We start from the raw sequence: 57,671 nt of genomic DNA, 5'->3' as shown, positions 1-57,671 counted from the left end.
AGACCTCGACCGGCTATGGCTTCGTGAAGGGGCCCGACGGGACGTATTCGTACGAAGGAGCCACGGAGCATGACCTGCGGCTGATGCTCGATCACGTCGGGCCGGGGATTCAGGTCAAAGCCGCGGGCGGTGTCCGGACCCTGGACGGCCTGCTGCGCGTCAAAGCGATGGGCGTTACGCGCCTGGGGGCCAGCGCAACGGCCACCATCATGGAAGACGCTTATCGTCGCTTCGGCGTCGTGGGCGCAGACACTCCCACCAAGCCGGTTCAGGAATCGAAAGGGTACTAGTTTGTAGTTTGTAGTTTATCGGTTTGTGGCTTCTGTATACGATACACCATCATTCATACCGTGGCGAGACTTCACGCCCTGAACCATAAACCACAAACCGAAAAACCACAAACCGTACGATGCACCTATCCGCCCGCCTACAATCGCTCCTCGACCGGTTACGGACCACCGGCCCGCAGTCGCCCTACAAGGCGTTTGTGGGGCTCGATGGGTACGTCGATAAGATTCAGAAGGTGGTCCGGGCCAAACGCCCCGACGGCAACGACTACTTCGGCCAGATCAGTGAACTGGCCGACCTGCTGCACACCCTCGCCGGCAAAAGCGGCCAGATCGAACTCGTGACGCTGGCAACCAAGATCGGCGGGAACGCACCCATTATGGCGCAGGCGCTGGCATCGCTGGGCGTATCGAATCGCTGCATCGGTACCCTGAGCGATCCGGTATTCGATCGAATGCACCGCGGTTGCGAACTGGTCTCGCTTGGTCCGCCGGCCGAAACCAACGCCCTGGAGTTCGGCGACGGGAAACTCATCTTTTCGGAAGTATCGGTTTTTGACCGGCTGCGCTGGTCGTTTCTGGTAGAGCAACTAGGTATCGATCTGCTTCGTCGGCAATACGCCGAAAGCCAGCTGGTCGCGTTTGTGGACTGGGCCAACCTGCCGCACAGCCTTGACGTATGGGCACAGTATCTGCGCGAGGTCGTTCAACCGGCGCCGACCGACCCCGGCCGACACTTGTTTTTCGATCTCTGCGACCCCACCAAACGGTCGGCCGACTCGATCCGGCAGGCCCTGGCGATCGTGGCTCAGTACGCGCCCTACGGCCACGTCACGCTGGGTATGAACGAGAACGAGGCCCGGCGCATTTACCTGGCCTTGCACGATCACAGCCCCGCCGACGCGCTGCGGCTGGCTCAGACGCCGGACCTGCCCGAGATTGCCCGGTGTATCCGGGAGAAAACGACGATTCCGGCGGTGATGATTCATCCCATCGATTGCTCGCTGGTAGCCACGGACGTCGGGGTAGTGGCCATGCCCGGCCGACTGGTCCCGGTGCCCAAAGTACTCACCGGCGGGGGCGACAACCTCAACGCGGGCTACTGCTGGGGCCTGCTGCACGGCTTCTCCCTGGCGGACTGTCTGCTGCTGGGCATGGCCACCTCGGGGGCTTACATCGAAACCGGCGTTAGTCCGGACCCTGGTCAATTGATGACCTACCTCGACAATTGGCTGACTGAGGTAGCCTCCAACTAATGGCATTCCCTTATTTTTGCCTTTTCCCAAACCAAAACCCTATGCTTCAGTTAGGCTTTGTCAGCGCCATCCTGGCCGATTATGATCTTGAATCGGTCTTCAAATTTGCCGCCGAACACCGCTTCCAGTGCGTGGAAGTGATGTGCTGGCCCACCGACAACAGCGATACCCGCCGGTACGCGGGGGTTACTCACATTGATGTCGACAACCTCAACGTAGCCCACGTCAAGGCACTCCAGCAGCAGTACGGCGTTTTTATTTCCGGACTGGGGTACTACCCCAATCCCCTCGACCCCGACGCGGAGAAGGCCGGGTTTTACCGCGAGCACATCAAGAAAGTAATCCGGGCCGCGGCTGCGCTGGACGTACCGGTCGTCAATACGTTCATCGGTCGCGATCCGGCGCTGACCATCACCGACAACCTGAAGCGGTTTGCCGACCACTGGCCCGCCCTTGTGCAGGAAGCCGAAGCGGCCAACGTAACGATCGGGATTGAAAACTGCCCGATGTGGTTCACCAACGACGAATGGCCGGGCGGCCGGAACCTCGCCACCACGCCGGCTATCTGGGACCGGATGTTCGAGATCATTCCGTCGCGGGCGCTGGGCCTGAACTACGACCCCTCGCACCTGATCTGGCAGATGATGGACGAAGTGCGGCCCCTCTACGACTATAGGGACCGGCTGCACCACATTCACCTCAAGGACGTAAAGCTGTACCGCGACAAGCTCAACCGCGTGGGCATCATGGCCAATCCGCTGGAGTATCATTCGCCCAAGCTGCCCGGACTGGGCGACGTTCGCTGGCGCGACTTTTTTGCGGCCCTGACGGATGTACGGTACCGCGGGCCGATTTGTATCGAAGTGGAAGACAAAGCCTACGAAAGCAGCCCGGCCGACGTACAGACGGCTATCCTAACCGCCCGGAATTACCTGAGCCAGTTTCTGGTGCTGTAAGGCCGGCTGCCGGCTGATCGACCTCAGCAGCCATTGGGTTAACCGCCCCGGGCTTGTGCAGGCGATTGCGAGGGGCTGTAGGGCTATTGCTTAATGCGCGGATCGAACACGAACGGCTCGGTGCGGACGAGCTGAATTGTCGAAAAATCGGGGTGGCCGGGATTCAGCAGGTAGTTCCACTCGTTCGGAATGATGGCCGATGGCACCTGCAGGACCGCCGTTTTGCCGGTCTGCAGCCATTCTTCACCCCGTTGCTGGCAGTACACGTAGTTCTGAAAGTCAAACCAGTTCGGCGGCAAACTCGCCGGTGCGATGGGTTCGATGGGCAACGTATCGGGGATGTCGATCACCATCACCCGGAACACGTCCTGAAGCCCCTCCCCGCTGCGATGCACGACGTTTTCGAGACAGGCCAGCGCCCGCGTAGCCGCGGTGTAGATCACAAACCGGCCCCGCGCGTTCCAGCGGGCCGCCCCACCGGATGCCACCAGTCGGTCAGCGTATATGGCTTTGGTAATTCGGTATACCCGCATGCGTTACGCCAGGTCACCGTATTCAATCCGGACGAGTTCGTCCATAATCAGGTCGATCCCACCCGAGGTGTGGAGCAGATCGAACGGCACCTGATTGCCGAGCCCGTAGGCGGGTTTGTCCATCCAGCGCCGGAACGCATCCATCGACCCGAACACCTCCGGCCCCTTCTGGAACAGCGCCATGATTTTCAGTGCCTTCTCACTGTCCTGCGGATTCAGTCTCTTTTGTTCGCGTTCGTACCGCTGAAAGGTCTTCAGCGACGTATCAAACACTTCGGCGAGCTGTTCGCGCCGGTAGCCGGTCAGATCGGCCACCTCGAAAAACGTGGTAGCCGGCACCCCTTTCAGGGCAGAAAAAACGATGGCGGTACGGTCCTGTAATAGCATGGCACAAATATCAGAATTTTGTCCATACAACCAAGAAAATTGTCTGATAGTTTCAGGATTCGTCCCGCAGGAACGTCTTCAGCAGGTCGTTTACCCGGGCTGGCTCTTCGTGCTGAACCCAGTGGGTAGCTTCCTCGAGATATACCAGCCGGCCGTGGTCGCAGCGTTCGATACTGGCCTGAGCCATATCCCGGTGCAGAAACTGGTCACGGGCGCCCCAGAGTAGCAGCGTCGGCACGGTAATGCGTCGGGCCGCGTTCGGCCGGGCCGCGCCTGGTTGGTTTGCGGTCGACTGCTGCCCCGCGGTCGGGCTACGTCTGGTCTGACCGAACGCGGCCCGATACCAGTTGATCATTGCTCTGAACGCGGTCATGCCGTAGCGGTCGGACTGGGTCCAGGCCTCGCGGTAGTACCGCATGTCCTCGTCAGAGAACGTACCGGGTCGGCTGCTGCGGTGCATAGCCCGCGACATGGCCCGCCAGTTGCCGAGCCGCAAGACCCACTCCGGCAGCCTGGGTACCTGAAAAAAGAAGATATACCAGCTTCGGAGCGCCTGCCGCGGGCTGGTGGCGATGAACCGGGCCATCACGCCCGGATGCGGTACGTTCAGAATCACCAGCCGTCGGATGCGTTCGGGATGGGTCATGGCCAGCCGCCAGGCGACCAGTCCCCCCCAGTCGTGTCCCACGATGAATGCCTGCGGCTCCCTGGCCGCGTCAATCAGACCGATCACGTCCTCAACCAAGGCATCGACGCGGTAATCGGCTACGCCGGCGGGCTTTTCGCTTTGGTTATACCCCCGCTGATCGGGCACCCAGACCCGGTAGCCGGCCGCAGCCAGGTCGTCGATCTGCTTCCGCCAGCCGTACCAGAACTCCGGAAATCCGTGCAGCAGAATCACCAGCGGTCCATCGGCCGGGCCGGCGGCCACTACGTGCAGCCGTACGCCCGCGCTCCGTTCAGTTTTCGTTTGGACAAAAAAATGGTTCATATACTACGTAACGCAGCAGACCACCGACCGGCCTGCGAACAGCCTGCCCATTTAATAAGGTTTCTCCCCGTTGACCAACCATAAGCGGAGAGCGTAGTTTTACCGACAAACTCACATAGACTCAATTAGCACAACGGTATGAAAAAGACAAGCTTAATCTGGCTCCTGGCGCTCAGCAGTCTGACGTTCCAGGCCTGCAACGAAAACAAGAAAGACAGCGACGACAGCGTCGAGAATGCCCACGACGCCAATGATATGAAAGAACAGGCCGGTTCGGGTCAGGACGACGACGTCAACGACTTTGCCGTGAAGGCCGCCAACGGTGGTCTGCTCGAAGTAGAGCTCGGGCGGCTCGCCCAGGAGAAAGCCCAGAACGCCGACGTAAAGGCGTTTGGTGCCATGATGGTAGAAGAACACCAGAAAGCGAATCAGGAACTGAAAGCCCTGGCCGCTCAGAAGAACATCACCCTGCCCACAACCCTGGGTGAGGACGCTCAGAAGCACGTCGACGAACTCAGCCGGCTATCGGGCGCGGAGTTCGATAAGAAATACATCGACCTGATGGTTGAAGACCACGAGGAAGACGTCAAGCTGTTCAAAGAAGCGGCCGACGACGCCGACGATGCTGACATGAAAGCGTTTGCGGCCAAGACCCTCCCCACCCTGCAGAAGCACCTGGAGCGGGTAACCACGCTGGACAAAAACATGGACTGATAGGTCCGGTTGACGCCATACCAAGCAGCCTGCCCCAACTTGCGGCAGGCTGCTCTTTTTCGGCCGCAGGCGATCAGTTCAGCCACCGGAGTATCCACTCACGGGCGGACCGTTATAACCCTGTCTGTTTCCTCACCGAAACCGTAACCGGGCCCATCAGTCCGGCGGGCAACAGAGGGGCATTGGCCTGGTAGAACGGCATCGTCGTGAAGGTAATTTTCCGGGTTACGTCCGGCTGCGCATCCCCGATCAGGCGATTGACCCACAGGTTGGTTACGTTGATCTGGATGGCATTCCGGCCCGGTTTGAGGGCGTCGGTGACGTCCAGCCGGAACGGTTTTTTCCAGACGGTGCCCACGGCTTTTCCGTTGACGATGACCTCGGCGATGTTTTTGACCTCACCCAAATTCAGGACGTAGCGGCCGGTTTTATCCAGCGTCGGCAGGTCAAACGCGTTCTTGTAAGTAGCCGTACCGGAGAAAAACTTAATTCCGGCGTCGGCATTGTCCGTCCAGGATGTCAGCTGCGGGAACGTAGCCTGCTCCGGTGCACCCCGACCGGCCTGAAACTGCACGGTCCAGGGCCCCTCAACCTGCGCAACTTCCGCCGTCGACAGGGTCGGTTTGGTAAAGGAGGCTGCTGTGGCCTTCTGCCGGAACACGATGAAATACGCATCCCAGGGGTCAAACGTCAGCGGAATAAGGGTCCGGCCGTCTTTGATTTCATAGGACACTGCTTCGATCCGGCCCGTCTGCGGATGCCATAGTTCCGGCACTTTTCCCAGTACCCGGAAACTCACCACGGCTTCGTTGGGCGCGTCGCTCCGGCTGTTGAGCCAGTACACATCCTGATTGTCGAGCCGGCGGTGGACATACAGCACCTCGGATTTCGCGTTCGATACGGCCACATCCTTCGGCAGACTCAACGCGGCCAGCACCGCATCGATGGGTTTATCGATGACGTTCGGATGCCGCCAGAGTTCGTTGACCACCGCCTGGAATTCGGTGGGGTTATCGCTCAGACTGGGTGAGCGTTCGGGCTTCGTGCCGGTGAGTTTAATCCCGGCTTTGACCAGATCCCGGAGCGTTTTCAGCACCGGCAGGGTCATCTGCCGGGCCGACGGGTCCAGCACCATAAGGCTGTAGGTCTGCCCGCTCGGTGCTACAATCTTGCCGTTGGCCACCTTGAGGGCCGTTTTGACGGCCGTAGCATTCACAAAGTCGTATTCATACCCGGCCGGGATGGGCGGCAACTGCCTGGCAAACAGCGCGGTAATGTTCTGGTTTTCGCCGTAGTAATACAGCACATCTACCACGGGTCGCCCCTGCTGGAGCAGGTAGCAGCTCCGACTCAGGTAATCGACCCAGGGTCTGGCCTGCTCAGCCCAGGTCTCGTGGCGGGTAAAGTATTGACCAAAGGGCCCCAGCGAAAACCCCGGCTGCTTATCATCCAGCGGCTGGTGTACCGACGTATGAATCACGAAGCGGTTCAGCCCCGAAGCCAGTTCCATATCCGCCGTGCGCTTCAGCTTTTCCGGATGAAAACTGAACGCATTCCCGACCGAGGTCATCGACTCGGCCGCGACCAGGTTCTGCCCGTACAGGTGCGCCACCGACGCTGACTCGCGGATATCCGCTTTGCTGCGGATTTCTTCGTCTGCCCCCCCAGCCAGACTCCCCGGCGTCCACATGGCCGACATCGGAATATCGGCCCGGCGTTTTACATCCATGCCGTCGGCCAGGTAAATCCGCTTGTTCTCGTGCGATTCGGTATACCGTTTCAGGCCCCGCTGGTGCAGGGCGTCGCCGATGACGTCGTAGTGACTGTCAACGATAAGTTCCCCGATGGTTTTTCGAAAATCCCACAGGAACTGTTCGCTGGCTTCCGTGCTGTTCACGACCCGGCCCGTCAGCACTGGGATCCAGGGTTTGAGGTCGTACCCGCGCCGACGGGCAAACTCGTCCGGCAGGGTTCTGGTCCAGGTCATGTGGCCGGCTTCGTAACTGTCAAGCACCATGTACTGAAGCCCTTTGGCCCCCATCTGTCCGCCGGTAGCCTCGCGGTACATATCGAGGTACGTATTGATGTAGTTTCGGACGGCTCCTTTGTCGAGTTTATCCACTTCGAGACCAGTGGCTTCGGGCGAGGCCGGGTGATTCTGCCGGCCCGTCAGCGAATAGCCCAGCCGCACAATGACCCAGTCGCCCGGCCGACCCGCCGGTGGGGTCCACGCCAGGGTACCGTCGGGCTGCATACGGTCGGTCAGATCGACCACATCCTCTGCCGGAATGGCGTCGGCCCCGGGCGAAGTCGGTAACGCAGGCTCCTCGTTCCAGGGGTTGAAACCAGCCTTGTCTTCGAACAGGTGAATCCGGTCGGTGGTGTGCAGAACCAGTTCCGCTACGTTCACGCCCTCGGGTTTGGGCGGCTCCGTCTTCAACCCCGCCATGGCCGCGAACATATTGACCTGCGGGGGCAGGGTTGTGAACGTAAACCGAAAATACCGGGCCGTGGTGGGCGGAATGCTCAGGGTATTCTGCGGAACGATACTGCCCGGAATGGCCACGACGGCCCGGAAATTCACCCCATCATCGCTGACTGTCAGCGAACGGTTCTGCGGCCCTCCGTTGAATTCTTCCAGCGCCACGTGGCTCGCGCCGGCAATGGTAAACGCCCTGAATGTCTGCGGAGTATCGAAGGCGTACTGAATCCACATCTCCTCGCCGACGGCCGTGGGCGGCAGGTAACGGGTCGTGGCCACGTCCCCATCGGTTAGCTGATTCAGGTCAAACGAGCCGCCACTCGACGTAACGGTCGGTTGCAGGGCCGTAAAGACCCGGTCCGTAGCAGGCAGCCGGTAAGCCATCACGGCTGCATCCTGGTAGAACGTCGGCAGCTGCGCTTCCCGCTGGGAGAGCAACGACGATTTGGGCATCTCCACCTGCTGAAACGGCCCCGTTATCGCCGGCGGCCGGGGCAATTTTCCCTGAAACGGCTGCCCGGCGCTGATCCGCGTTTCTGTCCAGACGTATTTCTTCATCCCATCCTGCGGCTGCACCCACGGACCACCCGTAACGCTCCAGCCCGGCGATCCGGCAATGGCCATCTCCAGTTGCAGCCGGCCCGCCTGATCCGTTGCGTGGCGGAAGGCTTCTTTCCAGCCGGGGGTCATAAACACCAGTTTTTGGGCCACCACCTGGGGCGTAAACAGGCTGGCATCAAAGTTCTGAAAACCACCAATACCAACCCGTTTCATCCATTCCAGGTCTTTAGTGATGCCTTCTTTTGAAATATTGCCGTTCATCCAGTGCCACCAGACCCGGGGGCGGGCTGATGCGGGCGGCTGCTGAAAACCGGCCTGTAAGGCGTTAACGGACTGCGAAACGGCCGGAATACGGAGCAGCGTCAGCAAGGCCACTACTTTCAGCCATGAGGTACGACGGGTAAGCATAGGGTCTACGGGTAAGCGAAAGGCGTGACCACCAACGAAAGGCGTTCATGCGCATGGCCACGGGGGTTGTATAGTCAATTAATCACGTTTGGAGCACGAACGCATCCTGCACTATCCCGACGTACGCCGGCTCGCCAGCCAGCGCGTACTCCGCAACCGCCGGTCCTGCAACCCTGAGCAAACGGACCACAGCGCCCCGTTGGCTAATCGACGCGAATTCTTAGCGTCTGGTCAAACCACCCCTCCAGTGCCGAAAAGCCCTCTGATAATCGGGCAAAACCCACCAGCCGACGGGCAGACAGCCCCTACATATCAATACTCTCGTATGCCTACCGTAGAACAAGTGTTTTGCATTTGGGTTACAGAATGCATTATACCCCGATCCGTACGCAGGCTGCGTGGCAGGCTATCCGGTACGGGGTTTGGTTCATTGTCGTACACCCAAAAACGATTCCCATGCTCGCCATGAATTACCGCGGCCCCCAGCGGGTTCGCATCGATCACAAACCCATGCCTGAAATCCTGCATCCGGAAGATGCCATCGTTCGGGTTACCCGCTCCTGCATCTGCGGGTCGGATCTGCACCTCTACAATGGCAACGTACCCGACACCCGGGTGGGGTCCACGTTTGGGCATGAATTTATTGGGGTGGTGGAAGAAGTCGGCGCCGACGTGCACATGATCAAGGTAGGCGACCAGGTCATTGTCCCTTTCAACATCGCCTGCGGCAAATGCGTCTTCTGCAAACAGGGGCTGTACGGCAACTGCCACGAGTCCAATCCGGAAGCGACGGCCGTGGGGGGCATTTTCGGCTATTCGCACACGGCCGGTGGCTACGACGGCGGGCAGGCCGAATACGTCCGGGTTCCCTACGCCAACGTCGGCCCGACGGTTATTCCCGACTGGATGCACCCCGACGATGCCGTGCTGCTGACCGATGTCGTGCCGACCGGCTACCAGGCCGCTGAAATGGGCGGGATTCAGCCCGGCGATACGGTCGTAGTGTTCGGCGCTGGTCCGGTGGGGATTATGGCGGCCCGCTGCGCCTGGCTATTCGGCGCGGCCCGCGTCATCGTCTTCGACCACGTTGACTACCGGCTTGAATTTGTCCGGAATTACGCCCATTGCGAAGCGTATAACTTCAAGGAGATTGACGACCCCGTCGTATTCGTCAAGCGGACTACCGACTGGCTGGGTGCCGATGTCTGCATCGACGCTGTAGGGGCCGAAGCGGCCGGCAGCGCCATGCAGACCATCACCGGTCGGAAACTGCTGCTCCAGGCTGGTTCGGCTACGGCGCTCCACTGGGCGATCAATTCCGTTAAAAAAGGAGGCATTGTGTCCATCGTTGGGGTATACGGGCCTACGGGCAACCTGATCCCCATCGGGAATGTCGTTAACAAAGGCATCACGATCCGGGCCAACCAGGCGTCGGTGAAGCGGCTGCTGCCCCGGCTGATCGAGCACATCAAAAACGGCATTCTTGACCCCAAGGCGATGATTACGCACCGGGTGCCGCTCGAAGAAGTGTCCGAAGCGTACCACATTTTCTCGGCCAAGCTCGACAACTGCATCAAACCTGTCTTAATTCCCCCATCAGCCAAACTGTAATCACAGCCGTCATGGAAGATTTAGCTAAAAACTTTGCGCACATCAAAGGCTGGGGTATCGACGCCGATCCGAAAAACGATCCGACGTACCCCATGCGCCACCGGGAAAAGGAGGAAGAAAAAGGCTATACCTGGGAGCGCCCGGCCCAGCAGCCTGTCAACATCGAGGTACTGCATTCCAACGAACGGCCCAACGTCAGCGCCGTCTTTGGTACGTCGGCGCCCCCGACGGGCCTGAGCGGCCAGCTTCGCCGGTACGCGTTTAAATACAGCGAATCGAGCTTTGGTCACTGGATTCCCCTGCTGCTGGCCGACCGGGTCAACGTCGTGGAGGGTATCATCGACGACATCAGACAGGGCCACGTACCCAACATTTTCGCCGAGAAAGGCTGGGGCGGTGACTGGAAATACGACCGCAAGGGGCTGGTACAGAAGGTACTCATCGGAGCTGCTATCACTACGGTGGTGTTCGCCCTGCTGAACCGCAAACCCGAGTTGAAGCGGGGGTAGCCGGCTGCTCTAAACAGACAAACGCCCCGGCCGTTACCAGCCGGGGCGTTTGCGTTGTGCAGTTACCTACACAGTCAGAAATATACATTAACGTTACTATGCTTTTCACCAACAACCCTTTTGATTGCTATTGCCAGCCAAACTGTGTCACAAGTTTGGCAAACGCTCCATAATTCACCAATTTCCACTAACGTAACTCTTCATAAATTGCCTGATCACTTGGCTGCTTGGAGATTGACTTTTCAAAATACTGATTATAAAATCTCTTATCATGTCGCCATTATTGATTAATCCACATTGTGCTGCAAACTCAGATCTCTCAAGCAATCTTTTAATATTAGCAACTCTTAATATTTCCAAATAACTACCTTGCGTAGATAGGTTTTCAAGTTCCAATTTTACATCAGCGTAGATACTACGATATGTATCTATTTTGAATGCATCACTAAGCACCGACTCCAGTGAGGTCCAATCGTCCACTCTATTATTTGTTGCTTGGTTTATAGTCTTCTTTACACGATGAATAGTACGCTCGATAACTTGTGCTTCTAAATCTTGACTAAATGCAGCTAACACTTTACTTTTCACATGTTGAAAAACGGCCTCAGCATCTTTGTGCATATGATTTGCAACTGCTTTCACCACTTCTTCTATCAAAAATAAATTCTCTATTTCTGCAAGTTGCAATACTTCTACTTTACGATCCTGTAGCCTTCTAATCTCATCATCGGTACGGCGGTCACGGTCAACTATACCTTTAGCAACAAGATGATGAAAATAATTCAGCCCATTGAACGTTTTGGTTGCATCTATTACTTCTTCACACCCCCCAACAGGAGTTACAGTATAATTGGGAAAAAGTACACTGTACAATAGATAATCAATACTTGTCCTTTGCCCTTCAACAAATAATACTGGCTTGCGGCTACCAAGAATCTCAAGATAAATTTCTTCAGGTATGTTACTGTCCTGCTGAATTTGCTGATATTCCCAAAAATTTACTCCATGAAACGATTTAAGCCACAGTTTATAAGCACCAACGCGTGATACAGCAAAATCAATATCGTGAGTTAGATATACGAATAAAACATCTGGGCGAGTTTTTTCAATCTTATCAAAAAGATTTTTCATTATTGATTTATGAATATGCAGCTCAGGCTCGTCTATAATGAGTATTGACTCTTGCTTTATACAAACTGCTTCGGCTATTAAGTAAAATATGACTCGTTCACCGTCACTCATTTGCGACCCGTTATATATTGTATTACTAAATGAATTTACCGAAGCAACTTCAATGGCCCCACTACGTTTTCTTAATTTCCGATGCGGTAAGAGTTCTTGCCAAATTGATATTACTTTATCTAATTTAGTATCGATATTTGGTGGAGTACCATTTTTAGAATTTTCCTTAAATTCAATAGATGTTTCAAACTCGTCAGAGAAAAGTAGCGTCATTAAAGGATAAAAGTCATTCGTCAAATATGTATTAGGGTTGTTTTGATATCGATGACTTCTCTTACCAGTTGTTTGTAACCAATCGCTCGTTTGATTTGGATCGTAATAACCATATAAAAAACTATACTCTGCTACAATTAAAGAGGTAGTATTTACTACATCAGGCATCATCAATGACTTTTGAGCAGTTATTCTATGAGTATCACGATTATTCTCTTCAATATAACTACCAAATCTAGTTTTACCAGAGCCATTCGCTCCAAGAATAACAATCGAATTAGTGATTTCTGGTAGCGTTAAGGCTGTAGACTGGCCATATGAATTATTGCTAAAAGGAATGTTTATAGTCCTTCTCATCGATGTTTATTTTGATCTTTTATGTGTGTATAAAAAACCCCGCCAAGAAATCTTGGCGGGGCTATATACTAATCTTTATTACTTCACTTCTTCGTACGGTACGTCCGATACGTTGCCGTCAGGACCGGTCGTCTGACCAGTCTGGCCGTTGGCTGCACCGTTACCGCCGTCAAAACCCGCGCCGTCTGTTGGGCCTGCCTGACCGTTGGTAGCGTTGTACAGCTCCTGTGAGGCCGCCCCCCAGGCTTCGTTCAGTTTGGTCATGGCGGCATCGATAGCCGCTACGTCGCGGGAACCGTGCGCCGTCCGCAGTTGACCCAGGGCATCTTCAATGGCCTGCTTGTTGCCGGCCGACAGCTTGTCGCCGTAGTCTTTCAGCTGCTTCTCGGTCTGGAAAATCAGCGAGTCGGCCTGGTTGACCTTCTCGATCTTCTCACGCTCGGCTTTGTCGGCCGCTTCGTTGGCTTTCGCTTCTTCACGCATCCGGTTGATTTCGGCGTCGGTCAGACCGCTCGACGCTTCGATGCGGATCTTCTGCTCTTTGCCGGTGCCTTTGTCGCGGGCCGTTACGTTCAGAATCCCGTTGGCGTCTACGTCGAAGGTTACCTCAATCTGCGGTACCCCACGCGGTGCGGGCGGAATGTCCGACAGGATAAACCGGCCCAACTGACGGTTTTGCTGCGCCATTGGGCGCTCGCCCTGCAGCACGTTGATTTCTACGCTCGGCTGGTTATCCGACGCCGTCGAGAACACCTCTACTTTCTTGCTGGGAATGGTCGTATTGGCTTCTACCATCTTGGTGAAAACCCCGCCCATCGTTTCGATACCCAGCGAGAGCGGAATCACGTCGAGCAGCAGTACGTCTTTCACTTCACCCGTCAGAACGCCCCCCTGGATGGCAGCCCCAATCGCTACGGCTTCGTCCGGGTTAACGGCTTTTGACGGCTTCTTGCCGAACAGCTTTTCGACTTCGTCCTGCACTTTGGGAATCCGGGTTGACCCACCCACCAGAATCACTTCGTCGATCTGGCTGGCCGACAGCCCGGCGTTCTTCAGCGCCCGGCGGCACGGCTCCAGGCTCCGCTGAATCAGCGAATCCGCCAGTTGTTCGAACTTCGCGCGGCTCAGCGAACGGACCAGGTGCTTCGGAATCCCGTTCACCGGCATGATGTACGGCAGGTTAATTTCCGTCGACGACGAGGACGACAGCTCAATTTTTGCCTTCTCGGCGGCTTCCTTCAGGCGTTGCAGCGCCATCGGGTCCTGACGCAGGTCGATGCCTTCGTCGGCTTTAAATTCGTTGGCGAGCCAGTCGATGATCACCTGGTCGAAGTCGTCACCCCCGAGGTGCGTATCCCCATCGGTTGCTTTTACCTCGAAAACACCGTCGCCCAGTTCGAGGATGGAAATATCGAACGTACCGCCACCTAAGTCGAATACGGCAATTTTAAGGTCTTTATCGGTCTTGTCCAGACCGTAGGCCAGGGCCGCAGCCGTTGGCTCGTTAATAATGCGCTTAACATCGAGACCCGCAATCTGGCCCGCTTCTTTCGTGGCCTGACGCTGGGCGTCGTTGAAGTACGCCGGCACGGTGATGACGGCTTCAGTTACGGTCTGGCCAAGGTAATCTTCGGCCGTCTGCTTCATCTTCTGCAGAATCAGCGCCGAAATCTCCTGGGGCGTGTATTGCCGGTCGCCGATCCGAACACGCGGTGTGTTGTTCGGTCCGTTCTCAACCGTGTAGGCTGTATTCTTCAATTCGTTGGTAACCTCATCGTAGCGACGGCCCATGAACCGCTTGATGGAAGCAATGGTGTTCTTGGGGTTCGTAATCGCCTGACGTTTGGCCGGGTCACCTACTTTCCGCTCGCCGTTGCCGTTGTCCATAAAGGCCACTACCGAGGGGGTCGTCCGACGTCCTTCGCTGTTCGGAATTACCACCGGCTCGTTACCTTCCATAACGGCCACGCACGAGTTGGTTGTACCTAAGTCAATGCCAATAATCTTTCCCATATTGTTGGTTTAGTTCTATCGTGATGTTAGTTGCTGACAGACGTATACTCTTTATCAAGCAATATGCCAGCCCCCGATTTTGTTCAGTTTTCTGCCAATCTGTCAGCGCATTCTGAGCCGAAGGGCCAACCTGGCCGGGTTCCTGTGAATCCGGTTGACCACTCTGTCAGTTTGAAAAAATGCCCGCTCCAACCGGTTGGAGCGGGCATCTCTGTTTCGGCTGCGCAACGGGTCAGCGGCCACCGAAAAGGCCGCCGAGCATACCGCCCAGGCCACCACTACCCGACTGCTGACCGCCCCCGTTCATGACCCGCATCAGATCGCTCATGTCCAGCCGGCCGTCGGCCATTGCCGATTGCGCCATGCTCATCCAGTCGGTGCCCTGCTGGCCCGTAGCGGCTCCCATGATGCTATTGGCGTCAACGCTGTTGTCGTTCGGGTCCTGTGCCTTGTTCATCAGTTTGTTCAGCACGATGGGCACGACCGCCGAGGCCACCGACATCGCTACCTGCGGGGAGATACCAAGCCGCTCCATCAGGTTTTGCTGTACGTTCTGCTGCACGCCCTGTGTAACGGCGCCCTGCTGTTCCTGCCCGCCCTGGCCCATGACCATGCTCAGCAGGTTACCCAGGCCACCGCCCTGCGCCTGTTGCTGCAAACCACCCAGAATACCGCTCGAAACGGCCTGCATGGCATCTTCGTTCTGCTGATTCGGAATGGCCGGATTGTTGATGATCGCGTCGCCTGACTGCTGACGCACGAGGTTCATTAGGGTTTCTAACATGATTACCTGGGTTTACGTAAGGTGGTTTGCCTTTATTTTACTTAAAAATTCAGAAGGTTTAACCCCCTGAATGAGGCATTGTTCTCAACTTTGACGCAATTTGACGCAAACGTAACGTTGCATGGAAACACACCCGTCCCTGACCGATCAGATTTCCCCGCTCCTGACGGATTTATATTACCCGAGCGAATCCGACGAGCCGGTCGAATTGATTAGCTGTTACCTCGACCAACCGGAACCGCTTACCGTCAGTCAAATAAAAGACTGGCAGATGGTCCCGCCCGAAGTATACGTAGACGAAATTCCGGAAGAGCAGTTCTGGCAACCGGTCATTACCGAACAGGACTGGTACGACGACACCGAAAAAGCCCGCACTAAGCGCTTTCAACAACTCAAACAGGTACTGGAACAGCACCTCACGGACCGGCAGGTCTTCCGCGTCGGCACCATTGAAGTGGATCTGCTGCTGATCGGCAAACAGGCCAACGGCGAACGCGTGGGAATCAAGACGAAGGTGATAGAGACGTAAGGGGGAGGAAAGGGAGAAGGGAATAAAGGAGGAAAAGGAGGAAAGCAGAAAGGGAGGAAGGAGGCCAGGGCAAAAAGAACCGGTGACCGATCCTTTCTCCTTTCCTCCCTACTCCCTTCCTGCTTAAAAATTCCTGTTTACTTTACCTGCTCAACAACGGCTTTAAAAGCCTCGGGGTGGTTCATGGCCAGATCAGCCAGTACCTTACGGTTCAGTTGAACCCCGGATTTATTGATGGCACCCATCAGCACCGAATACGATACGCCGTTTTCGCGGGCACCGGCGTTGATCCGCTGAATCCAGAGCGACCGGAAATCCCGCTTCTTCTGGCGACGATCCCGGTACGAGTATCCTAATCCTTTCTCGACGGCATTCTTGGCAACCGTCCAGACGTTTTTACGCCGACCGAAGTATCCTTTGGCCAGCTTCATTACTTTTTTCCGACGTGCCCGTGAGGCTACGTGATTGACGGAACGTGGCATTGTATAATAAGTTTGTTTTTTGACGACTGGCGACCCGGTATCGGATGCTTATGGGCCAGTAATCGGGTGAAACATGAAACCAGACGCAACTGCGTCTTTTGTTGACGAACTAAACGTTCAGCAGCGCCTTGATCCGGGTCTCGTTGGTCGAATCGACCAGGGTCGAATGGGTCAGATTGCGCTTCTGCTTGGTTGACTTTTTCGTCAGGATGTGACTGTGGAAGGCGTGCTTCCGCTTAATTTTCCCGGTGCCGGTCAGCTTAAAACGCTTCTTGGCCGCGGAATTGGTTTTTACTTTAGGCATTGTTTTGAACCGTTTCGCGATGTAAAAAGTAAACAGGCCGCAAAGATAAGAAAAAAGGAGGAAAGGAGAAAGGGAGGAGCGGGAGAAAAGACACCACCCGCGTCCTTTTCTTCCTTTCCACCCTTTCTCCTTTCCTCCTCCTAAATCATTATTTCTTGATCACTACTTTCGGGGCCAGGAACATGCTCATACGCTTCCCTTCCAGTTTCGGCTCAGCTTCGACTTTGCCGTATTCTTCCAGTCCTTTGGCAAAGCGGTCCAGCAGTTGAAAGCCACGGTCTTTGAACACAATGGCCCGGCCAACAAACTGCACATAGGCTTTCACCTTAGCGCCTTCTTTGAGGAAGTTAATGGCGTGTTTGAGCTTGAACTCGAAATCATGGTCGTCCGTGTTTGGACCGAACCGGATTTCTTTAATAACAACCTTCTGGGCGTTCGCCTTAATTTCTTTCTGCTTTTTCTTCTGCTCGTATTTGAACTTTGAGTAGTCCACAATCCGGCAGACGGGCGGGCTGGCATTGGGCGAAATCTCGACCAAATCCAGCGACTGGGCTTTTGCCATCGCCCGGGCCTTATCTATTTCGTAAATTCCCTGCTCTACGTTTTCTCCGACCACCCGTACCTGACGGGCCTGGATTCGTTCATTAATTCGATAAGGTTCTTCAACCTCCCGGCGGGGTGGTCTACGTTGGGGTAATGCCATACAGTGTGTTTAGTGTAACAAAAACAAAATTGCAGTGATAACGTCGGGAGTTTGTAAAAGTTTCCGGTAAACTAAAAAATTCCCTGATACAGCGCAATACAAGCGGGTTTAAATTAATGAAATGTCAATTGCCAGTGTTTGCCGGTTGCTACCGATTCCTTCATCGGCGAAAACCAGCGGAATTGGCGGCTATTGAGTTCAGAAGCGGTTTGAGTTCGCCCTAGCCGGGAAACGCAACGCGCTTTACGGCCAGGGCGATTCACTCAAACAGCTTCTTCTGTACTTACAGCTTCACTTCCTGCTGAAACAGGGCTACAAACGCATCGACGCTCATGCTGCCCAGGTCGCCCCCCTGCCCGGTTGCGGCCCCGCCTTTCCGGCGTACCGAAATCGTTCCGTCAGCCTGCTCCTTCTCGCCGACGATGAGCATATACGGCACTTTATTCACTTCGGCATCCCGGATCTTCCGGCCAATTTTCTCGTCGCGCAAATCGACAAACCCCCGGATGTCGTGCTCCTGCAAGGCGAAGAACAGGTCGTTCGCGTAGTCTTCGTATTTCTCCGAAATCGGCAGGATCGCAATCTGATCCGGCGACAGCCACAGCGGGAAGTTCCCGGCCGTGTTTTCGATCAGAATGGCGATGAACCGCTCCATCGATCCGAAAGGAGCGCGGTGGATCATCACCGGCCGGTGCTTCTGGTTATCAGCCCCGACGTATTCCAGTTCAAACCGGTTCGGCAGGTTATAGTCCACCTGGATCGTACCCAGCTGCCATTTCCGGCCGAGGGCGTCGCGTACCATGAAGTCGAGTTTCGGGCCATAGAAAGCCGCTTCGCCCAGTTCCATAACCGTAGTCAGGCCCTTTTCGGCAGCCGCTTCGATAATGGCCGACTCAGCCCGCTCCCACAACTCGTCTGATCCGATGTATTTTTCGCGGTTTTCGGGGTCGCGTAACGATACCTGAGCGCTGTAATCATTGAAGCCGAGCGACTTGAATACGTAGAGCACCAGGTCAATCACTTTCATGAACTCGTCCTTTACCTGGTCGGGGCGGCAGAAAATGTGCGCGTCGTCCTGCGTAAAGCCCCGTACCCGCGTTAGGCCGTGCAGCTCTCCCGACTGTTCGTAGCGGTACACCGTACCGAATTCGGCCAGCCGCAGCGGCAGGTCGCGGTACGACCGGGGCTTGGTCTTATAAATCTCGCAGTGGTGCGGGCAGTTCATCGGCTTCAGCAGGAACTCTTCATCCTCGTCGGGGGTATGAATCGGCTGGAACGAATCCTTACCGTATTTCTCCCAGTGCCCCGAGGTTACGTACAGCTGCTTGCTGCCGATATGGGGCGTCACCACGGGCTGGTAACCGGCACGAACCTGGGCCCGGCGCAGGAAGTTTTCCAGCCGCTCACGCACCAGCGCTCCTTTGGGTAACCACAGCGGTAAACCCTGACCTACCTTCTCCGAAAAAGCAAACAGGTCGAGTTCCTTGCCCAGCTTGCGGTGATCCCGCTTTTTGGCTTCCTCCAGCAGGTGCAGGTAGTCGTCGAGTTCTTTCTGCTTCGGGAACGTAACGGCGTAGATGCGGGTCAGCATCTTGTTCTTTTCGTCCCCGCGCCAGTAGGCCCCCGCTACGTTCATCAGCCTGGCGGCTTTGATGAAACCGGTATTGGGGATGTGCGGTCCCCGGCACAGGTCCGTAAAGCCGCCCTGGGTGTAAAACGTAATACTGCCGTCTTCGAGGCCCTGCAGCAGATCAATCTTGTACGGATCCCCTTTCTCCTCGAAATACGCAATGGCGTCGGCCTTGCCAACCGGCTTGCGCACGTAGGCGTTTTTCTGCCGGGCCAGTTCGAGCATTTTGTCTTCTACCTTCCTGAAATCGTCCTGCGAAAAATGCTGCCCATTCAGGTCAACATCGTAGTAGAAACCGGTTTCGATGGCGGGACCGATGCCAAACTTTACCCCGGGATACAGGCTTTCGAGGGCTTCGGCCAGCAGGTGGGCCGACGAGTGCCAGAACGTGGCTTTGCCTTCGGGATCGTTCCACGTCAGCAACTGTACCGTTGCATCGGTATCAATCGGACGGGTCGCATCCTGTACGACACCATTCACTTTGGCTGCCAGCACGTTGCGGGCCAGTCCTTCGCTGATTTGGGCGGCAATCTCAAGGCCGGTGCTCCCTTTCGGATACTCCCGAACGCTCCCGTCGGGCAGCGTCACGCGGATCATTACGTCCTGCGCAGTCATGTACTTGGTTGTTATAGTTGGTATCCGCAGCCTACCTACAACTGCAGGCCACTTTGTATGAATATACAGGGCACGAGGCAGAGCGGCTGGTTAGGGAATCATATAAACCGCCCCCCCCACTCGTACAGCCTATATCCTTCAGTTTCCGCCGATGGGTCGCACCGTACGCTGAAGCGAATCGCTTCGGGTCGATAGCCTGGCTTTCGGCTGTATGGTTGAAATCCGGAACCGGCTCGTGTCCAGAACGGGCCGCGATCGCGTAGGTGCCAGTTCCTTTTCCGGCTTGGTTTCCGGCAAAAATAATGAGTTATACGAGTTTTGCACGTACATCCGGCGCTCCGACCGCCCGAGGCCGGCGGCTGCCTGCTGATCAGCGGGGTTGCTCCGGGTCGCTTTTGTGTACGACGCAATCGCGAGTTCGAACTGGCCCATCCGTTCGTGGCAGAAGCCGATGTACGTATCGATTCGCGGGAATTGGGGCCGCAGTTGCTGCACCCGCTGGTAATGCGTCAGGGCGCCGTAGTAATTGCGGTATTTCTGAAAGATCAGCCCAAGCTGAAAAAAGGCCTGATAATAGGTCGGCTGCAGTTGCACCGCACGTTGATAACAGACCGTGGCACTGTCGAGTTCACCGACGACGTGGTAGATCAGCCCGCGGCCGTAGTACAGCCGGGGATTGTCGGGAAAATACGAGATAGCCCGGTTATTATACGCCAGCGCCGAGGGGTGGTCGCCCAGCGACCGGTACACCGCAGCCAGTTGGTTGTAGGTTTCGAGGTAGCGCGGCTTTAGCCTGAGCGATTGCTGGTAATGCGCCAGCGCCTGCGTGGTATCGCCCTGCCGGGCCGCGATCAGCCCATTGAAGAAGTACGCTTCACCTTCAAACGGTGCCATTTGCAGGGCTTTGGCGATGTACAGCCGGGCCTTTCCGAAGTCGTTCTGCTGCTGCAGCAGATCCCCCTGAAGCGTGTACAGTTCGGGGGTATCAACGCCCAGGATTTCGGCCCGCTGCGCACTTTCGAGGGCCTTGGCGGGTTGCTGCAACGCCCGCAGAATCTGCGCCCGCGTCAGGTAGTAAGACCCGACGTTGTCGTTGCGGCTGATGGCCCGGTTGATGTCCTCAAGGGCATCGTTGACCCGCCCCATGGCCAGCAGCAGCACGGCTCGCTTGGCAAAGGCCGAAGCCGGAGAGGTCTGGTTGATCGCCAGCGTCAAGGCCCGCAGCGCAGCGGCCGTCCGGGTACTGTCGCCCGGCGGAGGCAGAGGTGGAATCCGGGCCGTCCGGCGGTTATCGCTGCCACAGGCTGCGAGCACCAGAGCCAGCAGGAAGGTCAGCAGATAAACGCGCATAATTGATTTGATAACGTAATGACTGAGTTGACTGGCCAGTCCGGGGTTTGCTCTATCCCGGCTATGGATACCGTAAACTTACACATTTACACGGAAGCAAACCGAAAAAACACCCCCAGCGGCAGTCGCTTTTGAAAGGAATCGTCCAGATACAGCTCCCCCCATTCGGCATTGGGCACCTGGCCGAACACCTGCCGGATCAGGTTGTCGACGATCAGCGACGAAAACCCCAGCGAGTACAGGTTGATGATGAAAAAGAAATCCGTGCGGTCGAGCAGATCGGCGCAGGCTTTCAGCAGGTCGTTCAGGTGTTCTTCCAGCACCCATTTCTCGCCTTCGGGGCCGCGTCCGTAGGCGGGCGGGTCCAGAATCAGCCCGTTATACGTGTTTCCGCGCCGGACTTCGCGCCGGACGAACTTCAAGGCGTCTTCAACCACCCAGCGGATATTATCCAGACTGCTGTAATCCATATTTTCGCGGGCCCAGCTGATCACCTGCCGAACGGAATCGACGTGCGTAACGTCGGCCCCGGCCTGCCGGGCCGCCAGCGAAGCCGCGCCGGTATAGGCGAACAGGTTCAGCACCCGGGGCCTGTTCACCGGCATCGCCCGGAGTTTGTCGTGGATATACGTCCAGTTGGTGGCCTGCTCGGGAAACAGCCCAACGTGTTTGAACGACGTCAGCGACAATTTGAACCGCAGAGCAAGTTCGCCCTCGCGAAACGACACAAACCAGGGGTCACGCATATCGGGCCGGGTTTGCCAGTCGCCCCGTTCGGGCGACTGCCGGTCGCGCCGGAACGTAGCGTGTGCCTGCCGCGCCCATTCCTGATCCGACAGGGATTTGTCCCAGATCGCCTGGGGCTCGGGCCGGTCCAGAATGTAGGAACCAAACCGCTCCAGTTTCTGAAAATTACCCGAGTCGAGCAGTTCGTACTCTGCCCAGGGCCCGGGGGTAAGCAATTGTATCAATCGATTGTTGGTTTACGGTTCTCGGTTTGTGGTTTATGGTTTGTAGGTAGTGGGTAAGCGAAGGCTGAGTCTGAACCAGAAACGTCAACCCACAAACTACTTAACTACAAACCACTCAACCACAAACTGTAAGCCTATTTTCCCAGTGCCAGGATTAACTCAAACTCGTCGGGGCGGACGGGCATCACCGAGAGCCGGGATTGACGAATCAGGGCCATGTTTTGCAGCAGCGGATCCGCCTTGATCCGGGCCAGGGGAACGGGCCGATCAAAGGCCATCAGCGGCTCAAGTTCGACCACGACCCAGCGAGGATCATCGGGAACGGTCGGATCGGGATAAGCCTCCCGAACGACCTGCGCCAGACCAACCACCGCCATACCGGTCACGCTGTGGTAAAACAGAACCTGATCTCCTGTACGCATGGCCTGCAGGTTATTGCGGGCCTGGTAATTTCGGACCCCGTCCCACACGGCCCGCCCCTGTTCGGTGAAGTGATGCCAGCCGTATGCATCCGGCTCGGATTTTACTAACCAGTAGTTCATAAAAGGAATGAAGGAAGGCATTGGTGTCTAACTGACGGTTTGTGATCCGATTCAATCAGGCACCAATGCCTTCCTTCAATCATGAGTATCAATAATAATCGTCGTGTTCGAAACCGTCGCCGTATTGCGGGCCGAATTCGTCGCCTTCGCTATCCTGAAAATGGGAGCCGGCGCCTTTGAAAGTCAGCGCTTTTTTGAGGATCATGATCTGGCCGGTATGGTACAGGTCATGGTTGACGATGCCGTGCAGCATGTCATAATACGTATAGTCGCGGCCGGGAACAATATCTTCCAGAAACTCGTCGTCGTCGCGTTTATCCAGTTCATTAATCAGTTCTTCCTGGCTCAGACTCAGCTCCATCTGTAAAGCCTCCCACTCGAAATCATCGATCTTATCGGGAAACGAACCGAAGTTTTTTTCAGGAGTCGTGATGTCGAACGTAGCGTCGCCCTGCATTTTTTTCACGCAGAAGATCCGCCAGCTCGTCATGTGGAAAACCAGTTCAGCGATGGAATGCGTATTCGGTGTAATTCGTCGGCCGGCCATATCGGGCGTAACGCCCCGCAGCACCTCAACAACCGATGGGCCATGCCAGGCTTCTTCGCTCTCGTAGGTTGTATTTAATAAATCAATGATTCGTATCAGTTCGTCGTTAGGCACCATATCGTATTGAAACAGCCGAATTGTCAATAGTAGAAAAAAGCCGGTCCGGTTTCGCAGCGTAAAGCTTCGAGCGTTCTGGCAAGATTAATGAAATCATTCCCCATTTCCCAGGCACTCCCGTGATCGGGTAATGGCGAACAAAGGTACGTTATTAATCAACGTTCGCGAAACATAAACAGCCGCAAAAACAGGGTTCCGGCCACCCGGCCGAGCGATCCACTGTTTACTTATACTACCAGAAAAAAAATTCTCACCCGGGCTGACAACCATTAGCTTGCAGATTTGTAACCCATAGTATACTTTAGCTGTCACGTTTGATGAATTGACCGCCCTTAGTTCAAACCGGTCTGGTTTCCAGCTGTGTCGGACAAGATCCTGAACCTCCACCGTATCCGCTCAACGAACGTAACAACTTCGGTACTGCCTGACTGTCAAAACTTTGACAAACGTTAACTAACCTAATTACTGAGCTGAATGTCTAGTCCACAGGTCAAAGACGAAGAATTAATTCGTTTGTACCTTAACACCCAGAAGAGCGATTATTTCGAAACCCTCTACAACCGGTACGTCAACAAGGTCTACCGGCGGTGTTTGTCGCTGACAAAGGATGCTACGCAGGCGGAAGACTTCACCCACGACATTTTTCTGCGGGTATTCGGTAACCTGGGGCGTTTTCAGGAGAAATCGACTTTCTCAACCTGGCTGTACTCGATTTCCTACAACTACTGCATGGATCAGTTGCGCCAGGCCAACCGGACGACAACCATCGCGCTCGACCAGGAACATGATCATCTGGCCGACGCCGAAGTCGATCCGGTTCATGGGCAACTACAGCAACTGGCGTATGTGCTGACTGGTATTTCAGCCGAGGAAACACAGTTGCTGCGACTACGATACGAGGAGGAACTTGACATCCGGACCATTGCCCAACGGCTTGATCTCAATGAAAGCACGGTAAAAATGCGGCTGAAACGGACGCGCGACAAACTCCGGCGGATGTATGAACAACAGTCCGTATAGCCCTATCTTTCCGACTACCTACGCCAACGCCCCGACATCATCGGGGCGTTGGCATATATAAATAAGAAGGTCCGGTACGGTTTACCGTTTGGTGCCGAAATCAGTAACCCAGTAGTGCTTATACGTACTCGTCGTTGAGTAGCCGTACCCGATACCAATCTCTTTAAAATTTGCGCTCATGATATTGGCGCAGTGACCCGGCGATTTCAGCCAGCCGTCAACCACCGCCCGGGGAGTTGTGTATCCGGCCGCAATGTTTTCGCCGGCGGCCCGCCAGACGTACCCCTCACGCGTCATACGATCCCAGGGGCGCGACCCATCCCGGCCGGTGTGACTGAAGTAATTGTAGGTCGCCATATCAACAGCGTGCTTGTCCGACGCGGCATTGAGCTGCGCGTTCAGCGTCAGGGACGGCACAGCCGGATACGTAGTTGAACCACACTGGCAGGGCTTGGAGCGGGCCTGGTTGATGTACTGCAACACCTCCTGCTGCTGGGCAGTCGTTGCGTTGGCGGTGCGGGCACCCGCACCGGATGGCGCCGGTGCTGCGGTGGCAGGTTCCGCAGTCGCTTCGGTATAGACGGACGACGTTACGGGTGCCGGCTGCGGGGTCGACAGGTCCTGCGAGTTTTGGGTACAGGCCACAGCCAGGCTCATCAGGGATACTACGGACACCAGAATTGATTTGTTCATAGACTAACGTAATCGTATAGTTGGAAGGCTACAATATAAACTCTATATATTCAGAACACCAAATTACGTATCGTTATTTCACCTAAAGAACATTTGGGAAAACTTGCGCCAGACACAACACTTATTATATCAAAAGCCTCAGTACTCCGCTACAAATCAGTATTTGTGCACTTCAGATTACCTCCAATTTAAGACCGACTACTGTCAATGTGTACGCTGTTAGTTGGGTACAAAGCGAACATCTCGATGAAACGCTGTTGCTTCGCCCGGGCTTTGTCGGTATATATTGTATATCATCCAGCTTGATAGCCAATGTAGTAAAGCTAGAGCTCATCCCATCACTTACTGCTTGGTTTTGGAACTATGCTCTGGCGGCAAAGCATCTCCACCAGTCTCGATACTCAGTATTTACGGAAATCCAGCACCAGATATGAGAGCAGCAGAACTACACTCACCACTGACCAGTTACCGACGAAATGGCCTTTACACCAGTGCACCTAAACTCATCGTGGGCAAGTCCGACTCCCAACTAGTGCAGAGAAACACCTTGTCAGCTAAGCCCGCAAGTACCTCACCTACAAAATCAACATTGTCGCGTCCTCTACTTCGAGCACCCAAATTACTTTAGCCGTTTCTTAAAAAAATATAGTACTTTCGCTCGTAAAAGTTTCGGACGCAATTGAGTAGCAATTGTAAAACACAAGTATCATATAAGATAGTTAAAGAGTTGCATATTTGATCCCCTAGTACCACTCTTTTAACTCAACTTTCTTACAATTGCGACGCCCCAACCCATTAGCTACCGCAGTATATTTTAAGTTAACTGGCTTTTGATAGATTCGTCTTTGATTGATGAGTCATTGTAAAGGAATAAAGTTTTAGCTATAATAATTGTCAACGTGGGATCATCTTCAATAGGTAACTGAATCTTACTGCTGGGTTTAGCATTCTGAGACGGTAACAGATTTATGTGCTTGCCGCTGTCTTTTATTTGAGCAAACCCGCTACCCAAATTAATTCGGTATGCATTTAACTTCCCGTTGAAGCATAAATAATTTCCCTGAAAACTAACATTCTGTAAACCCAGTTCCGGCAGAAGCCAAGTCAGAATTTGCTGCCTAATTTTCCCTGATGCATTTTCTGAAAATAATCCAGATTGATAAGAAATCCGATAAGCTCCTAAATCTGACCGGCTACCAGAAAGTACTGAATCATCAGCAATGCTTGTTGATGCAATAAATAAGTCAATATCACGGCATAATTCGGATAATGCTGTTGGTGGTAAATCACGAATTTGCACTTGGTTCCATGCAGACCTTGATTCATCCAGTTTAACTGTATTACCTCTAGTAAATACAAGCTCTTTTGTTGGAATATAAAGGTCATTTCGATCATAGTCGCAAATTAGGTGAGCCGTTATATCTAGTGCTTTAACGTAACGACGCGGCCAGCTTGCACCTTCATGAACATAAGTAAAGGTCCAACCTAAATTATTAGCTATTGCCATTAATTTGTTCACCTGTAGAAAATGGCCGCTAAACCGCATTGTGCTCACCAAATTCGCTTCTGTCTCTGAAAAAGGATAAAATTCACGAAAGGCCTGTCGTTCAGGCTGTAGTATTTCACGCTGCCAAAAGAGTTGTTGCCATTGCTGGATAGTCTGTCGGTCACTCAATAAAGGGTGCCACAATAACACTATGTCATCATCCTGTAGTGCAACCGGCTCTCCGCTTAGGCTGAAAAGCCCAGCGTCTTCAATGACAAAATCCTGTTGTGTTGTCTGATTGCGCCAGATCATATGAGTTATTACCGGACGAACAAGTGGATGAGAATAAAGATACGTTTTCCAATCAGCCCCTTTCCATCGACGATCGTTAAGCCAATATGTCCGTAATCGCTTTTGAATGTCACTGAGTACTCCATGTACCTGTTTGACTTCTGCATCAATTTCGCGTAGGTCAAGCTTAAGTTTAGGAGTAGTTTTTAATTTTTTTCCCGACAGATCGTACCACTCCTTGTATAGTTTCATACCACGAACTGATAGCTCCAAGCGATAATCCTCCAAAAAAATAGTTTTTCTGCTTTGAGCAGAAAAACTATAAACAGGAATTGACTGATCGCTTAGCAACTCTTCGTCTACGTTTGAATTTGCAATAAAGAGAGCAATTGCTTTTTCTATCTGAACAGTAAATCGGTTATACCGTGACTTTGTCTTCATAAGACACAATACTCCAAACGCGGCTAGTTTACCAGAACGGGCAAGGCTATCAAGACCCAGATTTCCTAAGGAAGTACAACGGGGGCCGATACCGCTAATTTTAGTGTATGCCTCCTCGACGATCATTCGTACAATCTGCAACGAGTTTTCGGTGGTGTAATGAACACATAGCCAGATAAATGCCTTGATTGTGTTTCGATTTACGTCCAGATACCAAAATTCCTCCTTGCCCGAGTCTGTCATCAGAACACGTAACTCCTGGAAAAATCGTTCCTCGCCGAATTGCGTCACATGGCGTTTAGCTTCGGTCAACCATTTGATTGTTGGAGATTTGGAAGCAGGAGTGCTAATGAGGAAATCCATAATTCTATACCAACTCTCCCTGCTATTTAGACCATTTATGTAGCGCTCCTTGAACCAACCCCAGTTGACATCACTCAGGAACCGATTAGAGTTAGTTGGTTCTACCCGTTGCAAAACCTGCTCTTTAAGTTGATGAAACGGAATTTTATTTTGATTGTCAAAATTAAGTAGAGCATATAGGTCTAATGAAAGCAAATTTGGAAACCGTACTGCCAGATAGGTATTTACAAAATATTGATACTCCGACTCTGCCATGAAAGCCAGTGAGCCAATTGTGTAGGTTTTCCCGTCAGTGTATTGCGTACGTAGTGTTAACTGACGAATCGGAATAATAATCAGCCGGTAGCCGGTCTGTTGTTTTCTTAATACCTGATTAATATCCTGCACCGGGAAGTCAATCTGAACGTCTTCCCCATTTACGTTCATATGAAAGAGCGTTCCCCCATCTTCATTATAAATATTAGGGCGTTTTACATTTGTTAAAGCTGCCGGTATTATTAAACTAAGATCATTTAATAAATTACGGAAATAACTGTGTTTCTTATCATTATTATCTCTCTCGAGTTCATACCATATTAACGTATCAGACTGGCTGTGGATGCGGCATGGATTCAATCGATTTAGAAACAAAGCCTTCAGATCAATATTGTCAATACGGGTGGCTAGTTGGCGTAAAATTTGTATACCCTCAGGCCTACAAATGATCTCCCCATAATATTTTGGCTGAAATAGCATCTGTTCAAACTCATACACTAAATCGTCGGTATACTCCAGCTTATCGGCTATATTTGTAAATAAGGGAATCACTAAATGCTGCATGATAAAGCTATCAACCTTATGTGTAGCTCTAAGAAATGATAGCATCCATTCTCGACGTGGTTGAACTCCCCGTAACAGTTCACTTAAAGCACTTGCCCATATACCTTTAACTTCATCGTGCAGATATTCATAATTCAAAAAATAACTAATTGCAATTAACATCTCTTCCCAATTCTGCCTACTATAGGTAAGAAATGTTTCAAAGTTTTCTATATTATTAGCTTTTAACTTTTTACGTTGTTTCCAATCGGTTCGCAGGAAAATTGGTAATTGTTTAAAAGTTAGAAAATTACTCAGTTGAATGCAAGTTTCAGTGCTCAGTGTCGGTTGATGAGTTTGATTATAGAATTTGACACAAGATTTAAGATGAATATGTTCGTGTGTAAGTAATTCGGACCCAATTCTTAAAAATATATAAGGAGTTCCATGAGCTCTGACATTTTCTAAAAAAATAAGATAATCATTTATATCTAACGGTGTTAGTTCTCTCTTTTCATAAACAAACGATGAAGCGATATTGTACGGAGTACTAATATTTTGGTCTTTTCTAATACAAAGAGCATGATAAGCACGAAGCAACATCCGGCTTAGTTCAACAGAAGAACGCAAGGAAGAATTATTAGGCAGCCCTCTTACTAACGATGTACACGACCGTATTGATTCATAAATCAATGACCTTTCCTCAGAGTAGGATTTCTCCGTAAATAGCTGCTTAAATAGCTGGTCAAAAAAAACCTGATTTTTAGTTTGGTAAGTTAGATATAAAATAGCTGCTAATTGATGATAAGCTGCCTGCAGTGAACTTGAACTGGCAATTCTTTGTCCTAAATAAGATTCTTGTTTCCACGAATTGAATAGTGGCTCATAGAACTTCTGCTCAAAAGTTACAATAGATAACTTTGAATTCGTAAACCAATCTAAAATGAGATCAGAAAATTCTCCAGTGAATATATCTTTATCAGATGAGTTAAGGTTAGCAAATACTTGTTTCAAGGTTTCCATACTTAGTAAGAAAAAAAAGATATAGTTTTAAGGTGGTCTACATCAAAAAAGGCAATTACTGATTGATCTGTTAAATTAACAGGCTGCTGTATATCGTTTACTTTCATTCCATCGATGATCAGTATAACTTTTCCACAATTTATGGCACCAGCAAGTAGATAGCTCAAGCGTTCAACGTCCATGTTATATCTCCATTCGTTGTAAACATGAAGTGCAGTTTGGCGTAGTTCTACCATTTGTTTATCATCGAGATTTGAAAAATTGGTAAACTCTGTTTGCTCAAGTAGCAGTTGAAGAGCATCCCAATTGCTGTTCCCCTTTGTATAATGGGCAAAAAGTGCAATTATCAATTCAAAGCACGAATGAAATTGATACTGCCTGAGTGCAGTTACGTAACGCTTTTTTGCTAGAAGCGTTGAGGGCGTTTTCAGAATAACCATTCTTTGCTGGCAAATGATCTTTTTACGTATAAAGCAGAAGCAGTAAACATACATTGGTTCTTTTGATTGTCCTAACAAGGTTAATGTTAGCTCGTCAAATCGCATCTACCAAACCGATGTCTTGTCAGCTTTATAAAAAATTTACTCCAATTGGAAACAATTCAAACATTAAGCTTGCAAGCTCAATATAACCCGTTCACTTTCAAATATTTATTTAGCTGATTAGAAAAGTGGCCCTATTAATCTGCAGTAGTAAAAACGGGGGAGATATAGCTTTATCAACATACGCATACCTTAAACTGCGTCAGAGGAAGGTAGCGCTTCTTGTCAACCTTAACCATAGTAGTCCGATGAAACCGACGAGACGAAATTTCTTACAATCGCTGGGGGTTGGCGTGGCCGGCCTGGGCGTAGCCCCCGAAGCCTCCGCCCTGCAACCGCCTAAAGTGGCCAAGGCAGCCGCCGACGAGCAAATCCTGTTCGTGGGCGATACCATTGCCATTGCCAACACCGAATACGGTAAAGTCCGGGGGTTTATTCTTCGGGGTATTCATCAGTTTCTGGGCATTCCCTACGGAGCTGATACGTCGGGCAAGAACCGGTTCATGCCCCCGCAGAAACCAGCGCCCTGGACCGATGTCCGGCCTGCGCTCTGGTGGGGCAACTCCGCTCCGCAGATCATGGAAAAACGGTACGCCAATCCGTATGCTGCATTTGTCGATCACTGGAACTACGACGATGTGTCGGAGGACTGCCTGAAACTGAACGTCTGGACACCGGCGCTGGATACCCAGAAACGCCCCGTTGTCGTCTGGCTGCACGGAGGAGGTTTCACCAACGGCAACGGCATTGAGCAGGACGGCTACCACGGCGAAAACCTGACCCGGCTGGGTAACGTGGTGTTCTGCTCGCTCAATCACCGGCTCGGCCCGCTGGGGTACACGCACCTGAAAGCCGCCGGTGGGCATCCGGCATCGGGTAACGTCGGGAATCTGGACATGGTAGCGGCTCTCGAATGGGTGAAGAACAACATTGCCAATTTTGGTGGCGACCCCAACAACGTAACCATCATCGGTCAGTCGGGTGGCGGGGCCAAAGTAACGACTCTGATGAACATGCCCTCGGCAAAAGGCCTGTTCCACAAAGCGGTGGCCCTGAGCGGCAGTTCGCTGGCCGGATCCAACAGGGAGTACGCCGAAAAACTGGGAATGAAGGTCATGGAAGAAGCCGGCCTGAAGCCCGGCGAGATCGACAAACTTCAGCAGATTCCGTGGCGGCAGTACATCGACATTGCTAATCGGGCCGCTGAGAAAATGGCCGACGAAGCCAAACGGATGAACATCCAGCGCGGAGGGTTCTCGCCCGTGGGCGATGGCGCTACGCTGGCCGATGGCCCCTTTTTCAGCGATCCAAGCCATTTCTCGGCCAACATACCGCTGCTGATCTGCTCTACCTTCCACGAACAAAGCCCCAGCCGGACGGATGCGGCTCTGGAAACCATTTCGCTGGCCGAAGTCAAAGAGAAAGTGAAGCCTCGTTTTGGGGATAAAGCCGGCGACATCGTGGATGCCTACGCAAAAGCGTTCCCGAAGGCCCGCCCGATCGAGATCTGGTCGCTGGTCGTTTCGAACCGCAAGAACGCCGTGGCAGCCGCCGACGCCAAAGCCGCGCAGCAGAAAGCCCCCGTGTACGTAGCGTGGTTCGGCTGGCAGCCGCCCCTGTTCGATGGCCGGATGCGGGCTTTCCACTGCGACGACATTTGTTTCTGGTTTTACAACACCGATCTGATGCTGACCCACACGGGCGGTGGCAAACGCCCCCGGGCGCTGTCGGAAAAGATGGCCCGCTCGTTTATCAACTTCGCCCGAACGGGCAATCCGAACGGCGGTGGTTTGCCCACCTGGAAACCCTATTCCAGCCAGAACGGCGAAACGATGGTACTGGACGACACCCCGGTGCTGATGAACGACCCTGATCGTGAAGCCCGGAAGGCCCTGGCTTAATCGCCGAATCAGGCTTTGTTTGATTTGATTATCCCGGAAAACAACCGGGGCTTTTCGTTGAGAGTAGCATCCATAACTCATTCGATCCAACCCAATACGTACCGCAGACGACCATGTCTCAAATCAAGAAAGAGGACCTCAAGCAGGAAGTGTTTGACCTCTATGATGACTACGCCCACAACCGCATCGACCGGCGTGACTTCACCCAAAAGCTGTCGGCCTACGCCGTGGGCGGCATTACAGTGGCTTCCCTGATGAGTTTTCTCATGCCCGATTACAAGGGGCAGATTCAGGTCAAAGCCGATGATCCTCGTCTGAAATCAGACTACGTTACGTACCCATCGCCCAAAGGGGGCGGCTCGATCAAGGCCCTGCTGTCGAAGCCGGTCAATACCCAGAAACCGTTGGGCGGGATCATTGTCGTGCATGAGAACCGGGGCCTGAATCCGCACATTGAGGATGTAGGCCGACGGGCGGCTCTGGCCGGGTTTATCTCCATTGCGCCGGATGCCCTGACGCCCCTGGGTGGTTATCCCGGCACCGACGACGCCGGTCGTGAACTGCAAAGCAAACGCAACCGCGACGAGATGCTGGAGGACTTCATAGCGGCTTTCGACTACCTGAAAGGCAACAAAGACTGCAACGGCAAAATTGGGGTCGTCGGTTTTTGTTTTGGTGGGTGGATTGCCAACATGATGGCGGTCCGCATCCCGAATCTGGCGGCCTCGGTTCCATTTTATGGCGGCCAGCCGGCGGCCCAGGACGTAGCCAGCATCAAAGCCCCCCTGCTGTTGCACTACGCAGCCCTCGACACACGCGTGAACGAAGGCTGGCCGGCCTATGAAGCGGCACTAAAAGCCAACAACAAGGCGTACACGGCTCACATGTATCCGAACGCCAACCACGGTTTTCATAATGACACCACCCCGCGGTATGACAAAGCAGCCGCCGAACTGGCCTGGAACCGTACCGTCGATTTTTTCAAAGCGAATCTTTCGTAACAGATCAATACTATTTGCTGTATCACGCTCTAAAGCGTGCTGAAAATCACTTACTGACACAGAAAAGCCGCCCCTCCAGGACGGCTTTTCTGTATTGGTGGGTGTCCTGATGTACTCACATTGCAGAGCTGTACACTAGCTGCATGCTTATTCTAAAGCACGTAAAGCGGTAACGGGTTGGGGATTACGTTGTAACCTACGCTTGCTAATGTACCGTCACTGGGTTACAGGCATCAATGTAGTCGGGTACGTTCTGAAACCAGAATCGATACGTGTACCTATGGTGCTCTGAGCTAAGACAACAGGACTTACCACCCCACTCAGGACTCGTCGTAGCGAAGAGTCAGGGTACGAATCCGACTACTCCCCTGGTCTTTACCGCTCAGACCAATTCCGATCCGGGGAGCCCGGTCCCAGCGGGGCAGAAAAGAGCCATCCAGCGGAGCATCCGTCAGCGGGACATACGTACCTTCCCGGGTGCGCCACCCGAACTCGTAATCCCGGCCGCCCTGACACCGTATTTGTAGGGTAACCGAAGGACTATTGTTCGCTACCGGCTGCGTTTTCAGCACCTGACGCGTTCCCCCTTTGATCTGCCAGAGTTCAACCCCGCCCGGCCGAATCCCGATGCCCAGCTGATTTTGCGCATCACCGTATAAACACAAGCTTTGAAGCAGGTCCCCCTTGGGTTCGATGGCGGCCGACAGGGTATAGGTCCCTTTTTTGACGACCACTCCCAGGAACGTACCCGCCTGATCTGATCCCTCATTGACCAGTTGCAGTTGCCCCTGCTGAACCCTGTACGCTGGCTTGGGACGACTCACATCCCAGACCCAGGGCACCGGGTTGACCGCCTGGCTAAAATCAGCGGACAGGTTTATCTTCCGTTGCTGCGCTGCCTGAAGCGGTGACTCAGCCCGAATGGGCGTTGAGTGCCCATACCGGAAAGCGGGCCATTGGCTTTTATCATCCCAAATCAGCTCACTCAGCACACCCTGACGACCGGTAAACGTAAAATCGTCGCCGTTGTAGGCATGGTGTAAATAGAAGTAACGCTGATCGGGCGTAACCACTACGGTTCCGTGACCCGGGCATTTCCAGTTTTTATCACCGACCAGCATCGGGTTATTGGCATATTTCTCCCAGGGGCCCTGCAGTTTTTCGGCACGAGCCACACCTACCTGGTAGTTACACTGGGCTCCACAGCAGGCGTTGCCCGAATAGAGCATGTAATAGTAGCGACCTCGTTTGACAATTGCCTGCCCCTCAACTCCCCCCTTTTCCCAATTGGCCTGCTCAGCCTGTATGAGTGAAAACGCCTGTCCCGTAACCTTGAGCCCATCAGCCGATAGTTCAGCGCCCAGGATCTCAATAGCCCGGCCTTTATCCAGCCCGTACGCTTTCCAGGTAATAAAGAGTTGGCCGGCTTCCTCAACGATAAAGGGATCAATCGCTTCGCTTGTCCATTCCAGTAACAAGCCGTGGTCGGTAAACCCCTTCGTCAGGTCGCGGCTCGTAGCCACCCCGATAAACGAACGCTGGTCGGTTTTTCGCCGGGCCGTATAGTACACGTAGTACGTACCATTCCGATAGAAAAGCTCCGGTGCCCAGTAGCTGCCCATCGTCCACGGAGGCAATTCGTTAAACACCGGACCAACATACGTCCAGTTCACCAGGTCTTTTGAGGTATATATGGGATAAGCTGGTCCCCACTCCGAGGACGTACCAACGGCAACATAGCTGTCGCCAACCCGAACGACGGATGGATCAGCAAAATCGCCCGCGATAACCGGATTTGTGTAGGTAACCCCAGGGCCAGGAGATGATTGCGCGAAGGCCTGCGCGGCTATTGAAAAAAAAGTAATAACGACTAGAACAACGTTTCTCATCCGATGATGGCTTGATGATTGAGTAGCTGATACTTGATTTGACAGATGCTTGCCCAAAAGCCGAAGATAGGTACCTACCATGACCGTTCCACCAAAATGTGCAAGTATTCGTATTGATTCCGGTGCGCCCCAGTCCACTAGTTTGGTTTACCATAGAGGATTTGGCCGGACCAGCTGATGCCGCGATTTCTACCGTCGTAAAACCAATCAGGCCATTGCTTTTGAAAAAGCAGCAACCACCCGGCTGGGGTAAAAGCGCTACGGCCTTTTCTTCTCCTGATCGTATAGACGTCGACTGGCTTCAGCTTATCCAGTCGGTCGGTCAACCTTAGGTGGATAGCCTGTTGGATCATTGAGTCGATACTAGCGTTTTTAAGCTATGATCTTCCCCTTTTCAGACATTGACCCGGAAACTACCAGAAGAACGTACAGCTCAGGCGGGCGAAAAACGGCGTTCCGGGTGTAAAGTGAATCTCCTCGACTGGGGCCGCTTCGCCCTGCAAACGGCTTTCGGTGGCAAACTGGGTTTCCTTCCAGCGCGTATCGAACAGGTTTTGCACCGACAGGCTCAGCATGTACTTGCGCCTGCTGTAGTTGACCAGCAGGTCATTCACAAAATACCCCTTCGCTACGATGCTGTTGTCTTCGTTGGCGGGTCGGTCGGCGATGTAGCGGTACCGTAGCGACCCACTCCACGGACCCGCGTTTTGCAGTGACAACCCGCCCACGGATGTAAACACCGGCGCCAGGGGCAGATACGCCTGGCCGGCTTCCGCTCCGATAGCCCGGGGCCGGGCGGTGTTGAGGTCGAGGTCGGCGTACAGGTGGCGGGTAAGCTGGTACCGTGCCGATACGTCAATACCCATCCGGCGCGAGCGACCACTGGGTTCCACCAAGCCCTCATCCCCGACGTAGACAAACTCCTGCGCCAGCCACAAATACCAGGCAGCCGCGTTGATGAGCAGTTTCGGAAACGGCTTGACAATTACGCCCAAATCAGACCCATAAGCTGGCGGCAGCATCTCGCCGGTACGCTGGAGCGGGCCATTCTGCGCCACAACCACCCGCGTATCGTTCGAGTGAAAGCCCCGGCCGGTGTTCAGATACACCTGCAGCCGCGGATTGGCTGTGTAGTACAGGTTCAGCTTGGGCGACAGTATCCCCTGCGTGGTTGAGCGGCCTGTAGCCGGACTTTGGCGTAAATCGGTGTACCGGCTGCGGAAAAAGTCGTACCGGAGGCCCGCGTTGAGCGTAAAGCGGTCGGATAGCTGCACCACCTCATCAGCGTAGAGGGCCGCGTTGAGTTCGTTGATGGTACCGTACTGCACCCGTTCCAGGGTTTCAGTGCGGTTGCGGGTATACGACAACTCGGTGGGCGTTGCGCCGGCACCGGTTAGGTCCTGCCGATACTGCGCCCCGAACGTAGTTGTCCACTGGCTGCGGCCCACCTGCGACTGGATGGCATAGCTCCCGTTGTAGCCAAACAGGTTCCGCCGTTCGCGCTGCCGAATCTGGTCGCCGTTGATGGAATCGCGGAGGAAAAATGTAAAGTTGGAATACAGCTCGAAGTTATAGTTGCTATAGAACAACTGGTTCCTGAGGGTATGCCCGCGGGGCGTCACCGTCACGAGCTGCGCGTTCAGGTTGGTCCGGCTGGCCTCTCCGCCTTCGGTCGGGTCGATGGCCCCGAAAAAGCCAATCAGCCCGTCGGCAACGGCCCGGTCGGGAATCTGGCCCGAGTGGTTCCACTTGCTCCAGAAGGTCGATGCCGTCAGGGTCAGGTGGGTACCGGGCGACAGGTGGCCGTGGTATTTTCCTAACACGTTGACCCGCTTAAAGTGCTGCGGAGCATCGAAGTACGAATCGCTGAACGAATACTCCGACGCTACGTAAGCCGACTGGTCGCCGGTCCGGGCTACGTCATTTTTGTTCCTGCTAAATATGCCATTCGCTCCCAGCAGGTTCAGGCCTGTCACGGCCCGGATGGTGTTGTACTGGCCCACTTCGAGTTTAGCAAAGGAGCGGTCGAGGGCGGTGCGGGTGCGGAAGTTGGCCCAGCCCGCCGTGGTGAAGTTTCCTTTGTCGGTTCGGTACGGTCCTTTCGCGAAATCAACCCCTTCCACTAGTTCGGGAATAACAAAGTGCAGGTCGGCATACCCCTGCCCGTGCGCGTGCGACACCATATTGACCGGCATATCATCGACCGTAAGCCGGATGTCGGTGCCGTGGTCGAGGTCGAAGCCCCGCAGAAAAAGCTGCTCAGCTTTGCCGCCCCCCGCGTGCTGCCCGATGAACAACCCCGGCACGAGCCGCAAGATTTCCTGCGAGTTGGTGATGGGCCGCAGCCGAATGTCGAGACTGCTGATGAGTTGCTGGTCGTGGGCCTTCAGCGCCGATACGGTCACTTCGTTGAGGGCGATGGATGCGGTGGTGAGCCGGGTCTGTACCGTAGTCACCTCGTCGTCCTTCACCTCCACAACAATGGTTTGCGTCTGGTAGCCCACGAACGAAAGCTCGACGCGGTACGGTGCAGGTGGCAGGTTCACAAACCGATACTGACCCAGTTCGTTGGTTACGGTTGCCCGGCCCAGTCCGGTCAGGTGTACGGTTACACCCGGCAGGGGTTGCCCGGTGGCGTCGTTACGTACGGTTCCGGTAATGCCGCCGAGGTGAGCAAACGTGAATGATGCGTTGAGGAAAATGAGTAAGAGCGTTGACAGAAACCGCATAAACGTGAATCCACTGGAGGACCCGGTAATTTCAGGGGGGCAAAACTACTACGAACAGGCGGTAGCCCGCCAGTTTATTTTTGGGTTCACTACCAGTTTACCCCAGCCCGACTAACCAGCAGGATGACTGTGCTGCTACGTATCCGACTGCCGGGTAACGATTGAGCCGTTCCAGATGCGGGGATACCCTCGGCGGCCCCGGGAAAGGCCATCAGGAAAAATGGCTAACGGCTTACATCTGGTAACGTTGATACGTATCTGGTATGGCCCGTCAGATCATGCCTAACCGGTAGTCCTACCGGTATGTTTGGCTTGTCAGCCGGCCGAATCTCGACGACAGGTCAGAAGGTTACCCTACCTAAGAGGTGGGTCGTCAGCCCGGTACCCGCGTATCAGGGAATTAATTCATTCTCCAGCAGTTGCTGCATCACAAACGCCTGCGCTCCGCAGGGCTTGGCCATTTCGCCCAGTTGCGACAGTGCAACGGTCAGGTTATCCCGGTAGTTGGGCAGACAGTACGTGTCGATGGCTTCTTCAATGGGTCGGATGATGGCCCGTTCGGCCTGGGCCAGCACCCCATTGACAATGATCAGCTCGGGATTGAACAAGTGCACGGCAATGGCCAGTCCCCGCCCCAGTTGCCGGCCGGCTTCGTCAAGCAGCTCAATCGCAAAGGCGTCGCCGGCGTTGGCCTCCCCGATAATGGTTTCAATGGTTAAGGCCTCGGACCCGGCAAGCCGCGATACCCGCCCATTTTGTAAACCGGCCTGCGCCCGCCGGATCAGCGCCGGGGCCGATACCTGGGTGTCGAGACACCCTATTTTTCCGCAGTAACAGCGTTCACCGTCCGGGTCTACCTGGATGTGGCCCAGTTCGCCCGCAAAGCCGGCGGTTCCCTGCAGGATGTAGCCGTTAATGATTACGCCCATTCCCACGCCCCAGTCAATCAGCATCGATATGACGTGTTTTCGTCCCTGCGCCAGGCCGAACCGGTGTTCGCCCAGCATAATCGCCTTGGTGTCGTTGATAAAAAAAACCGGCGCGTTAAAGAGGGTTTCCAGCAGTTGGTTCAACGATCCCTCCGGCTGACTGATTTCCGGATACGTATGATTAACGCCCTGAACCGGATTGACAAGACCGGGCAGGGCCGCCCCTACCCCAACCACCACCAGCCGATCGGCCCTGATCTGGTCGGCAAGCGTCTGCAGCGGTGCTTCCAGTTGTTCAACAAAACGAGCGGAATTCGTCAGCTGCAGGGGCAGATCGACGCGGTACCGAACCTTATTCAGAAGATTAAATACGAATAATTTCGTGTCGTGAACGGTACTGTCGACAACCACGATGACGTATTGCTCCGGATTGAGGGCAAACAAAGACGGTTTCCGGCCAAACTGCGCAGCGCCGGTACCGATGCCCCGCACCCAGCCCCCCAGAATCAGTTCGTCAATCAATGCGGTCATGGACGGCACGCTACTGTGAACCAACTTCGCCAGCTGAGCAATCGACTGAGGGCCAGCTTGATACAACTCGTTTAAAACCTGGCGTTTCAGGCGGTATTTCTTGGCGTCAATTACTGAAAAGAGGGCATTATCCTGCATGCATGTAGGGCTTATGTTCGTCGGCAACCGATCCTGGTGATCAGGGTATGTAGGACGCCCAAAAGTTAACAGATCGTTCTTAAAAAAATTTAAAAATATATCTTTTCATCACAATTTTCTTGTGTTGAGCGCTTATTTACTTCTTTTTATTACTATGAGCTAAGAAAATCAACCATATCCACCGCAGACCGAATTGCCCGGCAGAAAAATCAGGGCTGCGCCGGCGACGGTTTCTTCCGCTCCCAGTTCCCTTTTTCCGGTTGCGGGCGAACGATGTGTACGTCGAGGATAGCGTATGGCCGGGCCAGGTACTCGCGGATCAACGTCCTGAGCGAATAACCATCGGGGACATCCTGGGCGGCAAACGCTACGGCTTCAATTCCTTCGTGGTTGCCGATATAGAGCGCCCGGGCGTTATGAAAATTCTGGGAGATGATGGTGATCTTTTGCTGGTTGAATACCTCCCGACAGCGAACCACCGAATCGAACGTACGGTAGCCGGCGTAGTCGAGCAGCATAACGGTTTCGGGAACGCCCAGCTTCAGCAGCGCCCGTTTCATATCCACGGGCTCGTTGTAATACTCAGAATCATTATTGCCGCTCAGGATCAGGTATTTCACTTTGCCTTCCTTAAACAGGCGGGCGGTAGCCTCCATCCGGTAGCGAAAAAACAGATTTTCCTTACCACTCCTGACAAACTTGCTGGTACCCAGAACCAGCCCTACGTCGTTGGACGGCAACCGATCAATATTGAAGTAGATTTGATCCCGGGTGCTGTAGACCACCCACCAATTGCAGATCAGTACGGTTGTGACACCAACAAAGCCAAGGACGATGCCGCCCTTGACCAGTCGTTTCACCGCACGCACCCACGTCATCTCGTGGTGTTTATCTCCGCTGTAGTCGGTGGTATACAACGTCGGGTTCATTAATGGTACGAAAGTTACGAAAATAAGCCTAACTGAATTGACTCCTTTTCCATCGGTTCGTCAGTATCGGTTACTTCCTCCGGTAAGACCGTTTCGAGCGGTGTACCGTTGGCATGGCCGGATTTTATATCCGTCGGTACTGCAGGTACCGGTTTGGGAGCCAGCAGCTTAACATCTTTAAGTTTAGCAAACGGCAGCTTGTTACCCAGCGCTTTCCACCCCCGGACCTCAATGAAGCCTTCGGGCTCCAGCACCATCTTCTCAACCGGTCCGCGCTCCTTCACCTGGTGCACAATCTCGATGCGTGGATACCGGTCGGCCGTTACCGCCAGCAGCCGCGACCCTTTGGTGTCGCCGATGAAGCTGAACTTCTTGTCCAGCGAGGTCGTCTCGATCTTGAACCGCTTAACGTACCACGACTTCTGGTTGGCTTCGTAGTAGATCGCCGACAGCACCGTTTCCGGATCGAACTTCGTCAGGATGGTAATATCGCCCGGTTCGTAGCGGTTGGTCAGGTCGAAATTCGTCAGTTCGTACTCCCCGTTGGTATATACCACCAGAATACTGTCCCGGGCATCAAAATTACCCAGCAAACGGCCCCGCTCGTCGCGGTTCAGGCGACCCAGGTGATCGTCGTACCAGATATCCACTCCGCCGAGGGTCGACGTACCGGCCGATTTCTGCGTAATCTTCCGCACGGGGTACTTCGTCAGGATATTGCCCTGCGCCGACCGGTTTTTGATGCCGACCGTCGCAAAATCAAAGTCAAACTGCTTTACTTTCGCCGAACTCTGTGCCGTCAGATTGACGGTAATCACTTCCGCTTCGCCGTTATCGTTCGCGCTGAAGTACAATACCTTCGACTTTGGGTTTCCCATCGTGAGATCGTATTCCCGGTCGCGGGTCACCCCCGTCACCGGAAACCGTTTGATCATCGAGATCCCCGACTTGCCATCCAGGTACACCAGGTTATAAATCTTCCGCTCGTCATTCTTCTTAAAGACCGATACGTACAGAATATCCTTACCAACGAAAACTTTCTCCTGAATTTTCGTCACCATGCACTTGCCATCACGCCGGAAGACAATGATATCATCGATATCGGAACAATCGCTGACGTATTCGTCTTTTTTCAGCCCATAGCCGATGAAACCACCTTCCCGGTCGACGTACAGTTTCTGGTTGGCAGCGGCCACCACGCTCGCAGCGATGGTGTTGAACGCCCGAATCTCGGTTTTTCGCTCGCGGCCCTTGCCGTATTTCTTCTGCAGGTCGCGAAAATAGCCGATCGCATAACGGGTAATGTTCGCCAGGTTGTCTTCAGTTTCGGCCAGTTCCTGCTCCAGTTTCCGCATCAGCTCCTCCGCCTTGAAGCCGTCGTACTTCGAAATCCGCTTGATCTTGATCTCGGTCAGCCGGATCAGGTCATCTTCGGTGATGTCGCGGTAAAACAGCTTCTTGAACGGCTTCAGCGCCTTATCGATTGTCTGCAGTACGGCGTCGAACGTTTCGCACTCCTCAATCTTGCGGTAAATCCGGTTCTCGATGAAAATCTTTTCGAGCGAGCTGTACAGCAGCCGCTCCATGAGTTCACTACGCCGGATTTCCAGTTCGCGTTGCAACAACTGTACCGTTTGGTGCGTGTTGACGCGAAGAATATCCGTAACGCTGACGAAATGGGGCTTATCGCCGATGATTACGCAGGCGTTGGGCGAAATCGACACTTCGCAGTCGGTGAAGGCGTAGAGCGCGTCAATGGACACGTCCGGCGAAACGCCCGGCTGCAGGTGTACCAGAATCTCAACGTCCCTGGCCGTATTGTCGACCACGGCGGCTACGTTCTTGGCCGGCGACTTGATCCGGATCTTGCCCAGTTCAGCCGCCTTGACAATCGAATCGATCAGCTGCGAGGTGGTCACCCCAAACGGTACGTCGCGAATGGCCAGGGTTTTCTTATCGACCTCTTCGATGCGCGCCCGGACCCGGATTTTACCGCCCCGGTGGCCGTCGTTGTAGTTCGTTACGTCCACCAGGCCACCCGTCTGGAAGTCGGGAAACAACTGCACAGGCTTATCCTTCAGGATCTGAACGGAAGCCTCGATGAGCTCGTTGAAATTATGCGGGAGAATTTTAGTCGATAAGCCAACGGCGATGCCTTCTACGCCCTGCGCCAGCAGGAGCGGAAACTTGACCGGCAGGGTTACCGGCTCGCGCTTCCGGCCATCGTACGACAACTGCCACTCGGTGGTTTTGTCGTTGAACAGCGTGTCGTGTGCAAACTTCGACAGCCGTACTTCAATATAACGCGGTGCCGCGGCTCCGTCGCCGGTACGGACATCGCCCCAACTCCCCTGGGTATCAAAAAGAAGTTCTTTCTGGCCGATGTTTACCAGAGCCTCGCCGATGGACGCGTCGCCGTGGGGGTGGTACTGCATCGTCTGCCCGATCACGTTGGCCACCTTATTAAAGCGGCCATCGTCCATCTCTTTCATGGCGTGCAGAATCCGGCGCTGCACCGGCTTCAGCCCATCTTCGACGGCCGGAACGGCCCGTTCGAGAATAACGTACGATGCGTAATCGAGAAAGTAATTTTCGTACAGACCCGACACGACGGTCTGGTCATGGAGGACTTCGTTTGTGGTATCAGTTATAACGGGTTGATCAGTGCCGGCATCGTCGGATGACGACAGGCCGTCTTCAATCGGTTCCTGCTGTTCTTCGTTCATCATGTACTATTACGGAACTATTACAGTTGACAAAAAGGCGGGATTAGCCACGGGCCGTCAAACCCTATGACTCCTTAAAGATACAAAAAAATAGCGATAATCGTGCACTACGGGCTGTTTTTCCCCAAACATACCCTAATACAAGTATAGCACACCCATCTCCTATACGTACCGCTATTGCTTCTGCCCTTCGTGCTTAATACCCTTTCGACAGATCAATCGGATTCTCCAGCGGTTCTCCATTCCGGAATCGGTGCAGGTTGCGCAGGAACTGAGCGGCCTTACCTTCGTCTTCCGTTTGCTGTCCGCCCCCGGTATGCTGCGTCAGGATCACGTTCGGCATCGCCCAGAGCGGACTATCGGCCGGCAGGGGCTCCGTGGCCGTTACGTCCAGCACGGCCCCGCCCAGCCGACCCTGTTGCAGGGCCTCGATCAACGCGGGCTCGTCGGTGGTGCTGCCCCGGCCAATGTTGGCGTAGACGCCGTCGGCGGGCATGGCCCGAATCAGGTCGGCCGAGAAAAACCCTTTGGCCGTACCGGGCAAGGTATTGATGACCAGGTCGGTCTGGGGTAAGATCGCTTTCAGTTCGTCAACCGAATGCAGTTCCGCCCGGGGGTCTGTGCGGGCGAGCATGTTCACCTCGCACTCAAAGCCGGTCAGCATGGTTCGCACGGCCTGCCCAATGGCGCCCGTTCCGAGAATGACGACCCGTTTCCGGCGCAGCAGCCCCAGCTTGTACCGGATAGGTACCCCTACCCAGTTCCGCTGGTGCTGCAGCACGGCCAGTTCGTGGATATGCCGGTAGAGACCGATGATGCCGGCGACGATGGTTTCGGCGCAGGGCCAGGCGAAAAAATCGCCCATGTTGGCTACCGGCACGGACAGCCGGAGGTTCTGGTACCCATCGAATCCGGCCGAGTCGAGCTGCCAGAACTGCAGGGTTTGGGGCGCACGGGCAACCCAGGCCGGGGGGACATTCCCCATCACTACGTCGGCCCGTTCAAAGGTGGACTCCAGCTCATGCTCGGGCAGTTCGGAGCGGAACTGTACGTCGGCGAAGGCCGACACCTGCTGCCGGATAGCAGCGCGGGTCGTATCGTTCAGGCGGGTATAAACAAAGATCAGCATACAATAGTGGTAACTTCGGAACGGGCGGCTTGTTCTACCGACCGCCTTTCAACTGGGCCGTCAGCCAGGTCATCAGCTTTTCGGTTTGCTCGGGATACGTCCAGTGGCCGGTGTCCCGGAAGAGCTCAAGGGTTTTCTTACCCGGTATGACGTTATAGGCCGCGTACATGGACGTCGGGGGGCAGGTTTCGTCGTTGAAGCCCCACGAGTAGTAGCCCGGTACGTTCACCAGCCGGGCGAAGTTAACAACATCGTAGTAGCCCGTTGTTTTAATTTTATCCGGTTTGTTGTTCAGCTCCAGGTTAGTCCCGGCGAACAGATGCGGCCAGCCCCCGGCGCGGTTGTTCAGGTAGCCCGTTACGTCGCAGAGGGCCGGGTAATAGGCCCCCAGCCATTTGATCCGCGGATCGAGCGCGGCCGTGATGATAGACAGGGCGCCCCCCTGGCTTCCGCCCGTTACGGCGAGGTTCTGCCCATCGAACTGCGGCATGCTGGCCAGGTAATCTACCGCCCGGACGCAGCCAAGGTACACCCGCTTGTAGTAGTACCGGTCGCGGTCGTCGAGGTTAGCCTGCTGGTAGTTCCGCAGCGGCCCCCGGCTCAGGTCGAGATAGACGCCCGGGTCAATGTTGACCGGTACGCCGTGAATACCCACTTCGAGCGTAATAAACCCTTTGTCGGCCTCGGCGATCATGCCCCCGTAAGGCCGAACGCCCGCGCCCGGCACCCGCAGAATGGCCGGGTATTTGCCTTCTTTTTTGGGCACGCATAAAATTCCGTAGAACCGCGAGTTATCAATATTCTGAAGGTTCAGGTGGTAGACGTTGGTATTTTCCGTGCACCGCTCGGGCAACAGCGTCATCCGGGCGTCGATGGGCAGTTTGGCCAGATCCTCTTTGGCCTTGTCCCAGAACGCCTTGAAATCGGCCGGGTTGGCAACGGTGGGCTGTATTTTCTCCGGCTCAAAAGCCGCCGTGGTCAGATTCCGGTATTCTTTTCCGTCTACGTCCACCGTAGCCACGCAGCGCAGAAATCCGGCCGTCCGCATGGTACCGGCATCGACCGATACGGGCGTGTCTTTGAGGGTAATGGTTTCGGTTTTGGTGGGGGGCATTTTCTCCGGTCCGATTTCATACCGCAGCCGGGCTCCTTTGAGTGGTACGCTGTTCTGATACGCCTGGATGGTAAAGCGGGCCGGTTCGCCAATCCGGTACGTCCAGTCGGCGTGGTCGGGGGTGATGATCAGTTTAACAAGCCGCTCGACCGGTTGAGCCAGCAGGGTACTCAGGGGCAGCCAGGTAATAAGAAAACAGACGGACAGCGTTTTTTTCATGGGCGTGCAGGTGGTTTTAGCCTACTGCCCATAAATGACAAGCTGATCGTGTTTCTACTTATGAACGGCCAAAATCAACGGACCGGAACAAACGTACCGCCTTGCCTGATCCGTGCCGGGTCGTTCTGCCGAAAACCAGCCGACCGCACAGCGTCTACTGGCTCCTGAGGACGTCTGCCGGATTCTGTCTCGTTGCCTTGATCGTCTGCGACCCGATCATGACGAAAGCGATGAGCAAAACCGCCAGCAAGCCGACAACCAGTTCGGCGATCTGCACGGGCGTATGATAGGGGAAATTTTTGAGCACAACGGTTTCGAAAAACAGGTACGTTACGGGCAGCGCGATCAGTGCCGATAGTGACAGCAGCACGAGAAAACTACGGCTCAGCAGGAAAACAAGGCTGGCGGAGCCAGCACCCATCACTTTGCGGATGCTGATCTCTTTGAGCCTGGTTTCGGTAGTGTATACCACCATACCAAACAGTCCCATTGATGCGATCGAAATGGCCAGAAATGACAAAAAGCCAATGATCTTGATCATGGTTGAAAAATCACTGTAGGCCTCTTCGATCTCCTGGTTATAGAACTTGGCCCGGAGCGGATGCACCCGATCAATCGTCTTCCATACGGACGCAATCTTGGCCATGGTCGCCGGCATATCGGTGCTTTGCAGCCTGGCATTGACGACGGCTCTGTCGTCCGGTGTCCAGGGCATGAAGGCTACCGGCCCGACGAGGTTGTCGACTTTGCCGTAGTGAAAATCCCTCATGACGCCGACGATGGTCATCCGGCGATTACGTACCCGGAAACTACTGAATGTAACCTGTTCCCCAATGGCCTGGCTGGGGTCGTTGTTACCAATGTTAAACCGTTTCAGGAATTGCTGGTTAACGATCACCTCGGTGGCGGCTTCAGCCGTTGTGGGTCGTGCCTTAAAGTTCCCCCCCGCAATGAGCTTGTAGTCGTGGAGAGGCAGGTAGTTTTCGTCGACGTGGTTGGTCATGACCAGAACCGAGTCCTGCGAATTGTTGTACTTCATAAAACCACCCCAGGCATTCCCGACGCTGGTGATGATCAACGACCGGGACAGCGCCGTGACTTCCGGCAGCTCGGCCAGTTCCTTCAGCAGCGCATCCGGTTTATTCCCCTGCGTATCAATGTTCAGGATATTTTCGGTAGTAAATCCGAGGTCGAAGGCCAGGATGTTTTTATACTGCACATAACCAACGGCGGTGGTTGTGATAAAGATCAGGGTAAGCGTGTATTGAATCACCACCAGCGCTCGCCGGACGGTGGCGTATCTGAACACATTCACCGACCAGTTCGCCTGTGATGCAGTTGGACCGCGCATGGCCGTCAGGGTGGACACATTGCGGAGGGCATTGATCGCGCTCACTTTCGAAAAGAACAGGGCCGGCATGAAACCGGCAATTACCCCCACGGTGACCGAAAAAGCGATGAAGGCGATAACCATCGACGGCGTCAGTTCGAGCTTCACCGTGCGCTGCATCTCCGGAGCCAGATTTATCAACTGCGGCCGCAACACCAGAAAGATGACGAAGGAAAGCAGAAGGGCGGCCAGCGAGATCATGACCGCTTCCACCAGAAACTGCTGCCATACCTGACGTTTTCCGGCACCGATCGCTTTGCGAAGGCCTATCTCCTTGAAACGGCGCATGGCCCGGGCCATCGACAGGTTGGCGTAGTTGAAACACGCCGATAAGATCACGACGAGTGCCAGCCCGCTGAGTATCCAAAGCACAACCGGGGGCATGTGGGGCCCTGTGGAACCAGGCCCGCCCTCCGATTGCCGGAGAGTCTCACCAACTACGATCGAATGCAACGGCAGAAGTTCGAGCTGAAGCTTCGTATTGGTTTCAGCGCGGTTTTCCTCCCGGGCAATGGCGTCGAGCTGCGCCTGAATTGACGCCCGGTCGACATTTTCCCGCAACCGGAGGTACACAAAATTAGCCCCTATGCTTGTCCATTTTCCCACGGTCGGGTCGTTCCGGCTGAGCTGCTCCGCCGTCGACAGCGATACCAGCGCTTCGAAACTGATGTGCGAAAAGAAAGGCACGTCCTTCAGGATGCCGGTTACCCGGTAGGCGAGTGTATCGAACAGGATCGCCCTGCCGAGCGCGGATTCGGTGCCGAACAGCTTTTTAGCGGCCGTTTCGGTGAGCACAACCGAGTATGGCTCCCGCAGCGCCGTTTCGGGATTACCTTCCAGCATGGGAAAGGTAAGTATCCTGAGCAGCGACGGTTCTGCCCAGTAGCCCTTGATGGGCACAATGGCATCGCCAACCCTGGCATCCTGCGCGAAGTCGCTGCGTACGGTCGCCACCTCGTCAACGCCGGACACATTCGCCCGGATCAGCTTTCCGGCCTTTGGGGATGTGGTTGCATACTTGCCCCGGTCACCCGTTGAGGTCAGTACGCTGGTGACGCGGTAGATCCGCTCCCCGTTTTTATGGAACCGGTCGTACGAACGCAGATCAAACACGAACGCGATCAGCAGCAACCCGACGGACATACTGACCGCAAGGCCAATGATGTTAATTGACGAGAACAGCTTATTGTGCAGCAAGCTGCGTCTGGCGGTTTTGATGTAGCTTCCGATCATGATCCAGTTGATAAAAAAGGGGACAGCCGATGGGGTACGTACGGTATACCGTCTGAAAAACTTGATGGCGTCGATGCTGTAAATCAGCTTTGCCCGACGCGGTCCGATGGCTTGTACGTTCCGTTCAAAGTATTCATTGAGGTCGCCAATCAGGTCTTCTGCCAGCTCGGGCCTGCAATACCACGCTATAAATCGCTGTGCCCACCGGGGCGGCTGGGGTTGTCGTTGCTCGTTCATGCTACCCGTTTTTCCAGACAAGCGATGGGATCCGGCCCCACAGGTCATCGCGCATTGACTTGGCACGGACCAGAGCGGCTTTTCCCGGTGCGGTGAGTTGATAGAATCGTTTGCGCTTTCCGCCACGGGCCCTGGTTGCTTCACCCAGCTGGCTTTTTACGAATCCTTTCTCTTCGAGCCGGTTGAGTACCGAATGCACCACCCCCAGCTTCACCGACCGGCCCGTTTGATTCGAAAGCTCGTCGCAGATCGCCACGCTGTAGGCGTCGTCCGGCAACGCAGCGACGGTCAGCATCACCAGTTCTTCGAACTCACCGAGGTTTGTTCCTTTCATCTCCGATGTTAATTGCGTAAATGTATGTATAATAAAGCCATTATACATACAAAATGTAATTAAATTTTTAATTTGGGTGGGACTCCCCCGCCATGGCGGAGTGGCCGGAACCGGTGCCGTACGATTCGGCAAAAATCAGTGATCGTCCGGGAACCGGTTGGGATGCAGACACGCCTTCCAGTAGTTCACGATAGCCTGCAGCTGCTGGCGCATCTGTTCTACGTTCTGCTGTTTTTCGAAAAAGCCCTGGATGGTCAGTTGGTAGGCTTCCTCAACCATCTGCTGGTGAACGGGATGGGTGAAAAATATAAACGGTATGGCTTTCCGGCGAAGCACCGGATCCTGTTCAATCTGCCGGCGCAGTTCCAGCCCGTTCATCAGCTGCAGATTAACCTCAGCGACAATCAGGAAGGGGCGCTGGTCAGTGCTGCGGAGGTAGTCGAGGGCTTCTTCGCCGTTGGTAAAGACCAGCAGCGGGTTTTCAGGGGCTACACTCTGCCAGATTGGTTTTAACAGTACGTGGTCATCTTCATCATCATCGATGAAGATGATGGGACTCATTTCTTCCATGTATTCGTCTATCGGTTGTATTTTCCTTACAACCTTAAACCCTACAGGTTGTTACCCCATACCCTTTAATTCTATGTACGGACAGCCATCACGCTACCCGCGCTACAGCCCGTTCGGGGCGGCCAGCCATCTGCGCGTTCAGCAGGCAGCGGATCAGCAGCATGAGCCCGAACAGCGTATCGGCCCCGCCCGGTACGTTCGATACAATCAGTCCGGTCACGATCAGCCCGGCCGTCACCAGAAAATACGTCCGTCGGCGGGCGGTAGTCGAGGTTGGTCCGGTTGCCCAGTAGATCAGGGGCAGATGGAGGGGCATGAGCCAGAGCAGTGTTGGGTTCCAGGCCGTAACGCCGTGATCCGTACCGACCCAGAGCAGGAACAGAAACCAGCCCAGAAACCCCGATACCCCGAACAGCAGCCGGTCGAGCCAGCGATCAAGCTTTCCGTCGCGGTAGCGCCGAATGCTGAACACGCTCACGGCAATGGTCAGCAGGGCAAACACTACATTCGGATCGAAGATGAACGGCACTTCTTTTCTGAATGTTCTGGCGGCCTGGAACACCATCCGATCCTGCGCAACAGCCGGCGCCACGCGGCCGTCGGCCTGCCGGATGGTTGCGTGTGCAAACTGATCGTGCACGTTAGTAGGCAGGTACATGGCCTGCCATCCGGTCGTTATCACATCGGCGGGGCGACCAATGGCCAGATTCATGCCCAGTTGAGCCCAGGGCTGTTCGCCCAGGTAATCATTCATCCAGTCCCGGTACGATTTACCGGTGCTTACTGACCGGGATGGAATGGTCAGGCTGTCGCCACAGGCCTGTGAAATCACATCGCGCGGACGAGTAGCACAGTTGTCGTAGAAGAATTTATACTGGTACGTCCGGTTTTCGGGCCGCATGTTCGTTTCCAGTACCTGGAGCAGTTGCTGCGTCTGGGTAGGCGACAAATTGAGTATCTGCTCGCGGATGGTGCGGTTTTCGGTTTGGTACGCATACACCATCAGATTCATCTCGTAAGCGTCGATGTAGTACGGAAGGGTACCGCGCAGAAACTTCACGTAAAAGTTATTTTCGGAAAAGCGGAATCCGCCCCAGCCGTAGGTCATGTCCTGCCCGCGCACGGGGTCGTAAACCCGAATAGCCGTGTGCCCGAATGACGCGTATAGCTCTTCGCCCGGCCCAAACGTGAGCAGACTGATCTGAGGGTACGACTGAGCCTGAGCTGGAAACAGGTGAGCAATGAACAATCCAACGAGCAATACCAGGCTGAAAAATCGGCTGACGGCCACTGGTTTACTCGTCTTCGTCAGCTTCGTCGGCTCTACCTCCCCGCTCCTTTCGGCCTTTCCCCTTTTCGGGCGCTTTGCCCTGAACACAGATAACCAGTTCACCTTTTGGCGTTTTTTCTGCAAAATAAGCAATAAGTTCGGACAATGGCCCGCGTACAGTCTCCTCAAAAAGCTTCGTCAGCTCGCGGGAAACGCTGGCCGGCCGGTCGGGGCTGAGAACATCGGCCAGTTGCTGCAGGGTCTTGAGCAGCCGGTGGGGCGATTCGTAGAGAACCATGGTCCGCTCTTCGTCGGCCAGTTCGGCCAGGCGGGTTTGCCGCCCTTTTTTATGGGGCAGGAATCCTTCAAACGTAAAGCGATCGGCAGGGAGGCCGGAGTTGACCAGGGCCGGTACGAACGCGGTCGGACCGGGCAGGCATTCGACGGGAATGGCGTGGCGGATGCACTCGCGCACCAGCAGAAAGCCGGGATCGGAAATGCCGGGCGTTCCGGCATCGGACACCAGCGCCAGGGTTTTACCGCCCTTAAGCTGATCGACCAGCCGCTGAACCGTCTGGTGCTCATTGAAAATATGGTAACTGTGCAGCGGTTTGCTGATGTTCAGGTGCCGCAGGAGCACGCCCGACGTACGCGTGTCTTCGGCGAGGATCGCATCGACCTGCTGGAGTACCTTAATGGCCCGGAGTGTAATATCGTCAAGATTCCCGATGGGCGTCGGGACGAGGTATAATTTCATTCAGCAAGTTAACAGGTTTTCGGTATACGGTTTTCGGTTTTCAGACTTTGATGTCCGGTCGTGGGCCGTGGCCATAGCCCCGGAACCATACCCAGCAAACCAAACCCTGAAAACCGTATACCAAAAACCAGTTCCACTACGCCCCGATAAACGGTGTAGCGATGGCCAGTACCTGCGCCCGCGTCAGGGGTTCGTCGAAGGCGTCGCCGGCGGCCGATGCCCCCAGCGTAATGCCCGACACCTGCAGGCTGCCCACGTTCACCCCACCCTGGGTAACGTTACCTTCACCCTCGTACACGGCCGCGATGGTCGCCGGGTTATTCGTCGACGTGGCCCAGGGTTTCTGCCCACGGATCCGGCGTACTTCGGCCGCGTGACGGGCCTCTACCGAGTGAATCTGCAGAGCCGCCTGCAGTACGTCGTCGTTGCTGATGAGGTTAGCCGCCTGCCCTTTGTAGGCCCGCACGCCGGTATCTTCCAGTGCCTGCGCAACGGTCAGAAACGTCTGGTAGTTGGACAGTACGTTCGGATAAGCGCCTTTGGCCGTTGGGTCCAGTCGGGGCCGCGTCACGGTCGTACCGCCCGCCGTCCGGATGGCAGTCTCGATAAAGCTGACGTGCCGCTCCTCGTGGGTACTGATCAGCTGAAAAACGGCCCGGTCGCCCGCGGGAATCAGGCCGGGAGCCGCCAGCGCGGCTTTATAGAACGAATCCTCCAGGTATTCGAGCGTAAGGGCGAAGTTCAGAATCTCCAGAATGGCAGCCGCGTTGCTGGTTTGCCCATAGGCCGTTTTGAGGCTGGCGCCAAATGCCAGGGGTACGGCCGCAACAGCCGCTTTGGTACCCAGCCGGAACAGGTTCCGGCGTGAAGTGCGGCCGGCGGCATGGTTCAGCCGCTCACAGGCTTCCGGATCAATGGTTTCTATATCAGAGAGAATTGCTTTCAGATTCATAATTTGCAGATTTTTAAGAATGTACAGTACACGGATCACTGTACTCGATTTGTTGAGTTCGGTGTACAATAGGTCAAGCCCCGGCGTTTCGTTCCCTGCTAGTCTCCGGCAGCCGAAAACAGAGGCCGGTAAATCGTATACTCGCTACCTACGTAGTGGGCAACAGATCCCCGTTGACCACCGTACCCGTGTACGGCCGAACCGCCGACAGCACCTGCGCGGGTGTCTGAACGATTTCCAGCCCATTAAAAGCCACTACCTCATCGGAAGCGAAGTAAGTCGTCCGGGGTTGCAGCAAATCGGCGATCAGAGCCGCGTGCCGCGCTTCCACGGACACAATCTTACCCGCCAGCGTCAGGAAATCCGGATTTTTCAACAGCTTACCGGCTCCGTTATAAGCCGCGACACCCGTGTTCTCAAACTGCCGGGCCGCGGCCAGAATAGCCGCGCGGTCGCCGAAGTTCAGCGAGCCGAAGTTTAATTCCAGACTTTCGATTGCATCGCCGGCGAGGGCCGTCCGCAGAAATTCCCGGTGAATAATCTCGTGGTCGCGAATGTCGGTGAGCAACTGCGTTTCTTCCGGAGTAATGCCGGCATAAGGCGTCGTGAGCATCTGGGTGTAAAAAGCCGCTTCCAGTTGTTCGAGAGCGTAGGCGTAGTTCAGTACCCCTACATCATCGCGGCCGAGCTGCACCCCACCAACGTAGGGATTTTCGTCATCGAGCAAAGTGTCACAAGCGGTCAGGCCCGTAGCCGCCGATGTAACGCCCACTACCTGCATGAACCAACGCCGGCCTACTTTACCGTTGCAGGCGACGGAGTCAATCATTACTTTGAGCATAGTTGAATAAACGTTAAGTAGTTGGTGAAACTGTGTCTGTTATAGTAAATCATCAATAGCCGCGGCCAGCACCCGGTCTTTTTCGGTCACCCGATTGCCGGCGTCGTGGGTTGAGAGCCGGATGGTTACCTGATTATACACGTTGGACCACCACGGATGGTGATCCATTTTTTCCGCAATGAGGGCCACACGGCACATGAACCCGAAGGCCTCATTAAAGTCGGTAAACGTAAAACTGCGGGTGAGCTGGTTGTCCTGTTCCTGCCACATAGGGCGCTGTTCATTGGGTTATCACGGGTACAACCCCCTGATGGCCGGAAGTGTTTAACCCAGCCCGTCAATTGCCCGAAAACGAAGGTGCCGGAAGCCCGTACCGAACCGGGCCGTTCACCGGCGGGCCGATTGATTGGCCGACGCGCTGAGCTTGAGCAACCGACCGGGATCATCCTCGGGGCGGAGCTGCCAAACCGTCCGGTCGGGGTAGTAACGCAGCAGCGCCTGGTTCTGCACGGCCCCTTTATCGACGGCCCAGATAACTGGCTGAGCATCAATAAGTGCCTGGTTGAACACCCATTCGCTGGCGACCGGATGATTCGGGCCGTATTTGACCAGCACAATATGGCGACCACCCGCACCGGTCAGGTGCGCTTCGTGGGCGAGCCGCTGACGAAGCGCCTGCCGCGGCTGACCGAACGCCTGCCGAACCGTTTCGATCAGCAGCACCGGTACCGACGCCAGCAGAATGGCCAGTACGAGTCGGCGGCTCCAGAGGTACCAGCCCTGAAAACCAGGACGCTGCCAGAAGGGATAGTCCCAGAGCGGATGGCCCGCGGTTTGCCAGAGCGCCAGCAGCCCCTGCCCAACGGCCACGGCCAGGGGACCCGTAGCGGCCGCCAGGTGCTGCGGCTGTTCGGACGACCGCAGCAGGTTAGCGCCAAACAGCAGCAGTATGCTCCAGTAGCACAACCGGTCCGGAAGCGAGCGCGGACCCATCAGGAACACCAGAAACGGAATCAGAAAAAGGACTCCGAGGTAAAACGTTTCGAACAGGTTAATCTTCAGGAATGTACCGATAAAGAAGCCTTCGATCGAGTGCCGGTAAAAAAACTGAGCACTTTCCCGTTTGTGGACCTGTTTCATTTCCGGACGGTTATAGACCGGTTCCCGGCGGGGTTTTTGCAGCAGCGTGGGACGCGCCTGTTCGTAGCGGGCATTGTAGTAGGCATACGGCATCTTGGTGGGGTTGCCCGTGGTCTGGTAGTCATAGGCCGGCAGGGCGGCAATGGCCAGCAGCAAGGCCAGCAGACCGATCAGCCACCGTTGCAGCGGCCGGAAGCCCTGCCAGTACAACGTCTGCTGAGCCACGTAGAGAAGGATGACCAGCGGAAGCACCGAAAAAACCACGCCTTCGTACGGCTGGCTGGTCCAGAGCGCCAGTACCCCCAGGGCCATCAGGAACACGTAGCGGCCGCGGGGCTGCTGCAACAGCGCAATGCTTCCTCCCAGCAGCAGCGCGCCCCCCAGCATCGGCACTCCCCCGTCCCAGAACGCCAGCCCCCAGCTCAGCACAAAGGTGGAATGGGACGCCACCAGCCAGCCCCCCAGCAGGGCCTGTACGGGCGGCAGGCAAAGCGTCAGCAGCCAGTACACGGCCAGCACCGCCAGTACGTAGGTCAGCCAGACCCCCACCACAGAGGAACCAAACACGACCTGACCGAAGGCCATAACCATGCCCTGCGCCGGGGGGAAGCTCGACGCGTAGAACGGCTGCGAAATGATCTGGTGCGTTTCAAAAAATGTCCAGAGCGGGTGCGACGGGTTCGTTAGTCGGCCATGGGCAAACGTATCCGCAGCCAGTTGGTGGCTAAACTCGGCGCTGGCAATGGGATGCGGCCAGGCCACCACCGACAGCAGCAGCAGGATGGTCAGTGTATACCCGGTCAGGTAACCGTAGGCCCGGAGCGGCCGGTGGGCTATCCGCAGCAAAACGTCGTTGACGCGGTAGTACAGGGTCGTTTCGGTCAGGGGAAAAGGCCGGTTACGGCGTTCGACCCAGAGGATGACGAAAAACGCCAGCACCAGGACAAGGCATTCGATAAAACGGTGTTGCGGGATAAGCATGTGACTGACAAAGGGCGCAGCGAGCTACCCTTCAACTGGCGAAAGTAGCCAAAGAAGCCCGACAATGCCATGCCGTGTAGTAAATGCCGGGCCGTCGGGACGGTCCAACGCAAAAAAAAACAGCGCGACGACCGCAGTCATCGCGCTGAACGTATCAGGTCAACTACCGGTCTACCGGTTCGTAGTCGTATTGAAATCGTCATCCAGATCCGTAGTTGTACGGCCCGTTGTGGATGACCCCATGCCCCGGTTCATATCGGTTGAGTTGATGTTTTCAACGTCAACTTCGGTCTTGCGAACCGTATCGCGCACGGTTTCTTCCCGCTCTTCGACATCCTTACCCAGGGAAATTTCTTCGACCACGCGGGCCTCTTTGCCGACGACCGGCACTTCAGCACGCTCGGTTACTTCAATATCGCCCTCGCGGAACGTATTGAAATCAGCGTCCGTAGCGGGCCGGTCAACCGGCGTCCGAACGACCCGGACGTGCTCCTCACGCAGCCGGACAATCTCTTCGACCGGACGCTCCACGATACGGCTCCGCAACCGGACACCGCCCGTTTCTACTTCCCGCTTGCCGACGTTCAGGTTTTCTTCCATTACCTTCATCGTCGTGTCATCGTCGGCAGTTATCCGGTCGCGATCCGTTGGGTACGCATTCGACGTCGTGTCCATACCCGATGTTGTGTCCATACCTGATGTCGTGCTGCCAGTCGTGTAGCCATACTGCGAAGCCCGCTCATCTACGTCAACGGCACCGGCATCGTCCAGGATGTCGGCGGCCCGTTCGGCTTCGTCCGCGGTCTGGGTGTACACCGAAACAACCGTTCCCCGGTTAGCAACGTCCGTATACCGACGGCTGGTTGTGTATTCATCGTCGTCATCGCCCCCGAACAGTGAGCGGAAAAATCCACCGATGCCACCGCCGTTGTCGTCGCGGTCCCGATCGCGGTCTCTGTCCCGATCAACGTCAATGTCGCGGGTTGCTCCCAGACTGATTGTGTCATTGGTCGCGCTGCCCGAATAACCGGTCTCGCTTGAGTAACCGGTGGTACCCTGTGCATAACCAGTGCCGGTAGTATTCATGCCGCTGCCCTGGTCCATGATGTCGATGGAGTCGCGTGTGAATCCGTTGTCTACCAGCCGTTCTACGGCGTTCTGCGCTTCTGACGCATTGTCGAAAATTCCAATCACAGTCTGTGCCATTGTAGTTGGGGTTTTAATTGGGTGTTAGTAATAGATTGCTACTGATTTATTCAAGGCTGATGCGCACCGGCATCAGTGGGGGTATCCCGCTGCACGACAACTTCCTCCCGACGGAGGGTTACCTGCTGGGGTTTATGCGTTTCAGTTCGTCGTTTCGTGACGTGTACCTCCTCAACGAGCACCAGGCGTTTTTCAACCACGACGACCTCCCGCAGGATGGGGATAATCATCGTGTCGCCTTCGTAGCGGATCGGGGGTGGCGGAACATCCACGTATTGATTGATCGTTACCCGATGGACGTTCACTTCCTCGTGGGTCGTCGGTACGTCCACTGTCTGCTCTTCTTCATGAACCAGTTTAGACAGCCGTATATGCCCTGTTTCTACCACCTCCTTATCGATACGCACCTGCTCCTGGATGACCGGGATGGTACGGGGCAGTTCTTGGTCGGGATTGTCCTGAGGGTTCATAGTGAGCGGGGTTGGTGGTAACTGATCACGTGCCTGGCTGCTCAAAAGGTGTGCCATCCGCTGATTGTGTGATGGTTAGTGAAACGCCCGACGGCAAACTGTCCCATTTATTCTACATAAATTATAGAATATTATTCTACACCGCCTGTGCCAGTGGCCGGCCGGGAATGGTTTACCATTTTGTAAATCTGAGGATACGACCCGATTCGCCGTTGCCATCAGGCGCTGGGCAACCGGAAGTAAAAGGCGGCCCCATCGGTCATGTCGGGCTTCAGACCGATTTCTCCCTGCATCGCGGTGATAAACTCCCGCGAGATCGCCAGCCCCAATCCCGTACCGCTTACCTGGCCGTTGCTGCCGGGGGCACGGAAGTAGCGGTCAAACACCCGGTCGCGGTGTTCGGGGCGGAGGCCCGCGCCATAATCGCGGACCAGGAACTCTACGAATCCATGGACCGGTGCTACCTGGATGTCGATGCGGTTTTCCTCGGGGCTGTGCCGCACGGCGTTCGACAGCAGATTGACCAGCACCCACGAGGCTTTGTCGGGGTCGGCCTGGACCAGCGGCAAACCGGGGGCCTGGCTAACGTTGAACCGGATGTGTTTCTGTTCGGCCTGGGTCCGCAGCGCATTCGTGGCTACGTCGATGATGGCAGTGGGCGCTACGTTGCTGATCTGGAGTTGGATCTGCCCCGATTCCACCTGCGCCATGTTGAGCAGTTCGCCCGTAATATTGAGCAGCCGGTCGGCATCATCGCGGACGTGATCAAGCAGTTGTTTCTGTTCGTCATTCAACGCACCGACGCGCTGGTCGTCGAGCAGCTTCAGGCTCATTTTAATCCCGGCGATGGGCGTTTTTAACTCGTGTGAGACCGTAGCGATGAAGTTCGTTTTGGCCAGGTCGCGTTCTTGGTAGGGCGTAATGTTTTTCAGAACAATCACGTACCCGGCCTGCTGCGCCTGTTCTTCGCCCGTTCGGGTCACTTCAACCAGGTGAATCTGCTTATTGAAATAGTTTTCCTTGCCTTTGCCCTCGGGATCCACGTCGTAAATCCTGAGCAGCCGGCCCTCCCGGCTTATGGGCTCATCGGTCATCAGTTCCTGAATCATCGTCCGCAGCAGATCATTGACCGAGGCCACATCGGGGGCGTATTTGCCTACCAACTGCGCTTCGGTCATCCCCAGCAGCCGACAGACCACGGGATTGGCGAACAGAATCCGGCGTTTTTCGTCCAGCCCGATGATGCCGTCGGACATGATCTGAATGAGCGTATCGATGCGCTTTTTTTCGAACAGCACCCTCGC

Annotated in this window: 47 protein-coding genes (2 of these 47 only partly in view); 10 read left to right on the top strand and 37 right to left on the bottom strand. The window is 54.8% G+C overall.

The genetic code is table 11. The annotated features are described in order from the left end of the window. The 3 genes from deoC to DYU11_RS10860 form a co-directional block, all read left to right on the top strand. Positions 1–290: the 3' portion of a deoxyribose-phosphate aldolase gene (deoC, locus tag DYU11_RS10870; protein WP_119667706.1), read on the top strand. Its footprint begins 478 nt before the window's first position; 290 of the gene's 768 nt are visible here — the last part of the coding sequence; the start codon falls outside the window, past its left edge; its stop codon occupies positions 288–290. A gap of 119 nt (positions 291–409) precedes the next feature. Next, positions 410–1,543, top strand: a complete 1,134-nt coding sequence (locus DYU11_RS10865) for a hypothetical protein (protein ID WP_119667705.1) — start codon at positions 410–412, stop codon at positions 1,541–1,543. Between the two features lie 41 nt (positions 1,544–1,584). Next, positions 1,585–2,499, top strand: coding sequence for a sugar phosphate isomerase/epimerase family protein (locus DYU11_RS10860; protein ID WP_119667704.1), 915 nt, complete (start codon positions 1,585–1,587; stop codon positions 2,497–2,499). A gap of 83 nt (positions 2,500–2,582) precedes the next feature. Here DYU11_RS10860 and DYU11_RS10855 read toward each other — a convergent pair whose 3' ends face one another. The 3 genes from DYU11_RS10855 to DYU11_RS10845 are packed head-to-tail and all read right to left on the bottom strand — an operon-like array spanning position 2,583 to position 4,410. Further along, a complete protein-coding gene (locus DYU11_RS10855) occupies positions 2,583–3,032 on the bottom strand; it encodes an RES family NAD+ phosphorylase (RefSeq protein ID WP_119667703.1) in 450 nt (149 codons plus the stop codon). Positions 3,033–3,035: 3 nt separating this feature from the next. Then, positions 3,036–3,419: an Xre family toxin-antitoxin system antitoxin gene (locus DYU11_RS10850; protein WP_119667702.1), complete on the bottom strand. Its 384-nt coding sequence runs from the start codon at positions 3,417–3,419 to the stop codon at positions 3,036–3,038. 52 nt (positions 3,420–3,471) lie between these two features. Next, positions 3,472–4,410 carry an alpha/beta fold hydrolase gene (locus DYU11_RS10845; RefSeq protein ID WP_119667701.1) on the bottom strand — a complete coding sequence of 313 codons (939 nt, stop codon included), beginning with the start codon at positions 4,408–4,410 and terminating at the stop codon, positions 3,472–3,474. 138 nt (positions 4,411–4,548) lie between these two features. On the opposite strand from DYU11_RS10845, the gene DYU11_RS10840 reads away from it, so the two are divergent. Next, positions 4,549–5,124, top strand: coding sequence for a DUF4142 domain-containing protein (locus DYU11_RS10840; RefSeq protein ID WP_119667700.1), 576 nt, complete (start codon positions 4,549–4,551; stop codon positions 5,122–5,124). A gap of 112 nt (positions 5,125–5,236) precedes the next feature. Here DYU11_RS10840 and DYU11_RS10835 read toward each other — a convergent pair whose 3' ends face one another. Next, positions 5,237–8,575 (bottom strand): glycosyl hydrolase, encoded by a 3,339-nt coding sequence (locus tag DYU11_RS10835; RefSeq protein ID WP_119667699.1) that lies wholly within the window; start codon positions 8,573–8,575, stop codon positions 5,237–5,239. A gap of 456 nt (positions 8,576–9,031) precedes the next feature. On the opposite strand from DYU11_RS10835, the gene DYU11_RS10830 reads away from it, so the two are divergent. Both DYU11_RS10830 and DYU11_RS10825 read left to right on the top strand, forming a co-directional pair. Next, entirely contained in the window at positions 9,032–10,186 is a 1,155-nt protein-coding gene (locus tag DYU11_RS10830; RefSeq protein ID WP_119668295.1) for a zinc-dependent alcohol dehydrogenase, read from the top strand. Positions 10,187–10,197: 11 nt separating this feature from the next. Then, on the top strand, positions 10,198–10,695 hold the full coding sequence (locus DYU11_RS10825; RefSeq protein ID WP_119667698.1) for a hypothetical protein: 498 nt from the start codon (positions 10,198–10,200) through the stop codon (positions 10,693–10,695). 174 nt (positions 10,696–10,869) lie between these two features. Here DYU11_RS10825 and DYU11_RS10820 read toward each other — a convergent pair whose 3' ends face one another. From DYU11_RS10820 to DYU11_RS10810, 3 genes are all read right to left on the bottom strand, one after another. Further along, the gene (locus DYU11_RS10820; protein ID WP_119667697.1) at positions 10,870–12,507 is read right to left on the bottom strand and encodes a DUF4435 domain-containing protein; all 1,638 of its coding nucleotides are present in this window, start codon (positions 12,505–12,507) and stop codon (positions 10,870–10,872) included. 78 nt (positions 12,508–12,585) lie between these two features. Beyond that, positions 12,586–14,520, bottom strand: coding sequence for a molecular chaperone DnaK (gene dnaK, locus DYU11_RS10815; protein ID WP_119667696.1), 1,935 nt, complete (start codon positions 14,518–14,520; stop codon positions 12,586–12,588). A 232-nt stretch (positions 14,521–14,752) separates the two neighbouring features. Continuing rightward, a complete protein-coding gene (locus tag DYU11_RS10810; RefSeq protein WP_119667695.1) occupies positions 14,753–15,304 on the bottom strand; it encodes a DUF937 domain-containing protein in 552 nt (183 codons plus the stop codon). A gap of 121 nt (positions 15,305–15,425) precedes the next feature. Here DYU11_RS10810 and DYU11_RS10805 point away from each other — a divergent pair, with 121 nt between their 5' ends. Then, on the top strand, positions 15,426–15,833 hold the full coding sequence (locus DYU11_RS10805) for a nuclease A inhibitor family protein (RefSeq protein WP_119667694.1): 408 nt from the start codon (positions 15,426–15,428) through the stop codon (positions 15,831–15,833). Between the two features lie 137 nt (positions 15,834–15,970). On the opposite strand, the gene rplT is transcribed toward DYU11_RS10805, so the two are convergent. The 8 genes from rplT to DYU11_RS10765 form a co-directional block, all read right to left on the bottom strand. Continuing rightward, entirely contained in the window at positions 15,971–16,315 is a 345-nt protein-coding gene (rplT, locus tag DYU11_RS10800; RefSeq protein WP_119667693.1) for a 50S ribosomal protein L20, read from the bottom strand. A gap of 109 nt (positions 16,316–16,424) precedes the next feature. Continuing rightward, positions 16,425–16,619, bottom strand: coding sequence for a 50S ribosomal protein L35 (gene rpmI / locus DYU11_RS10795; protein ID WP_009281994.1), 195 nt, complete (start codon positions 16,617–16,619; stop codon positions 16,425–16,427). A 148-nt stretch (positions 16,620–16,767) separates the two neighbouring features. After that, positions 16,768–17,322, bottom strand: coding sequence for a translation initiation factor IF-3 (gene infC, locus DYU11_RS10790; protein ID WP_119667692.1), 555 nt, complete (start codon positions 17,320–17,322; stop codon positions 16,768–16,770). 283 nt (positions 17,323–17,605) lie between these two features. Beyond that, positions 17,606–19,567, bottom strand: a complete 1,962-nt coding sequence (gene thrS / locus DYU11_RS10785) for a threonine--tRNA ligase (RefSeq protein WP_119667691.1) — start codon at positions 19,565–19,567, stop codon at positions 17,606–17,608. 138 nt (positions 19,568–19,705) lie between these two features. After that, a complete protein-coding gene (locus tag DYU11_RS10780) occupies positions 19,706–20,917 on the bottom strand; it encodes a tetratricopeptide repeat protein (RefSeq protein ID WP_119667690.1) in 1,212 nt (403 codons plus the stop codon). A gap of 86 nt (positions 20,918–21,003) precedes the next feature. Next, positions 21,004–21,885: a class I SAM-dependent methyltransferase gene (locus tag DYU11_RS10775; RefSeq protein ID WP_119668294.1), complete on the bottom strand. Its 882-nt coding sequence runs from the start codon at positions 21,883–21,885 to the stop codon at positions 21,004–21,006. A 137-nt stretch (positions 21,886–22,022) separates the two neighbouring features. Continuing rightward, the gene (locus DYU11_RS10770) at positions 22,023–22,430 is read right to left on the bottom strand and encodes an EVE domain-containing protein (protein ID WP_119668293.1); all 408 of its coding nucleotides are present in this window, start codon (positions 22,428–22,430) and stop codon (positions 22,023–22,025) included. 88 nt (positions 22,431–22,518) lie between these two features. Next, on the bottom strand, positions 22,519–23,094 hold the full coding sequence (locus tag DYU11_RS10765; protein WP_119668292.1) for a DinB family protein: 576 nt from the start codon (positions 23,092–23,094) through the stop codon (positions 22,519–22,521). A gap of 474 nt (positions 23,095–23,568) precedes the next feature. On the opposite strand from DYU11_RS10765, the gene DYU11_RS10760 reads away from it, so the two are divergent. Continuing rightward, positions 23,569–24,114 (top strand): RNA polymerase sigma factor, encoded by a 546-nt coding sequence (locus DYU11_RS10760; protein WP_119667689.1) that lies wholly within the window; start codon positions 23,569–23,571, stop codon positions 24,112–24,114. Positions 24,115–24,195: 81 nt separating this feature from the next. Here the strand turns inward: DYU11_RS10760 and DYU11_RS10755 are convergent, their stop codons facing one another. The 3 genes from DYU11_RS10755 to DYU11_RS10745 all read right to left on the bottom strand — a co-directional run bounded on the left by DYU11_RS10755 (position 24,196) and on the right by DYU11_RS10745 (position 29,754). Then, the gene (locus DYU11_RS10755; RefSeq protein WP_119667688.1) at positions 24,196–24,807 is read right to left on the bottom strand and encodes a CAP domain-containing protein; all 612 of its coding nucleotides are present in this window, start codon (positions 24,805–24,807) and stop codon (positions 24,196–24,198) included. Between the two features lie 814 nt (positions 24,808–25,621). Continuing rightward, on the bottom strand, positions 25,622–29,209 hold the full coding sequence (locus DYU11_RS10750) for a DUF4132 domain-containing protein (protein ID WP_119667687.1): 3,588 nt from the start codon (positions 29,207–29,209) through the stop codon (positions 25,622–25,624). Positions 29,210–29,211: 2 nt separating this feature from the next. Further along, positions 29,212–29,754: a hypothetical protein gene (locus DYU11_RS10745; RefSeq protein ID WP_147367917.1), complete on the bottom strand. Its 543-nt coding sequence runs from the start codon at positions 29,752–29,754 to the stop codon at positions 29,212–29,214. 245 nt (positions 29,755–29,999) lie between these two features. On the opposite strand from DYU11_RS10745, the gene DYU11_RS10740 reads away from it, so the two are divergent. Then, positions 30,000–31,652 carry a carboxylesterase/lipase family protein gene (locus DYU11_RS10740; RefSeq protein ID WP_119667685.1) on the top strand — a complete coding sequence of 551 codons (1,653 nt, stop codon included), beginning with the start codon at positions 30,000–30,002 and terminating at the stop codon, positions 31,650–31,652. Positions 31,653–31,765: 113 nt separating this feature from the next. Next, on the top strand, positions 31,766–32,653 hold the full coding sequence (locus DYU11_RS10735) for a dienelactone hydrolase family protein (protein WP_119667684.1): 888 nt from the start codon (positions 31,766–31,768) through the stop codon (positions 32,651–32,653). A gap of 320 nt (positions 32,654–32,973) precedes the next feature. Here DYU11_RS10735 and DYU11_RS10730 read toward each other — a convergent pair whose 3' ends face one another. From DYU11_RS10730 to DYU11_RS10635, 19 genes are all read right to left on the bottom strand, one after another. Beyond that, positions 32,974–34,542 carry a glycoside hydrolase family 43 protein gene (locus DYU11_RS10730; RefSeq protein WP_119667683.1) on the bottom strand — a complete coding sequence of 523 codons (1,569 nt, stop codon included), beginning with the start codon at positions 34,540–34,542 and terminating at the stop codon, positions 32,974–32,976. Between the two features lie 413 nt (positions 34,543–34,955). After that, complete coding sequence (locus DYU11_RS10720; RefSeq protein WP_119667681.1) at positions 34,956–37,271, bottom strand: TonB-dependent receptor; 2,316 nt, start codon at positions 37,269–37,271, stop codon at positions 34,956–34,958. A gap of 392 nt (positions 37,272–37,663) precedes the next feature. Beyond that, positions 37,664–38,869, bottom strand: a complete 1,206-nt coding sequence (locus tag DYU11_RS10715; protein ID WP_119667680.1) for an ROK family transcriptional regulator — start codon at positions 38,867–38,869, stop codon at positions 37,664–37,666. A 209-nt stretch (positions 38,870–39,078) separates the two neighbouring features. Further along, the gene (locus DYU11_RS10710) at positions 39,079–39,798 is read right to left on the bottom strand and encodes a SanA/YdcF family protein (RefSeq protein WP_199736706.1); all 720 of its coding nucleotides are present in this window, start codon (positions 39,796–39,798) and stop codon (positions 39,079–39,081) included. A gap of 14 nt (positions 39,799–39,812) precedes the next feature. Further along, positions 39,813–42,527: a DNA gyrase/topoisomerase IV subunit A gene (locus DYU11_RS10705; protein ID WP_119667679.1), complete on the bottom strand. Its 2,715-nt coding sequence runs from the start codon at positions 42,525–42,527 to the stop codon at positions 39,813–39,815. Between the two features lie 193 nt (positions 42,528–42,720). After that, complete coding sequence (locus tag DYU11_RS10700; RefSeq protein ID WP_119667678.1) at positions 42,721–43,653, bottom strand: D-2-hydroxyacid dehydrogenase; 933 nt, start codon at positions 43,651–43,653, stop codon at positions 42,721–42,723. A 34-nt stretch (positions 43,654–43,687) separates the two neighbouring features. Continuing rightward, positions 43,688–44,986, bottom strand: a complete 1,299-nt coding sequence (locus tag DYU11_RS10695) for an acetylxylan esterase (protein ID WP_119667677.1) — start codon at positions 44,984–44,986, stop codon at positions 43,688–43,690. Between the two features lie 154 nt (positions 44,987–45,140). Beyond that, positions 45,141–47,846, bottom strand: coding sequence for an ABC transporter permease (locus DYU11_RS10690; RefSeq protein ID WP_229365763.1), 2,706 nt, complete (start codon positions 47,844–47,846; stop codon positions 45,141–45,143). A 1-nt stretch (position 47,847) separates the two neighbouring features. Continuing rightward, positions 47,848–48,180, bottom strand: a complete 333-nt coding sequence (locus DYU11_RS10685; RefSeq protein ID WP_119667676.1) for a PadR family transcriptional regulator — start codon at positions 48,178–48,180, stop codon at positions 47,848–47,850. A 135-nt stretch (positions 48,181–48,315) separates the two neighbouring features. Further along, positions 48,316–48,750 carry a response regulator gene (locus DYU11_RS10680; protein ID WP_119667675.1) on the bottom strand — a complete coding sequence of 145 codons (435 nt, stop codon included), beginning with the start codon at positions 48,748–48,750 and terminating at the stop codon, positions 48,316–48,318. An 88-nt stretch (positions 48,751–48,838) separates the two neighbouring features. Beyond that, complete coding sequence (locus DYU11_RS10675) at positions 48,839–50,041, bottom strand: lipoprotein N-acyltransferase Lnb domain-containing protein (protein WP_229365762.1); 1,203 nt, start codon at positions 50,039–50,041, stop codon at positions 48,839–48,841. Between the two features lie 4 nt (positions 50,042–50,045). Then, positions 50,046–50,777 (bottom strand): 16S rRNA (cytidine(1402)-2'-O)-methyltransferase, encoded by a 732-nt coding sequence (gene rsmI, locus DYU11_RS10670; RefSeq protein WP_119667673.1) that lies wholly within the window; start codon positions 50,775–50,777, stop codon positions 50,046–50,048. A gap of 136 nt (positions 50,778–50,913) precedes the next feature. After that, positions 50,914–51,729: a ferritin-like domain-containing protein gene (locus DYU11_RS10665; RefSeq protein ID WP_119668289.1), complete on the bottom strand. Its 816-nt coding sequence runs from the start codon at positions 51,727–51,729 to the stop codon at positions 50,914–50,916. A 148-nt stretch (positions 51,730–51,877) separates the two neighbouring features. Continuing rightward, the gene (locus DYU11_RS10660; protein ID WP_119667672.1) at positions 51,878–52,570 is read right to left on the bottom strand and encodes a ferritin-like domain-containing protein; all 693 of its coding nucleotides are present in this window, start codon (positions 52,568–52,570) and stop codon (positions 51,878–51,880) included. 39 nt (positions 52,571–52,609) lie between these two features. Then, a complete protein-coding gene (locus DYU11_RS10655) occupies positions 52,610–52,840 on the bottom strand; it encodes a 4a-hydroxytetrahydrobiopterin dehydratase (RefSeq protein WP_119667671.1) in 231 nt (76 codons plus the stop codon). A 117-nt stretch (positions 52,841–52,957) separates the two neighbouring features. Continuing rightward, positions 52,958–54,691 carry a hypothetical protein gene (locus DYU11_RS10650; RefSeq protein WP_147367916.1) on the bottom strand — a complete coding sequence of 578 codons (1,734 nt, stop codon included), beginning with the start codon at positions 54,689–54,691 and terminating at the stop codon, positions 52,958–52,960. Positions 54,692–54,862: 171 nt separating this feature from the next. Continuing rightward, entirely contained in the window at positions 54,863–55,897 is a 1,035-nt protein-coding gene (locus tag DYU11_RS10645) for a YsnF/AvaK domain-containing protein (protein WP_119667669.1), read from the bottom strand. 50 nt (positions 55,898–55,947) lie between these two features. Further along, on the bottom strand, positions 55,948–56,367 hold the full coding sequence (locus DYU11_RS10640) for a YsnF/AvaK domain-containing protein (protein WP_119667668.1): 420 nt from the start codon (positions 56,365–56,367) through the stop codon (positions 55,948–55,950). Positions 56,368–56,585: 218 nt separating this feature from the next. After that, a protein-coding gene (locus DYU11_RS10635; protein ID WP_119667667.1) for a sensor histidine kinase crosses the window boundary here: on the bottom strand, positions 56,586–57,671 show its 3' portion. Its footprint extends 663 nt past the window's final position; 1,086 of the gene's 1,749 nt are visible here — the last part of the coding sequence; its start codon lies beyond the right edge, outside the window — the gene reads right to left on this strand; it ends in the stop codon at positions 56,586–56,588.

The organism is Fibrisoma montanum, assembly GCF_003583365.1.
GTDB classification, from domain to species: domain Bacteria; phylum Bacteroidota; class Bacteroidia; order Cytophagales; family Spirosomataceae; genus Fibrisoma; species Fibrisoma montanum.
Note: the sequence above shows the minus strand (reverse complement) of the source record. Positions and strands in the feature narration are given on the sequence as shown.

Bases quoted from the DNA above. Each gene is read 5' to 3' on its own strand.
- DYU11_RS10860 (WP_119667704.1), top strand. From the start codon at position 1,585: ATGCTTCAGTTAGGCTTTGTCAGCGCCATCCTGGCCGATTATGATCTT.
- DYU11_RS10750 (WP_119667687.1), bottom strand. From the start codon at position 29,209: ATGGAAACCTTGAAACAAGTATTTGCTAACCTTAACTCATCTGATAAA.
- DYU11_RS10865 (WP_119667705.1), top strand. From the start codon at position 410: ATGCACCTATCCGCCCGCCTACAATCGCTCCTCGACCGGTTACGGACC.
- DYU11_RS10640 (WP_119667668.1), bottom strand. From the start codon at position 56,367: ATGAACCCTCAGGACAATCCCGACCAAGAACTGCCCCGTACCATCCCG.
- DYU11_RS10735 (WP_119667684.1), top strand. From the start codon at position 31,766: ATGTCTCAAATCAAGAAAGAGGACCTCAAGCAGGAAGTGTTTGACCTC.
- DYU11_RS10690 (WP_229365763.1), bottom strand. From the start codon at position 47,846: ATGAACGAGCAACGACAACCCCAGCCGCCCCGGTGGGCACAGCGATTT.
- DYU11_RS10665 (WP_119668289.1), bottom strand. From the start codon at position 51,729: ATGAATCTGAAAGCAATTCTCTCTGATATAGAAACCATTGATCCGGAA.
- DYU11_RS10645 (WP_119667669.1), bottom strand. From the start codon at position 55,897: ATGGCACAGACTGTGATTGGAATTTTCGACAATGCGTCAGAAGCGCAG.
- rpmI (WP_009281994.1), bottom strand. From the start codon at position 16,619: ATGCCTAAAGTAAAAACCAATTCCGCGGCCAAGAAGCGTTTTAAGCTG.
- DYU11_RS10820 (WP_119667697.1), bottom strand. From the start codon at position 12,507: ATGAGAAGGACTATAAACATTCCTTTTAGCAATAATTCATATGGCCAG.
- DYU11_RS10845 (WP_119667701.1), bottom strand. From the start codon at position 4,410: ATGAACCATTTTTTTGTCCAAACGAAAACTGAACGGAGCGCGGGCGTA.
- infC (WP_119667692.1), bottom strand. From the start codon at position 17,322: ATGGCATTACCCCAACGTAGACCACCCCGCCGGGAGGTTGAAGAACCT.
- DYU11_RS10715 (WP_119667680.1), bottom strand. From the start codon at position 38,869: ATGCAGGATAATGCCCTCTTTTCAGTAATTGACGCCAAGAAATACCGC.
- DYU11_RS10705 (WP_119667679.1), bottom strand. From the start codon at position 42,527: ATGATGAACGAAGAACAGCAGGAACCGATTGAAGACGGCCTGTCGTCA.
- DYU11_RS10830 (WP_119668295.1), top strand. From the start codon at position 9,032: ATGCTCGCCATGAATTACCGCGGCCCCCAGCGGGTTCGCATCGATCAC.
- DYU11_RS10825 (WP_119667698.1), top strand. From the start codon at position 10,198: ATGGAAGATTTAGCTAAAAACTTTGCGCACATCAAAGGCTGGGGTATC.
- DYU11_RS10855 (WP_119667703.1), bottom strand. From the start codon at position 3,032: ATGCGGGTATACCGAATTACCAAAGCCATATACGCTGACCGACTGGTG.
- DYU11_RS10655 (WP_119667671.1), bottom strand. From the start codon at position 52,840: ATGTGGCAGGAACAGGACAACCAGCTCACCCGCAGTTTTACGTTTACC.
- DYU11_RS10755 (WP_119667688.1), bottom strand. From the start codon at position 24,807: ATGAACAAATCAATTCTGGTGTCCGTAGTATCCCTGATGAGCCTGGCT.
- DYU11_RS10765 (WP_119668292.1), bottom strand. From the start codon at position 23,094: ATGGTGCCTAACGACGAACTGATACGAATCATTGATTTATTAAATACA.
- DYU11_RS10700 (WP_119667678.1), bottom strand. From the start codon at position 43,653: ATGCTGATCTTTGTTTATACCCGCCTGAACGATACGACCCGCGCTGCT.
- dnaK (WP_119667696.1), bottom strand. From the start codon at position 14,520: ATGGGAAAGATTATTGGCATTGACTTAGGTACAACCAACTCGTGCGTG.
- DYU11_RS10695 (WP_119667677.1), bottom strand. From the start codon at position 44,986: ATGAAAAAAACGCTGTCCGTCTGTTTTCTTATTACCTGGCTGCCCCTG.
- DYU11_RS10650 (WP_147367916.1), bottom strand. From the start codon at position 54,691: ATGCTTATCCCGCAACACCGTTTTATCGAATGCCTTGTCCTGGTGCTG.
- DYU11_RS10805 (WP_119667694.1), top strand. From the start codon at position 15,426: ATGGAAACACACCCGTCCCTGACCGATCAGATTTCCCCGCTCCTGACG.
- rsmI (WP_119667673.1), bottom strand. From the start codon at position 50,777: ATGAAATTATACCTCGTCCCGACGCCCATCGGGAATCTTGACGATATT.
- DYU11_RS10760 (WP_119667689.1), top strand. From the start codon at position 23,569: ATGTCTAGTCCACAGGTCAAAGACGAAGAATTAATTCGTTTGTACCTT.
- DYU11_RS10810 (WP_119667695.1), bottom strand. From the start codon at position 15,304: ATGTTAGAAACCCTAATGAACCTCGTGCGTCAGCAGTCAGGCGACGCG.
- DYU11_RS10780 (WP_119667690.1), bottom strand. From the start codon at position 20,917: ATGCGCGTTTATCTGCTGACCTTCCTGCTGGCTCTGGTGCTCGCAGCC.
- DYU11_RS10680 (WP_119667675.1), bottom strand. From the start codon at position 48,750: ATGGAAGAAATGAGTCCCATCATCTTCATCGATGATGATGAAGATGAC.
- DYU11_RS10840 (WP_119667700.1), top strand. From the start codon at position 4,549: ATGAAAAAGACAAGCTTAATCTGGCTCCTGGCGCTCAGCAGTCTGACG.
- DYU11_RS10710 (WP_199736706.1), bottom strand. From the start codon at position 39,798: ATGAACCCGACGTTGTATACCACCGACTACAGCGGAGATAAACACCAC.
- DYU11_RS10770 (WP_119668293.1), bottom strand. From the start codon at position 22,430: ATGAACTACTGGTTAGTAAAATCCGAGCCGGATGCATACGGCTGGCAT.
- DYU11_RS10835 (WP_119667699.1), bottom strand. From the start codon at position 8,575: ATGCTTACCCGTCGTACCTCATGGCTGAAAGTAGTGGCCTTGCTGACG.
- DYU11_RS10660 (WP_119667672.1), bottom strand. From the start codon at position 52,570: ATGCTCAAAGTAATGATTGACTCCGTCGCCTGCAACGGTAAAGTAGGC.
- thrS (WP_119667691.1), bottom strand. From the start codon at position 19,567: ATGACTGCGCAGGACGTAATGATCCGCGTGACGCTGCCCGACGGGAGC.
- rplT (WP_119667693.1), bottom strand. From the start codon at position 16,315: ATGCCACGTTCCGTCAATCACGTAGCCTCACGGGCACGTCGGAAAAAA.
- DYU11_RS10730 (WP_119667683.1), bottom strand. From the start codon at position 34,542: ATGAGAAACGTTGTTCTAGTCGTTATTACTTTTTTTTCAATAGCCGCG.
- DYU11_RS10850 (WP_119667702.1), bottom strand. From the start codon at position 3,419: ATGCTATTACAGGACCGTACCGCCATCGTTTTTTCTGCCCTGAAAGGG.
- DYU11_RS10720 (WP_119667681.1), bottom strand. From the start codon at position 37,271: ATGCGGTTTCTGTCAACGCTCTTACTCATTTTCCTCAACGCATCATTC.
- DYU11_RS10740 (WP_119667685.1), top strand. From the start codon at position 30,000: ATGAAACCGACGAGACGAAATTTCTTACAATCGCTGGGGGTTGGCGTG.
- DYU11_RS10685 (WP_119667676.1), bottom strand. From the start codon at position 48,180: ATGAAAGGAACAAACCTCGGTGAGTTCGAAGAACTGGTGATGCTGACC.
- DYU11_RS10745 (WP_147367917.1), bottom strand. From the start codon at position 29,754: ATGCGATTTGACGAGCTAACATTAACCTTGTTAGGACAATCAAAAGAA.